Here is a 56,572-nt window from a genome sequence, read left to right as displayed (position 1 = left end):
GCCGTTCCTGCGTAAACATCGCCTCGATATGGTCATGATCGCGCAACGCATCGAGGATCGGCAGAAATTCGTACATTTCCGCCGGTGGCGGCATGTCCGGCCCGTTGCGGCGCAGCAGGATCATCGCCAGCCATTCGCGCAACGCCGGGTTGTTGAGATATTTTGATGACGATACCAGCACGCTGGACGGCGTTTCCACCGGCACCCAGCCGCGCGCGAGATAGGGGACATCGACCAAGACGGGCTCCTCTGGGCACAATCGATCGGTGCCTGCCAGAGCGTCCGATCGCTGCCAGGCGGCGGTTCTGGCATGGCCGCCGTCCTGTGGGGGAACGGTAACCCACGATCGCCCGGCAAGCAACGGGACAGTTATGGCTGATCGCCGAAATCTTCGCATTAGGCGATTGAGTTCAACTGTTGACCTTCTTTTGCGTGACACGCTAAGCAGATGGTTACGAAAAACGAGAGGATTCTGGCTGTGGGCAATTTGGGCATCGACTATGGACTGGCGGGCAAAGTCGCACTGGTTACCGGCGGCAGCGGCGGCATCGGCCGGGCGACTGCGCTGGTGTTTGCGCGATCGGGTGCCAGCGTGCTGGTCAGCGATGTAAACGCCGATGGCGGCGCCGAAACGGTCGCAATGATTGCGGCGGCCGGCGGCAAGGCCAGCTTTTTCCGCTGCGATGTGTCCCAGGCGGATGAGGTCAAGGTGATGGTCGCCGCCGCGGTTGACCGTTTTGGCGGGCTTGATTGTGCGTTCAACAACGCCGGGATCAACCGGCTGGGCGATGACGAATACGATGATGCGATCTGGGAACGCAACATGGGCATCAACCTGTCGGGCGTGATGCGCTGCATGCGTGAAGAAGCGGCGGTGATGCTGCCGCGCGGCGGCGGGGCGATCGTCAACACCGCGTCAATCAACGGGCTGGTCGGCAATGGCGGGCAACCGGCCTATGTCGCGGCCAAGCACGGCGTGGTCGGACTGGCCCGCCATGGCGCCTTGCGCTGGGCGCAGGCCGGCATTCGCGTCAACGCCATCTGCCCCGGGGTGATCGAAACGCCGATGACCGCGCCGCTGACCGCCGATCCGGCGATGAAGGCGATCATCGATGGCATGACGCCGATGGGCCGCATGGGCACCGCGCAGGAAATTGCGGAGGCGGTGGTCTGGTTGTGTTCGCCCGCTGCCAGCTTTGTCACCGGCCATGCCATGGTGGTCGATGGCGGCGCCACCGCCGTCTGAACCTTTGCCGTTGCGCCGGGAACCCGGCGCAACGGCAGGTCTTGGTCAGGCAAGTGCCGCCCTTAACCGCGCACCCGCAGCGTCGATATGCGGCAGCGCGTCGGTCACGAATTCAAACATCGAAAAAAAGCCGTGGATCATGCCTGGCGCAACTTCGGCATGGACCGGGTTGCCCGCCGCGCTCAGCCGTTCGGCATAGGCCACGCCTTCATCGCGCAACGGGTCATATTCGGCCATGATCACCGTGGCCGATGGCAGACCGGCCAGGTCGCCGGTGTGCAGCACCGTCGCCCCATCGACATGGCCCTGCGCCAGATCGCCAATGTACTGTTGCCAGAACCATTCCATCATCGCGGTGGACAGGAAATAGTTGCCGGCGCCATTTTCGCCATAGGACGCGCGGGTAAAGTCGGTGTCGGTCACCGGATAGATCAGCAACTGGTGGCGTAACGCCGGGCCGCCATGATCGCGCACCCGGATCGCCACCGCAGCGGCCAGGTTGCCCCCGGCGCTGTCGCCGGCCACCGCCAGCCGCGTCGCATCGATGCCCAGATCTGCGGCATGGTCATGCGCCCACACCAGTGCATCATGACAATCGTCCAGCGACGCGGGAAACGGCGCTTCCGGGGCCAGCCGATACCCGACCGACAGCACCGCGGCACCGCTGGCGCGCGCAATTGCGCGGCAGGTGCCATCGTGCGTGTCGATCGTGCCGACCACCCAGCCGCCGCCATGGTAATAGACCAGCAGCGGCGGATTTTCACCCGCATCGGCCGGGACATACAGCCGCGCTGCCAGCGTGCGCCCGGGCAGATCGATGCTCAGGTCGCGGACCTGCGCCACTTCGGGCGGGGGGCCCATCGCCATCGGCCGATCGTTGGCCGCGCGCATTTCGGGCGCGGTGATCGTGGCGAGGTCCACCGGCGGCATCTGCGCGAACATGCCGAGCAGTGCCTCGACTTGCGGATTGAGTGTCATGGTCAGCCTTCTTCCCTGTCTGATTACCCGAATTGCGCGACGACCGTGCGCACGGCGTCGGCAACATCGTGCCGTTGATAGCCCAGCAGCGCGGTTTCGCCAGTGTCGGGTTCATAGCGGATGAAATTGCCGCGTCCTTGCGGGATTGCCACATCGGGCAGCAGCGGCAATTCCTGGTCCAGCGCCTCGACATGCACATCGCTGCGCCCGACAGCGTCAAAGAACAGCTGAAAATACTGCGCGAACGACAGGTTTTCATCGCCCACCAGATAGGCCTTGCCCGGCTCACCACGTTCCAGCGCGCCCTCGATCGCCTGCGACAGCGACCGGAACGACATGAAATTGGTGCCCCCGGTCGGCGCATAGGCCGGGATCGGGATCAGCCCCTTGGCCCACTGCGTATAGGGTTCGAAAATCGCCGAGGGCAGCCCGGGCACGGTGCCGACCATGAATGGCGCATTCACGCTGATCACGTCAAAACCGGGGCGGCTTTCCGCGTGCGCGCCTTCGCACGCGGCCAGGCGTGACTGGATATAGACATTGCCCGCCACCAGTTCCGGCGCGGCCTGCGCATAGAAACTGCCCAGTTGAACCGCGCGCGACACCCCGGCTTCGCGCGCGGCGGCAAAGAATGCGGGCAGCGCGACATGGTTGGCGCGGATCAGCCATTCGCCAAAATCCTCACCCGGCGGCACATGGCGCGGGTCGTTGCCGGCGGCAAACACCACCCAGTCAAACCCCGTCAGCCGGTCGGGCGTGAAATCCCCCGCCACATAATCGCCGCGCAGATAGGCAAGGTCAGCCAGCGGCGTGGCGGGATGTGCGCCTTCACCCCGACCGGTGATGGTGACATCGTGGCCGGCGTCGGCCAGATGCAGGGCGGCATGGCCCCCCAGTGCGCCGGTTCCACCGACAACAAGAACTTTCATGGCGTATTCCCTTGATAACGGGGGTTGGCAGGTGGCAGCGGCGCCAGATCGGGGCTGCGGCGCAACAGGTTGCCGCCATCGACGGCGATCATTTGCCCGGTCACCCAGGCAGATTCCGGCCCGGCCAGAAACCGCACCGCGCCGGCCATGTCGTGCGCTTCGCCCAGCCGCCCCAGTGGATATTCGGGCAGGAACGCGGGGGTCGCGCCGCCGTCGAACATGGCCTGCGTGGCGCCCGACCGGGTCAGACCGGGGCGGATCGCATTGACGCGAATGCCCGATGGCCCCAGCTCGTCCGCGGCCATGCGCACCAATCCTTCCAATGCGGCCTTGGCCACGTGATAGGCGGTCAGGTGGCGAAAGGTCAGCACCGCCGCACCCGATGACAGGCACACGATCGATCCGCCCGGGCGCATCAGCGGTGCCGCCCCGGCAATCACCGAAAACGTCGAAACCACATTCATGTCAAAGGCATCGCGTAAATCCGACGCGGTGTGTTCGATCAGCGGTTTGAACCCGCCGCCGCCGACCGTGGCAAACGCCACATCCAGCCGGTCGGCCAGGTCGTGCGCGGCCTGCAACGCCGCGCGCACCGCTGCTTCATCCATGGCATCGCCGACAAACCCGTGCACAACTGCGCCCGGCACTGCCTGCCGGATGCGGGCCATGGTGGCATCCAGCCCGTCGGCGCGGCGCGCCATCAGCATCAGCCGCGCGCCATCACGCGCCAGTTGCAGCGCGCACGCCTCTGCAATCGCGCCGGTCGCACCGGTGACAAATGCGGTTTGCCCCGCCAGTGCCAACCCGGTCATGCGCCGCCCCCGACATTGCGCACGGTGCGCAGCTCTTCCCAATCCACCACCAGTTCGCGGCGGGCAAAGCGCCACTCTGCGCCATCGCGGCGCCAGGTGTCCTGATAGCGGATTGCCCAGACCAGCAGGGTATCGGTGCCGTCGGTGCCGGCGATGCGGTGCTCTGCAGTGCTCCGCGTTTCGCCACGCGCAGTGTCGCCGTCGATCACCGCATCGATATCGTGCACCACATGGCGGGTGGCGACAAAGGCATGGGCGAGGTGGTCGATCGAGCCCAGATTGGCCTCCAGCCCGGTGATCGCAAAGCCCGGCCCGACAATTTCGACATCATCGGTCATGACTGCGCGCCACGCGGCCTTGTCACGGCGGTCAGCGCCCCAGGCATAAGTTTCGGCTGCTGCGCGCAGGCCAGCGAGATCGGCCGCGCTCATGCCGCCGACCCCGGAATGACCAGGCCATTGCCGGTAATCAGCGGCACGTTCGACCATTCGCCCTGTGGCGTGCGGTACCAGCCCGATGCGGCCAGCGCGCCGCCATCGACATGGATCGCGGTGCCGGTCACCCAGCTGGCCAGCGGGCTGGCCAGGTACAGCGCCGCGCCCGCGCAATCGGCCGGCCGACCAAACCGGCCCAGCGGAATCCAGCGTTCTTCATGCGCGCGGTTTTCGGGCGGGATCATGTAATCGAGCGCGACTTGCGGGGTGTCGGTGGTTTCGGGCGCAATGTCGTTGATGCGGATGCCTTCGGGCCCCAATTCCAGCGCCAGGCTTTTGGTCAGGCCGGTGATCCCGGCCTTGGCCGCGGCATAGACCGCGCAATTGGGAATGCCGCGAAACGCCTCGATCGAACTGACGTTGATGATCGACGAACCCGGCGCGGCCTTGCGCAGCAGGGGCAGCATCGCGCGGGTCATGCGCATCAGCTGGCCCAGGTTGACATCGAGCACCGCGTCGATCTCGTCCTCGTCCATCGTCGCAAACGGCTTGGCGTGCAGAAAATGCCCGACATTGTTCACCAGCACGTCCAGCTGCCCGGTTTCCCCGGCGATGCGTTCGGCCAGCATCGCCGGAACGCCGCGTTTCAGCACGTCGCAGCGGATGACGCGGGCGTCGGGTAGCGCGGCTTCGACCGCATTGGCGCGGTCGGGATCGATTTCGGCAATCACCAGCCGCGCGCCGGCACCTGCGAATGCCTCGGCAATGGCGCGGCCGATGCCCACGCCACCGCCGGTAACCAGCACGGTCTTGCCTGAAAAATTAAGTGCACCGTGCAGATCGGCGCTGGTGGTGGCGGCCATGGTCAGTACACCGCCGCGGGGTTTTTGTCGCGCGGGTGCCCCAGCATGGCGCGGTGCGACGGTGGCTGTTTGCCGCGATCGGTAATGCCCAGGGTCTGCGCGATTTCCGCCACGATCAGCGTTTCGCCCGACAGCGCGTCACGGTTGGGCGCGCGATCGATGGCATCGATCACGTGGGCGGAAAATTCGGGGTTTTCGGCCATGGCCAGGAACCCTTCGTACTGTTCCGGATTGGTGCCGGCGGCAATCTGCGACCGTTCGGTCACCTGCATGCCCAGCCACAGCGACACCGCGATCACCCCGGTGCCGCGCAGATCGTGTTCCATGTCATGCGCCAGCTTGTCCAGCCCGGCCTTTTGCGCGCCATAGGCCGGCCCGTGCATATAGCAGCTGGCGCCAAACGAGCTGGTCATGGCGATCGCGCCCGACCCTTGCGCCACCATCATTTTCGCCGCGTGCCAGCTGGCCACATAGGCCGACCGCAAACCGACATCGAGGATGTTTTGCGCGGCCAGCTCCTTTTCCCAGAACGGCTTTTTCTCGATCAACTGGTGGTGCATGAACGCGGCATTGTTGACCAGCACGTCCAACCGGCCGGCCTCTGCAGCGATTTGCTCAAACACCCGCGCGACAGCCTCATCGTCCGAATGGTCGCATACCAGCGGAATGCCTTTGCCTCCCAATGCGGTGACCTTCGCCGCGGTTTCCGCAACCGTGCCCGGCAGCACCGATCCGTCCCAGCCGCGCGCATCGCCGGGCGTGATCGTGCGGCCGGTAACATAGACGGTATAGCCCAGTTCGCCAAAGCCCCGGGCAATGCCTGCCCCGGCGCCGCGGCTGGCGCCTGTAACAAGCGCAACTCTGGAATGGGTCATGTGGTGGTATCCTTTCGGCTTCAATGCGTGGTCAGGGGTGGCGGGGCGTCTTGCCCGCGCTGGCGAAACGCCATCGGGGTCAGCCCGGTCGATCGGCGAAAGGCGCGCGCAAAGCTGTTGGCATGGGCAAAGCCGCAGGCCTCTGCGATCGCCTTGATCGGCATCTTGATCGGCCCCTTGATCAGATCCCCGTGGCCATACAGCAGGCGCTTGGCCTGTTCGATCCGCGCGTTTTCAATATAGTCGGCCACCGTCGCCCCGGTCAGCGCAAAGAACTGGCGGTGCAGGTGCCGCACGCTGATGCCGCACAGCGCGGCCAGCTCGGCCACGCTGGGCACCGCACCGGCACGGCCGATCCGTTCGCGGATGCGACGGAATTGCCACGCGGCCAGCCGCCCGGTCACCAGCGGTTGAGCCGGACGCGCGATCAGCCGCCCGAATTCGATCGCAATCAGCTCTGTCAGCGCGGCGATGGCCGGTTCGGACCGGTCGACGGGGTTGACCAATTCGCGGCGCAACAGATGCATCAGCGCGCGCAAACCTTCGTTGCGGATTGCCAGCAGCGATTTGAGAAATGTGGGCGAGGGCGCATGGTGCCCCGCCATCAGCGCGCGCGCGCGATCGGGCGCAAACACACAGCGCACCACGCGGATATGCCCGCCTTCGGATCGGCCGCTGACCATGATCCCTGGCCAGCGCGCAAACAGCGTGCCCATGTGGCAGCGCCGCGCCGGATCAAGCTCGCTCAGACAGGCAGACGCCTCGGCGGCCAGCGGCGGCAACGACATCTCGATCATCAGCGAGTCTTCGGTGCGGGTAAAATCCAGCGTGGTCGGCCAATGCCATTCAACCAGTTCGGCGCAGCCGGCCGGCGTGTGCATCCGGGCAAGAATGGTCGGGGTCAGGTCCATCGCCGGTTACACGTCCCGATGCGCAAAATCGAACTGGGATGTCGGGATGACATCCACGCGGGCGAAATCGATAAAGGCCTGGCAGCTGTCCATCATTGCCGCCAGATTGGCGTCGAACTTGGGCTGATTGCCCACCGCATCGAAAAACACCGCGGGCTGGTCCAGCGCGGACAGCGGAAAGCATTCCTCCACAAACGCGTCATAGGCCGGTGCATCGGTGGTCAGCGGCCGCACGATCAGGTTCTGCACATATTCGAAATTGGATTGCGTTTCGATCGCCACGCGGGTGTGGTGGCCATGCCAATGGTCGATCGCGGCGGCGCGGCTGATGTCGGAGCGGAACGTGATAAAACTCGCCTGGCTCCAGCCCCAAGTACGCATGCCCGGTTCAGCGGAGTGCGCGGTGTTGGCGATGATCGTCGATTCCGCCACCAGCCACAGCGCAAAGCGTGCGCTGTGCGCGGCCAGCGCGGCGTCGATGGCAACACGGAACCGCGCATTGGCCGATGGCAACCAGAATTGCGCGATCGCCGCCTGTTGCGGCGCCTGCCACGATTGCACCAGCGGATCACCCGGCAATACCGCCGCATCGCGCACATTGATCCGCACGTGGCACGCCCCCGCCGCGATCAGCGCATCGGGCAGCGTGGCCAGCACCTTTGCGCCAAATTCCTCGCGCGGCTGGCCGGCAGGTGCCCACAGCGCGGCAATGACCTTTTCCATCGTCGCAGACCCTCGCTTAGTCGAAGTTGGCCTGACCGCCATCAAGCGGGATGGTCGCCCCGGTCAGATAGGCCAGATCGCTACCGCACAGCGCCACCAGCGCGCGGCCGATATCCTGTTCCAGCGAACCCACACGACCAAGGGGGATCGTGCGGAAAAACGCCTGCGCTTCTTCCGGGTTGTTTTCGATCCACCATTTCAGGCCGGGCGATTCGGCATGCGGCGCGATGGTCAGCACGCGAATGCCTTCACCACCCCATTCCGCCGCCGCCGCGCGGGTCAGCGACCGGATCGCCTGTTTCACCGCAGCATAGGCGCCATAGCCAGACATGTCCCAGCGTATGCCGGCGGACGAACAGAAGTTGAAAATCGTGCCCCCGCCGCGCGCCACCAGGTGCGGGCGCGCCAGTTTCATCAGCCGGAAGGTTGCCAAGGGCCCGGATTCGAACCCGGCCATAAACGCGTCGTCGGTCACGTCGTCCAGCTTGCCCAGCGGCACTTCCTGCGCGTTGTTGACCAGCACGTCGATCCCGCCGAACTCCGCCACGGTGCGATCGACCGCGGCGGCCAGATCGTCGGCACTTTTGACATTGCAGGCCAGCGCCAGCGCGGTGCCGCCACGTTCGCGTATCATCGCGGCGGTCTGTTCCACCTTTGCCAGCGTGCGCCCGGTCACCACCACGGCAGCGCCGGCGCCGGCCATGGCGCATGCGACTCCCTCGCCAATGCCTTGCCCTGCGCCGGTAATCAGCGCTACTTTGCCCGAAAGCTCAGCCATGACTCTCCCTTTATAGTGTTCGTAGATTATTTGCGCACATTCTACGCATGGAGTTGACAGGATGGCAAGCAGGGGCGAACTTTGCGTGACAAAATTGGGATGATGAATTCCGAAATGGCGCATTGCCGCCGGATCGCTGAAAGACATCGCAGACAGACAGGGTAGGCATGACCGGCAATTGGGACAAAGAAGTCGATGTGGTGGTGGTCGGTTCGGGCGCGGGCGGGCTGCTGACCGCGCTGGTCGCGGCTAAAAACCGCGCTGACGTGCTGATCATTGAAAAGGCGGCGCTATGGGGCGGCACCAGCGCCACATCGGGCGGCGGGATCTGGATTCCCGGCAGCGATCAGGCGCGCGCGGCGGGGTTTGAGGACAATCTGGACGATGCGTTCCGCTATGTGCGCGCGCTGTCGGCGCCCAATGTGCCCGATGCCAATATCCGCGCCTATGTCGACAATGCTGCATCGATGCTGCGCTGGGTGACCGCGCACACGCCGGTGGTCTATACTGCGCAGCCCTATCCCGATTATCATGCCGAAAATCCGGGGGGATCGACCACCGGTTTTCGCACCCATCTGCCCGAACTGTTCGATGGGAAACTGCTGGGCGACGATCTGAAGACGCAGCGCTTTCCCTCGCCCGCGGCCAGCCTGTTCGGCTATCTCAACTGGACTTTCGCCGAAACCTATCTGCTGCTCTATCGCACAAAGGGCTGGGCCAAGGGTCTGACGCAGATCATGGCCAAATACTGGTTCGACTGGCCGTTCCGCTTTTCCTCGCGCAAGGATCGCCGGCTGACATTGGGCAATGCGCTGACCGGCGGGCTGCGGCTGGCGCTCAACCAGGCTGGCGTGCCGCTGTGGCTGTCGACCGGGATGCAGGAACTGGTGCGCGAAGACGGGCGGATTGTTGGCGTCGTGGTGCAGCGCAACGGGCAGACCATGCGCATTCGCGCGCGCAAGGGCGTGGTGCTGGCGGCCGGTGGCTTTGACAAGAACCAGGCGATGCGCGACGCCAATGCGCCGTTGTATCGCAATGCCACTCTGTCGGGCGGGGTGCCCAGCAACACCGGCGATGCCATCCGTGCCGGCGCCGCGGCCGGTGCCGCCACCATGAACATGCAATCGGCGTGGGCCGCGCCGGTGTTCTATGTCCCTGGCGAAGACCGCGGTCGGCTGGTGACAATCGAGCGCGCGCTGCCCGGGTGCATCATGGTCAACCAGACCGGGCAGCGCTATTTGAACGAAGCGGCGTCATACCATATCGTCGGGCAACAGATGGCCCGCCGCCATGCCGAACATGGCGATGCCAGCCCCAGCTGGATGGTGTTTGACGCGCGGTACCGTCGGGATTTTCCGATGGGGCCGCTGCTGCCGCTGGTGCCCGACTGGCTGCAATCATCGGGCGTGCGCAAGATCATGAAAAAAGGCCGGACTTTGTCCGAACTGGCCCAGGCGATGGGGGTTGATCCGGCAACGCTGACGGTGACCGTCAACCGTTTCAACGCCGGCGCGGCCCAGGGCCAGGACCCCGAATTTCATCGCGGCGAAGCGGCCTATGACAAGATGTACGGAGATTATCGCCACCAGCCCAACCCGTGCCTGCGCCCGCTGACCGATGCGCCGTTTTATGCCATGCCGATCTATCCCGGCGACATCGGCACCAACGGCGGGCTGACCACCAATGCCCGTGCGCAAGTGGTTGATGAACAGGGCAATCCGCTGCCCGGGCTCTATGCGGTCGGCAACAATGCCGCATCGTCGATGGGGGAAAGCTATCCCGGGGCAGGGGTCACCATCGGCCCGGCCATGACCTTTGGCTATATCGCCGCGCGCGATCTGACCGGGGCGAATGATTGAAAGCCTTTGTAACACTGATTACTCTCCCCCCTCCCCTTCAGGGGAGGGGCCGGGGGTGGGGCCGTGCAACAAAGCTTGGCGCCAGTGGAGAGGCCCCACCCCAACCCCTCCCCTGAAGGGGAGGGGCTTTGTTAACTCTCATTGATCCACCTGCTTCAAAAAAAACGGGCCGGGATCGCCCTCATGCGATCCCGGCCCATGCAGTTTGCGGATCACTGCCCGGCGGGTAAAGACCGGGCAGTTCCGGGCCTCAATTAAAAACTTGCGCCCAGTTCGACGCCAAACGTCCGGCCCCGGTCATAGGTCCCGGTGAACAGCAGGACCGGCGCGCCAAAGCTGATATAGCGTTTGTTGAACACGTTATCGCCATAGGCCGACAGCGAGAGCTTTGCCCCGCCGACGGCGAGATCAGCCAGCCCCAGGCGGCCGTTGACCACCCAGTACCCGCTCTGCTTGTTTTTATCCTCCAGCACCGCGGCCCCAGTCAGCACGTTCCTGAGCGGGGTGGAGGTCAGGTAATAGGAACTGCGATAGCGCCCTTCGACCAGCCCGCTGATATGCGCGCCGCTGTGGCCCAGTTCTGGCGAATTGTAGACCGCCGCAGCGCGCCCGGTCCAGTTGGAGAAATAGGTCGGGCGCGCATAGGCCGCGACATCGGTGCCGTTGAGCACGAACGTCTTGTAGGTGAAATCGGTATAGGACATGCTGCCCGACAGATTCAGGCCCTGCACCACGGCGATTTCGGCCTCGGCCTCCACGCCCTTGATCTTGGCCTTGCCGGCGTTGTCAAAGAACTGTTTGCCGTTGATGAAGTTCTGCGTCTGCAGATCGGCGTAATCGTTGTAAAACGCCGACAGGTTCAACCGCAGCCGGTTGTTGAAGAACTGCGTCTTGCTGCCCAGTTCATAGGCGGTGAGGTTTTCCGGGCGATAGGGAATGCCGCTGAGGATACCACCTGCAACATAGCCCGACGATATTTTGGCATAGAAATTCGATGCCGGATCGGGATGCCAGGCCAGAATGCCGGTATAGGTCGCGCGCGAATAGGCGAGGCGATAGTCGCCGACCCCCAATGACCCACCCTGCGCGGCCGAGATCACGTCGATGCGCAAATGCCGCTTGTCAAACGTGCCGCGGACACCCCCGGTCAGGTCGAGCGTGGGTGCCAGATGCCAGGTCAGTTGTGCGTACGACGCAACCGAATAGTTCTGGCTGTAGGTGCGCGTCAGCCCGCTGCCGAACACATTGTCCAGCGGGCTGGGCACGATGGTTGCCGACGGGGTCGGTTCCAGAATGCCGAGCACTTCGGTGCCGGGCGCCCTTTCAGAGAAATAGAACAGACCGGCGGTCAGCTGATAGGCATCACGCGCGATTTGAAACTGCAGTTCCTGGCTGAACTGGTTCTGGCTGGTCGCGCGCGCGGTCAGCAGAGGAAAGAAATAGTCATTGGAGGTGGGGATGTTGGCCGGGTTGAACAGCCCCGCCTGCCGTTGTGCATCCGTCAGGCCCGGTGTGATCAGCGCGCCCAGCTGTTGAAAGGTAAAGCGCAAGCCACCCGCCGAACCCAGGTCAAAGATCACCGGGTCTTGCCGGAACTGGCGATAGGCGGTGATGCTCTTGATCGAAATGCCTGTCCCGACATGCCAGTTGAGCGTCAGGCTGTGGCCCTGGGTTACGGTATGTTCGTTGCTGGTTGCCGCCGCCACTGAACTGAGCGGACCATTGGTGCCCGGATTTTCGGTGCCGCCAAAGTAGGGCTGCAGCGCCACGATCGGCGCCAGCAACTGGCCCGATGCATCGGGAATTACCCCCAGCGATTGCATGGCGCGGCCGCTGGCGTTGGAATTGGTATAGTCAAACCGGTAATCGGCGGTCACATCGCCAAAATCGCCGCGCACTGCGATCTGTCCGCCGTCAACCTTGCGATTGCCCAGCTTGGCGACATATTTCTGCGTGCCGAATTCCGGTGCGCGCAACGCAATATTCAGCCCCTTGCCGGCCAGCGTATTGGTGACATCGCCATCGATCTGGTCATGCAAATAGGACAATCGCACCGAAAACGGCCCGATTTTGGGCAGATCTACCGACAGCTTGGCCCGGGTCGCGTTGTAATTGCCAACCGACAGGCTGGCGCGCGCGCCCAATTCGCCCTTTGGCGCGGCGGTGGTGATCGAAATCGCGCCCGAGGTGGCGTTGCGGCCAAACAGCGTGCCCTGTGGCCCGCGCAACACTTCCAGCCGTTCGATATCCGAAAAATCGAGCAGCGATCCGACCGCGCGGCCGATATAGACGCCGTCGATATAGATCCCGACCTTGGGGTCGACCGAATTGCTCGACGTGCCCGACGCAATCCCGCGAATGATGATCGTGGGGTTTGACTGCTGCCCCTGGGTGTTCATTTCCAGGCCCGGCGCCAGCCCGGCAATGTCGCGCACGCTGCTGACGCGCAGGTCACGCAACGCCTGGGCGCCGATCGCGGTCACCGCCACCGGCACCTTCTGGATGCTTTCTTCGCGCCGCTGCGCGGTGACGATGATTTCCGATACGGTTGGCGGGGCATCGGCCGCGGCGGCCGGTGCCGCATCGGCGCGCGCTACGGTGGGCAGGATCGTGACTGCCCCGGCGGCGGCAAGCGCCATGGCCGAAACGTGCAGCAGGGGACGGCGCAAAACGCTGCTCTTCATGATATTCTCTCTCCCGTATGGTAACGCATTTTGCGTTTTTTGGTATTGGTCTGCGTACCGTCACGCCCCTGCGCAAAGCCCGGCCGGACGCCACATGCGCCGGCCGGGCCACTATCATCAGCAATTCGACATCATTCCGCCGCTTCAAGCAGCGGTTCGCCCCAATGCGGGTCGTCTTCGTTGCACAGCCGGTTGGTATCGGCCCACAGTCCGTCCTGCGGCACCGGCGTGACGCCCAGTTCTTCGCGGATATCGGTGATCTGCCGGTCCACCCAGTCGCGCCAGGGGGCCAGCATCATCGGGTATTTCCAGTTGCGGCCCTGGATCGCGCCCTGGTATTCCGCTTCAAGGTTCAGCGCCATCGCTTCGGGATAGTGCAGCCCGTCCTTCATGATCGTCTTGGCTTTCAGATAGATCGCCACACGGTTGAAAAACGCGGCCATGCCCGGCACGAAATAGCGCACTTTGGCATGCATGTTGGCGTTGATCAGCGCCAGTTCGCCACCATGGTTGGGGCCAAAGCCCGACACCATGTGTTCGATGTCGTGGGTCAGCGCGGTCTGCCGCAGATAGAATGTCAGATCGTTTACCACCTGGATTTCGCGGTAAAAGATATCCAGCTCATAACCGCTGCTGACCATGAAATCATACAGCGCGGCGCCCAGCGTGCCGGGCGCGCAATGCTTGACCTCATCCTTTTTGAAATCGGCCAGCTGGCGCTTGTCCAGCCATTCACGAAACTTTGGCAGGCGGGCCTTTTCGCTTTCGAACAGCCCCATGATTTCCGGAAAATCTTCCAGCATGATCAGGATCTGCGCGACTTCCGGAATGTACGCGGTGTTGGGCATATCCGGCCCGTTGCGGCGCAGCATTTCCTGCGAAATCAGGTTCCGCAATTCCGGATTGTTAAGGTATTTTGATGAACTGACCAGTGTCGAACTGGTGGTTTCAATGGTCTTGATCCCGCCGTTGAAATAGGCGCGTTCGCTTTCGCCGACTTTTACTTCCGTCATGGTGTTTACTCCGCTGCAATCGCAAGGCTGATGTTTTCATTGGCAGGCGATAGGAATTCGCCCGGTGTGGCGCCGGTCCAGGCGCCATTTTCAAAGGTCGGTACGCCGTTCACCAGCGTCAGCCGGGTGGGCATGGCTTTGCGCGTAAACCGCCAGGTGGTGCCGCCGCGCCCGTCGGGCACGTCAAACGCCTTTTCCATTTCGCGCCGCTGCACTTCGTCCAGGTTGAACACCGCGATATCACCGCGCTTGCCCACCGCGATTTCGCCGCGGTCGGTCAGGTTGAAATGCCCGGCCAGCTTGCCGGTCATCACGTGCACCGCCTCTTCCAGCGTCATCACCTTTTCATCACGCACATATTTGGTCAGCAACAGCGCGTTTTCGCCGCCGCCACACAGCATCTGCAAATGCGCGCCGGCGTCCGAAATGTTGCCCACGGTGCGCGGATCGCGCATCAGTTCCAGCGTCAGCGCCTCATCCTTGGGAAACGGGGCCATATGCACGGTCGAACGCGTGCCGTTTTTCAGAATCCAGTCGGCCATGGCGTCGGATCGGTGCAGGCCCAGGCTGTCGGCGTATTCCTTCAGCGTGATGCCGACCGGGCCGGCGCCGTTTTCGCTGTCGAGCAAATACAGCTCCTGCGGGTTTTTCAGCGGTGAATGGCCCCAGGCCAGGGTGTCCCAGCTTTCGCGCGCACGCGCACGCCAGTCGGGATCGGCCAGCAGCGCCGCCTTTTGCGCGTGATCGTCGGCCAGCACCACTTCGTGCCAGACATAGTCGTTCGATTGCGCAAAGATCAGCGATTTGATCAGGCTGAGCGTCGAAGTTGGCGATACATGGGCAAACCCAGGCCACACATCGACACCCGCCGCGCGCATCTTGCGCACGCTTTCCTGCATTGCCGGCAGGATGCCCTTCTGGAATTCCAGCGTCGGGATGGCGCCGGCAATCTGCACCTTGATCGGCCGCCCGGCCAGCAGGCGTGACAGCCGTTCCAGATTGGCCGGTCCGGTCATGCGCATGAACGTATCGACAATCACCTGGTAACAGCTGCCGGGATAGCGTTCCATCACCGCAAACAGCGCTTCGAATTCGGCATCATCGGCCTGCAGGGTCGGCACCGGGCGGTTCTGCCCGTCGTGATCATGCATGTTGTCCGACATGCCCAGCGCACCCGCCGCCAGCGCATCATCCAGCAGATCGGCCATGCGCGCGATTTCGGCCGGGGTTGCCGCACGGTCCCATGCCTCCACGCCCATCGCGGCCAGGCGGATGGCGATATGGCCGACATAGGCGGCGTAATTCAGCGGCACGCGCACGTTGCGTTCGACCGACGCGCGGTATTCCGACCACAGGTTCCAGTCCCACGGCAGGTTTTGCAGGAACGGACCTTCGGGAATGTCTTCAAAAAACGAAAAGATCCCGACCATTTCGCGCTGTGCCGGCATGAACCGGTGCAGCGGCGCGGTCGAAAAACCGCAATTGCCCAGGATCATCGTCGTCGCGCCATAGCCCGGCAGCGGGTCCAGATTGTTCTGCCACCACATCGTGCCGTCATAATGGGTGTGGCTTTCGATAAAGCCGGGGGTCACAAAACAGCCGTCGGCGTCAAACACGCGCTCTCCGGTTGAGGTCAGGCCCGCGCCCACTTCGGTAATGACGCCGCCGTTCACGCGCACGTCGGCTTTGTAGGCCGGGGCACCTGTGCCATCGACGACCGTGCCATTGCGGATAAGGATATCAGTCATGTTGTCTCTCCCAATGTCATTACCGTCTGTGGTGTGCGGGCACACAACGCGGCAAAATCCAGCTGCAACATAGGCTGCAGCATAACCAAGGCGAAGGGGGCGCTTGCCAAGCGGATCATTTCGTTATCTTGTACAGATCGTCATGCGATACGAATCCACTTCCTCGGCCATGCTGGCCGTGCTTCGGCGCCACCTGCGACAGGATGGCTGGACGGTGCCGCGCCTGGCGCGCGAACTGTCGATTGGTGAGGCGACGGCCAAACGCTGGCTGGCGGGCAAAGGGGTTACGCTCGACCGGCTGGATGTGATGGCCAGGCTGGCCGGCAAGACGCTGGGCGAACTGGCGCGCGAAGCCGAAGACGCGCCCAGCGGCCTGGCGCACGAATTGACGCTGGCGCAGGAAAAGGCGTTGTCGACCAATATCTTTTTGTCGTTCCTGTTCATGGCACTGCTCAACGGGGTGCCGCCGGACGAGATCGCCACTGACTTTGCCATTCCCCAGCGCACCATGGATGCGTCGCTGGCGCGGCTGGAACGGCTGGCGCTGATCGACCGGCTGCGCGGCGGCCGGGTGCGCGCGCTGGTCGATCGCGGGCTGGTGTTCCGCAAATTGCCGCTGCGCAGCCTGTTTGACCGGCATATGAAGGCCGCGTTCTTTGAACTCGACTATGGCGATCCGGCCACCTGCTTTGTGTCCGAAGTGCTGAAACTGTCGCGCGTCGGCGCGGCGCAACTGGCGGAAATGCAGGAACGCTATCGGCTGGAGGTGCAGGCGCTGGCCGACCGTGACCGTGAAAACGCGGTGCTGGACCGCGCGTGGTACGGGCTGTTGATGGTGATGCGCGATCTCGACATGACGCCCGTGCGTCGCGCCAGCAGCACCGGGTTTCGCGATGGCGACGCGGACGACAGCGACGATCGGGTCGCGGCCGCGGGCTGACCGGCAGGGCGATCGACCACACGCCATCAGATGATCAGCCGCCCTTCGCCAAACACCAGGCTGGCGGCGCGGTTGTCACGCGCGCCGGTAAACCCGCGCACGCCCAATTCGCGCCGCGCCTCTGCCGGGGTCAGGTGCAGCACGTCTTCCCACCGCACGGTAAACAAACAGGCCGATGCCGTGCCGACCGCGTGGCCGTGGCTGAAATTGTCCCACAGCGCGGGCCACGCCGCCGGATAATGCAGGATGGTGCGCATCATCCACGGAAACGTCACGAACGTGTGCGTGGTCAGCAGCGCGCCGGCCAGTTCCGGTGAAACATGCGCAAACATGTTGCCAGTACGCAGCCCCGCCGGAAACAACTCGCCAATCACGTCAAACCCGGATTCGCCGATCAGGTGGTCGAAATCGTGCGTCTGCCCGGTGCGCAAAGTGAAATAATCAAGATCGCTGTGCGGCGCCCATGACGGATCGGCCTGGCGTTGCGGCAGCAATTCCAGCGTCAGATCCAGCGCGACCATGTGGTCGTGCAACAGGCGCCCCAGCGATCCCGGGCCATGGCGGCCCAGATCGGCCAGGGTATACGTGGAAATGAAGCGGTCATCGAACCAGCGATCGAGCGCCTTGTTGGTGCGCCGCTCCTGCTGGATCAACCGGTCAACCGCGTCACGGTCGCGCACCGCGTCGACGCTGGCGACCATCGCCGGCAGCTCGTCCAGCAGGTTGCGGTCGGGGTCGTTGCGGCGCAGGCTGACGCTGCTGACATAGTCGCGCATGCCCGGATCGTTGAGCCAGCGTGATGTGGTGCGTGATGTGGTGGCGATGCTGTCCGACATGCCGTTTATCCCGCCGTGCCCAGGATATAGCGTTCGCGGTAGGTGGCAAAGGCATCGGCAATCGTCGCCTCGTCCAGACCGAACCGATCGAGCGAATAGGCATGGACCGGCCGCTGTTCGCGCGTGTTGCCGGCCATGAATTCGGCCAGCGCCGCCTCAATCTGTGCGTCGATCGGGATGCCCATGCGCGCCAGCACGCGTTCGGCCTGGCGCAGCGGTTCGCGCGCGACTTCGCGATAATCGATGTCGATAAAGCGGTCTTCGCCAATCCGCTCGCGCGCCGCCATAAAGCTGTTCATCCAGCCGACCAGCCGCGGAAACCAGAACCCGGCGACCTCCGCATCGGAATGGTGCGAATTGAGCTTGTAGAGCGCGCATTCCATCGAAATGTAGCTGGGCACCACATCCAGCGGGTCACGATGGGTCATGATCAGCACCGCATCGGGAAAGGCCTGCGCTGCCAGATCGGTATAGGCAAGGTTCGACGGGCTTTTCAGCACCCATTTGCACCCACGGCGCGCCGGGTCCTGCCATTGCAGGTATTTCAGGATGGTCTTCAGATCTTCGTGCCCGTGCGACTGGTCATAGGTATCGAGCCAAGCGGCAAAGTCCGGAACGAAGGTCATCGCTTCGACCATGGTCGATACGAACAGTTGACCGATGATCAGGATTTCCTCGTCCGGCGCTTCGGGATCGAGCGGGTGGATCGATGCCAATTCGGGCGACAGCTGCAGCCAGCCATTGATCATCGCCTCGGCATAGGCGCGCCGGCCCGCGGGATTGCCTGGCTCTTCATCGGGAAACGGCGCAAAATTCTGCGCTTCGAACCAGCGGATGGCGGTCATGCCCGGCGCACTGGCCAGCAGCCGGTGAAAAATCGTGCTGCCGGTGCGCGGCAGGCCCAGGATGATTCCTGCGACTTCAACCTGTTCATCCAGAATTTCCGGGTGCTGCCGGATGTCGTCAATCATGCGCAGCCGGCTGGCCAGACCCTTGACGATGACTTCGGTCTGCCCGGCAAAGCCCTCTGGCGTCAGCAAAGCCTGGGTGTTGGCCGCGGCGATGTACTGGTCCATCGGTTCCACAAACCACAGGTCGCCAAAATCGGACAGGCCGGTGCGGTCCCGCGCGGCCGCCAGCAGGTCGTCGCGCACGAATTGCGGATACACCGTGGGTCTGGCCGTGGTTTCGGCGGTCGCGTCGGTGGGTTGCAGGGTCATTGCGGTTATCGTCTCCCTCGCGCTGCCTCAGGCCGTTTGCGTAGCCAATATGACAATCTTATGCGCAATTGGCGATTTTATGGCACTGTTGTTTGTCGCATGCAAACACCAATTGCGTAAAATTCTGCGCCGTTGGCAGACCAGTCGTTCAGGCCGGTTCCAGGTCGTCGGGGCCCCAAAAGGCGCGCAACGATACGATCAGGCCATCGGGCGTCAGGCGAAAGGCATCGGCGCTGCGCAGGCGCAGGCGCGGCGATGCGGGCGGGGTGAACGCGACATCGAACACCAGCAGCGCTTCATCGCCATGGCTGCCGCGAATGGGGGTGACCGGGGTGATCACGGTGTCAAACGCAACGGTATCGGCAAACCATGGGCCCAACTGTGCGCCGGTCTTGATCGCGCTGCCGATCGGGTCCTCGATCACCGCGCCGGGCGCAAACAGCGCCAGCACGCCTGCTGCATCGCCGGCGTTGATCCGTGCGACATAGGCGCCCAGCGTTGCCTCCATCACTGCGCGTGCGACCGTATTCGTCATGACGCCCCTTCATTGCGCAACCGCATAGGCGCATTGCGTAAGCGCACAGGCGATTGTGCACCATGATTCGCGCAGCATATGGCGTGCCTGCCAAAATTAGCGCGGTTCACGCCGCGATGCGATCCGCAATCGCCGTTTCCAGCGCATCGATCAGCCGCAGCAGCGCCGGCCCTGGCGGTGCTTTCGCGCGATGCAGCAGCCACAGCGGCGAATCGTGCCGGGGGTCGGGCGCGGCCAGGCGTTCCAGGGCGGGGTCCGCATCCCCGGCAAAGCACCACAGATACGCCCGGCCCAGGCCCGCCACCACCGCCTGTTTCAGCTGCGGCCACGAATTGCAGGTGACCAGGCCAGCCGCCAGCGCCGCTTCCCCCGCAGGATTGGCCGTTGCCCACGGTGCGCCAGACAATGCTGCATCGAAATCCAGCCCCCACCCCAGCGGGTCGAGCGCGCCTGCGCCCCGTTTGCCATAGGGCGCCTGTTGCAGCAGCGCGATCTGCCGCCCGGCAAACCGCAAGGGCGGCGATCGCAGCAGCGCCACCGCCAGATCGCAGCGGCGGTGGTTCAGTGCCTCGATCGGGTCAAGCACGTCCAGCACCTCGATCGGGCAATCGGGATGGTCGCGCCGCACGTGCGCGATCTCGGCCAGAAATTCGCTGACAATGCCGGCCGTTCCGGCAATCCGGATCGGTGATCCGTGCTGGCGGCCGGTGCCGATGTCGCCGTCCATGGCAAAGATTTCGCGTTCGATCGCGGCGGCAGCGGCCAGCACCCGCGCACCCGCACGGGTGGGGGCGGGGCCAGCGGCGGAATAGTCGAACAAGGCCACACCCAGCGCCTGTTCCAGCGCGTCAATCCGCCGACCGACGGTGGTGCGGTTGACGCCAAGCTCGCGCCCGGCAGCGGTGTAGGACCCGGTGCGAACCGCGGCCAGAAACACTTCGAGATCAGACCACTGCACCATCCGTGCATTTTTGCACAAATGGTGTGCAATGCAAATATCTTCGCAAACAAGCGTCATCCGCCGTACAAGATGCCGAATTGCGCCGCCCATACCATGCCCCCGTAACGGTTTTTGCGAAAACGGGGGTGGCATGCGGCCGGTAACGCAACGTTTGGGTAAACCGGGGTGGCCCGGACAGGAGCTGATGCAATATGGCAACTTCTCGCGATTATGCCTTGGGCGATTTCGATTTTCCGCGCGGCTGGTTCATGATCGGCCCGGCTGGCGATGCGACCCGCGTGCCTGCACCGATCCGCTATTTCGGCAAGGATCTGGTGCTCTATCGCGGGGAAAGCGGCACCGCCTATGTGGTCGACGCATATTGCCCGCACATGGGCGCGCACCTGGCCAGGAACACCACGTCCTACATCGTGCGCGACGGCGAACATGTTGAGGGCGAATCGATTCGCTGCCCGTTTCACGGCTGGCGCTTTGGCACCGATGGCGCGTGCAACCACATCCCCTATTCCGATTTCATTCCCAAGGCGGCCAGGTTGCAGACCTATCCGGTGATCGAACGCGCCGGGATCATCTGGATGTGGCACGATCCCGAAGGGTTGGAACCCGATGTCGAACTGGCCCATTTCGGCGGCCATTACGGCGAACCGGGGTGGGTGGAATGGAAGATCGACTTTATGGGCGATCTCAATTGCCACGGCATCGAAATTGTCGACAACATGGCCGATTTCGGCCACTTCATCCCGATCCACGGCGCCAAGGACTGGCAGTATTTTGCCAATGAGTTCATGGGCAATGCCGTGCACCAGTATTATAGCGCGGGCCATCGCACGCTGACCGCGGCAGAGGGTGATCAGCTGGTGCTGGATACCTGGTACGAAGGGCCGGGCTTTCTGCAATCGGCCATGGCCGGGGCGTTTGACAGCTTCATCATGATCGCCAACACCCCGGTCGAAGACGGCGTCAGCCGTTCGTGGCACGCGCTGATGGTCAAGGTGCACGACGGTTCGCGCGAAACCACTGCCGAAGACCGCGCCAACGCGCTGATGTATCAGGAAGGAAGCCGGCTGGCCTTTGCCCAGGATGTGGAAATCTGGGCCAACAAGCGCGCCTGCATCAGCCCGCTGGCGATCCCGGCCGACGGCCCCTATGGCAAAGTGCGCACGTGGTATCGGCAGTTCTATAACCCGCGCGACCGGGTTGGCGAATTTCAGGACCGCGTCAACGGCCTGACCGTAACGCTGGACAAACGACCAGGCGCGCGCGCCGCCTGACGGGCAGGGCGGGGCGGGGCGGGGCGCAAACCACTGGATTTTAAAGGCGCGATCCGCCTGCGCGGGGCAGGCGCCGGTCCCCCGTGCGTGCGGGTCCGGCGAAAGTGTGTTGCGCCGTCTACCAGACCGAAAATGTCAAAAGCCATTCCGATGCCCTTACGCAAAGTTCGATGCAAATTGCATCTTGTGCGTGATTTGCGTAGTTGCTAGTCTGTGCGCAACAATACAACAATCCGGGCTGAGGATGATTGAAGTTGCCAAACGACACGACGGCGCCCGCTATGCGCCAGCGGTTGTTCGCGCCTTCCCTCCCGGCACTGGATGGCCCGCGTCGACGGGCAGGCGCAGTCAGGTTTTTGGGAGAGGGACAAGATTATGACGATCACAGATCGCGTGGGATTTTCGGGACAACAGGCCACGGCCGGGCGCAGGAACGCGTTGGTTGCGGCCTTGCTGGGTGGCGCTGTGCTGTGGACCGGCGCCGTGCCACAGGTAGCCATGGCCGCCGAATCCGCTGCTGCTGCTGCTGTTGAACAGCCCGGCACGCCGGAAATCATCGTGACTGCCAACCGCCGCGAAGAACGCGCGCAGGATGTGCCGATCTCGCTGACTGCGATCTCCGCCGCCAGCATTGCCGAACGCGGCGTGACCCAGTTGCAGGATCTGCAGGCATCGGTGCCATCGCTGGTGATCGCCCCCAACGGTCAGGCGTCGCGCGATGTGCAGTCACCGTCGATCCGCGGGCAGAGCGCCTCGTTCCAGGGCGCGCCGGCGGTCGTGATGTATTTCAACGAAGTGCCGCTGCCCGCCGGCTATACCCTGTCGAGCCAGGGCGGCCCGGGCAATTTCGTCGATTTGCAAAACCTGCAGGTGCTCGAAGGCGCGCAAGGCACGCTGTTCGGGCGCAACACCACCGGCGGCGCAATCCTGCTGACCCCGGCCAAACCGTCCAACAAGTTCGAAGGGCATGTGCAGGGCGGCTTTGGCAGTCATGGCCTGGTTGAATCCGAAGCGGTGATCAACCTGCCGGTCAATGACAAGATCCGGCTGCGGCTGGTCGGTGCCTCACGCGATCGCGATGGCTTTACCCATGATGTGGTGTGGAACAAGGACCGCGATGATCAGCATTGGCGCACCGGCCGGATCGGCCTGTGGCTGAACCCGTTCGAAGGCGTGACCAACTACACCCTGGGGTACTACACCGAATCCCACAGCAATGGCACAGGGGTGATCGGGGCCGCGGTGAACCTGACGTATCTGCAGGGTCTTGCAACCAGGCCGATCACGTTTCCTGTCCCGAATGGTGAGGGCGGTACCGTCAATGTTACCTACCCGCTTGGTGCGCTTGATCCCAGCTACAACTTTTGCGGTGCGGGCACCGGGGTGCCCAATTGCAGCATTTATACCAACGCCGTTGCAAAGCAGCAGGCGCTGGGGGTGCGTGCGACCGCCCACGATGTTGATGATTTCACCAAACTTTATACGGGCGGTATTACCAACACCACCGAAATTGAACTGAACACATCGCTGAAACTGCGCAACATCGTCAGCTGGTCAGAGGTGAAGCAATATTACGGCCAGTCAACATCGGGTCTGAACGTTCCGCTTTATGATACCGGCACGACAGTCGAAAGTCGCACTGCGCCAAAGGACTGGTACAAACAGTTTACCGAAGAACTGCAATTGCAGGGCTCAGCGCTCGACAAAAAACTGACGTATGCTGTTGGCGGGTTCTATTTCAACCAGACCCCGGGCGGCACCATGCAATCGTGGGCGATCAACGTCTGCGCCGGTGCCACACCGGCGGCCTGCCCGCTTGGCACATCGCAGTTCGCGGTCAGCAACAAGTCAAAGGCCCTGTATGGTCAGTTCACGCTTGATCTGGGCGCGCTGGCCCCGGCGCTTAGCCGGCTGCGGCTGACTGGCGGCTATCGCTATACCTGGGACACCGTGTCGGGGTCTGCGGCGTCATACAGCTACGCTCCGCTGCCGGGTGGTGGCCAGTACCCCATCCGCTGTTCGTGGAAAGGTGGCCCACGCCCCACCAATCCGCTGACCGATTGCCAGTTTGGCGCGACGCTCAACACCTCTGCACCGAACTGGACGATCGGGCTTGATTACCGGCCCGACCGCAACGTTATGGTCTATGGCAAAGTGACGCGCGGCTACAAGGCGGGGGGCTTTAACTCCTATGCGGTGTTCGAAAACACGCGCACCTTTGGCCCGGAAAGCGTCACCGACTATGAAGCCGGTTTCAAATCGAACTATACCATTGCCGGCGCGCCGACCGTGTTCAACGTCAACGGCTTCTATATGGATTACAGCCATATTCAGCGCGCCGCGGGCGATTATAACCTTGCCACCGGCGGTAATGGTGCAATCACGCTCAACAACGCGTCAGCGGTGATCAAGGGCGTCGAGGTCGAGTGGATGGTGCGTCCGTCGCGCTATTTTGAATTCGGCGGCAATTACAGCCATCTTGAATCGCATTACAAATCGTTCAAATTCAATTCCAATTCCGGCGTGTGGGATTGCACCGCAACCTCGATCACTTCGCCCAAAGCCTTTGCCGGGGCGGACATGAGCTGCCGCCCGTTGCAATACCTGTCGCCCAACATCCTGTCGGTCTATGGCCGGGTGACACTGCCGGTGCCGGAAAAGGTCGGCAAAGTCAGCGTCTATGGCTCCTATGCCTGGAGCGATGCGCAGGAAACCGCGCCGTTCTCTACCGAACGCTTCGCTGATGGCACGCTGAATGAACCAGGCGTGCATCTGCCCAGCTATGGCCTGCTGAGCGCGACCATCGAATGGAAGAACTTCCTGCAGATGCCGCTGGATATCTCGGTGTTCGGAACCAACCTGGCGGACAAGACTTATCGCATCAGCAACACCGGGGTGTACCAGACGATCGGTGCCCAGGGCGTGATCTATGGCGAACCCCGCATGTTCGGTGTGCGTCTGAAGTACAACTTTGGCGGGTAAACGGCCGATCTAGGACGATCGCAAAGAAGGGCCGGGCCTTGCGTCCGGCCCTTTTTCGAATGGCAGGCATCGTCTTGATCATGCCCTGCCATGCGGAGTTGATGTTTCCAGACACCGTCAGTCTATCGCAACACGACCGCCGATGTGACGACAGGCGCATTCGGCACAGCCGAGAGGTTTCATGGACAGGCTTCACGACAAGATTGCGATCGTCACCGGCGGCGCACGTGGCATGGGCGCCGAAACGGTGCGCGCCTTTGTGAACCAGGGCGCGCGCGTGGTGATTGCGGACGTGCTGGTCCACGAAGGGCAGGCGCTGGCCGATGAACTGGGTGACGCCGCGATTTTCCACACGACCGACGTAGCACACGCGGCGGAATGGATGGCGCTGCTGGCCGTCACCCACGATCGCTTTGGTGCGCCGGACGTGCTCATCAACAATGCCGCCGTGATGCGGTTCACATCGATCCTCGATTGCGATGTCGACGATTTTCGATCGGTGCTCGACATCAATCTTGTCGGCACCTTTCTGGGTCTGAAGATTGTCGGCGGCGACATGGTCAGGCGCCGCCGCGGCGCGATCGTGAACATTTCGTCGGTGGATGGCATGCGCGGCGCGAACGGCTATGCCGCGTACTCTGCCAGCAAGTGGGGGGTGCGCGGGCTGACCAAAGTGGCTGCGATGGAGTTCGGGCCGCGCGGTGTGCGGGTCAATTCGGTTCATCCCGGTGGTGTCTATACCGCCATGGGCAACCCCACCGGCGCGCCGGTAGAGGCGATTGACGATGGGTTTGGCCTGGTGCCGCTGCAGCGGACCGGCCGGCCGCATGAGGTCGCGATGGCATCGCTGTTCCTCGCCAGCGACGAAGCATCCTATATCTGCGGGGCCGAACTGGCGGTGGACGGGGGATGGACCACAGGCATTTACACCGTGCTGTCGGGCGGACCGGACGATAGCGACTATGGCAACCGCAGCGGTGTGCATGACCTGAGCGCACAATTCGATGCCGCACTTGCCGCGCAGTCTGGTTCGGCCCGATAAACGCGTTGCGGATGGTGGGTGACGGTTGGGGGATCATCGTTTTCAACCATCGCGACCCGCTTGCGATGTGATCAATTTTCCGGCATTGTCCTACGCATAAAAATATGAAACGCACGTTATGATGGCTGGATTCGTATCCAACGCGTGAATGCGCTTCGAATGCATGGGGAGAATGCCTGTGATGACGTTGCAGGAAATGTCTGACCGCCTGGAGATTCAGGATCTTTTTGCGCGCTACAGCTTTGCCATCGATGAACGCGACTGGGACGCGCTGGATGGCATTTTCACCCCCGATGCGCAGATTGACTATGCCGAAACCGGCGGGGCGAAAGGCAGCTTTGCCGAAATCAAGGCGTGGCTGCCGGGCGCGCTCGAACGCTTTCCCATGTTTCAGCACATGGTCGCCACCACCAAGCTGAACCTGGCGGGCGACACCGCCACCAGCCGCACGATCCTGTTCAACCCGATGGTCCACCGCGATGATGCCGGCCATGACCAGGTGTTCTTTATCGGGCTGTGGTATCGTGATCGCCTGGTGCGCACTGCCGATGGCTGGCGCATCGCCGAACGCTATGAAGAAATGGGCTATACCCACAACGTGCCGCACATGGCGCCAGCGCCGGACCTGTCCCCGGCTGATGGCGGCATCCCGGCATGAGTCGATTGATCGCGGCTGGGGTCGGGGCGGCAACCGCGCCCGACCCGCGCCGCAACGCCATGGCCCTGCGCGCGTTTCTTTGCCAGAACGTGGCAATCGGATCGGCGTTCGGGTCGTTCGGGGTAATCGTGCTGACCTTTCAGCAGCAGTTTGGTGTCGGGCGCGGCCTGGCCACGCTGGGGATCGCACTGGCGGTGCTGGCGATGGGTGTCGGATCCCCGATTGCGGCGCGGATGATCGGGCGGATCGGCCTGCGCGCGACCATGATGACTGGCGTGGTGCTGTCGGGCGGCGGCAATCTGATGCTGGCGTTCGCGCCCAATTTTGCCGTTGTGCTGCTGGCCTATGCGCTGCCGATCGGGTTTGGCCTGGCGATGTTCGGGCCATTCCCGGCCAGTGTGCTGGCGGCACGCTGGTTTCAGCCCAAACCCGGCCCGGCGATCGGATTCGTCAACATGCCGGTGCTGATCGCGCTGGTGCCGCTGATGGTCACGCCGCTGCTCACGCGGTTTGGTCTGACCGGCTTGTTCGTCACGCTGGCGGCGATGCATGTGCTGCTGTTGCCATTTGTCTGGGGGATCATCGATGCGCCAGATGGCATGGTGCTGCCCGCACCGGCCGCCCGGGCCGGTGCGGCGGCAGGCCGGGTGCTGACGCGGCCGCTGTTCTGGTTTATCGCCACCGGGTCGGGGGTGCTGCACGCCTCTGGCATTGCCGCATCGTCGCATATCGTGGCGCTGGGGATCGAATCCGGCCTGGCTAGCCAGCCGGCGGCGCTGCTGCTGTCAGTGATGGGCACGGCCAGCATTGCCGGCGCGTTTGGCGCCGGGCTGCTGTGTGCGCGGATCGGCGCGCCGGCGACGCTGGCGCTGATCGCGGCGACCACGGCGCTCGGCTGGCTGGGGCTTCTCAGCGTGCATGGCCTGATCGCGATGGCGCTGCTGACCGCCGTGCTGGGCGCGGGCGGGGCAGGGGTGTTCCCGTCGATCAATGTGCTGGTGGGTGAACGGTTCGGGCTGACCGCGGCGGTGCGCACGGTGGGCTTGCTGGGGCTGGTCACGCTGCCCTTCAATTTCGGACTGCCGCCGCTGGCCGGCGTGCTCCACGACCGCACTGGCGGCTATGGCGCGGTCGCACTGGCGATTGCGCTGGGCTGCGGCGCGATCACGCTGCTGTTTCTGATCATGGCGCGACTGCCGGCCACGACCGCACCAACCGCGCCTGCATAATCATCTGACCAACACACAAAGGACCAGACACATGGGCAAACTCGATGGCAAAGTGGCGATCATCACCGGCGGCGCGCGCGGCATGGGCGAAGCGACCAGCCGGCGTTTCGTGGCCGAAGGCGCGAAAGTCGCAATCGCCGATGTGCTGGTCGAACAGGGTGAGGCGCTGGCCGCCGAACTGGGCGTCAACGCACGGTTCTGGAAACTGGACGTGACCAATGAAGACGAATGGACCAGCGTGATCGCCGCGGTTGAGGCCGCGTTCGGCGGGATCGACGTGCTGGTCAACAACGCCGGCATCCTGATGTTCAAAAGCATTCTGGAAACCACCAAGGCCGATTACGAACGCGTGCTCGGCGTCAATCTGGTGGGCGAATTCCTGGGCGTGCGCTCGGTCGCGCCGGGGATGATCGCGCGCGGGCGCGGATCCATCATCAACCTGTCGTCGGTCGACGGGATGAAGGGCGCCAACAGCCTGGTGGCCTATGCCTCGTCCAAATGGGGCGTGCGCGGGCTGACCAAAGTGGCGGCGATGGAATTGGGGCACAAGGGTATTCGCGTCAATTCGGTGCACCCCGGCGGCGTCGATACGATCATGTCCAACCACAACGGCCGCGCGCGCAGCGAACTTGACCCGACTTATGCCAACGTCCCGCTGCAACGCATCGCCGGGCCGGAAGAAGTCGCTGCCGCCAGCCTGTTCCTGGCCAGCGATGATGCGTCTTACGTCAACGGTGCGGAAATCGTGGTCGATGGCGGCATGACCACCGGCACCTATTACCTTGGTTTCCCCGGCGCGCCCGGGGTCTGATCCCCCAAAACAGGAGTCGATCCGATGGCCCAGATCACCGTTCCCAATGCGCAGGCGGATGATCCCTATGGCTATGCCAGCCGCACCCACGCTACCACGATCATGGCCGCCGCGGGGGAGTTCTCCAAAGCGGTCTACCGCGACAGCGGGCTGTCGTTGCGCGAATTCGAAGGCGCGCGGATGCGCACCGCGCAGATCAACGGCTGCATGATCTGCCGCGATTTTCGTGCGGCGCGCGATGCGGCGGGGATTTTTTCCGTCGGCGGCGAAACCCCCGCGCGCATGGTGACAGACAATGGCCCGGCGCCCGACGAAGCGTTTTACGAGCATGTCGCGCGCTGGCGGACCTCCTCGCTGTTTTCCGAACGCGAACGGCTGGCGATCGAATTCGCCGAACGCTTTGCCGAACAACCCAAAGTGCTGAGCGCCGATGCCCGGTTCTGGACGCGGATGCATGCCGTCTATGCCGATGGCGAAATCGTCGATCTGGCACATTGCGTGGCGGCGTGGATCGGCCTGGGCCGGGTGGCGCATGTGCTGGGGTTTGATACAGTCTGCATGAACTTTGCGACCTCGGAACCGGCGCAATGACCACGGGCATATTGGCCGGCCGCGCGGCGGTTATCACCGGTGCGGCCGACGGCATCGGCCATGGCATTGCCCGGCGGTTCGTGCGCGAAGGGGCGGCGGTGATCGTCGCCGATTTTGATGCGACGCGCGGTGCCGCGGTGGCGGCCGAACTGGTGGCCCTGGGCGGACAGGCGCGCTTCGTGGCCTGCGACGTTACGCAGCGCGATCAGGTGTTTGCCGCGGTCGATGCCTGCGTCGATGCGTTCGGCTCGGTCGATGTGCTCGTCAACAATGCCTATTCGGGCGAGGGCCCGTCGCGGATCGAACACAAGAGCGATGAACGGTTCGACGGCGCGCTGCGCATGTGCCTGTTTGCCACCAAATGGGCGATGGAACGCGCGCTGCCGCATATGAAGGCAAAGCGTTGGGGCCGGGTCATCAACATGGCTTCGCTCAACGGCGTCAACGCGCATATGGGCAGCGCCGATTACAACATCGCCAAGGAAGCGGTGCGCGCCTATTCGCGCACCGCGGCACGCGAATGGGCAGGGCACGGCATCTGCGTCAACGTCATATGCCCGGCAGCGATTTCGGCCGCCTACCGCCGCTTTGCCGAAATCGCGCCAGAGGTTGCCGCCGGCGCCGCCGCCGCCAACCCGATGGGCCGCATGGGTGATCCGGAGGCTGACATCGGCGGCGTGGCCGCCTTCCTGGCCAGCGAAGATGCCCGCTACCTGACCGGCAACACGCTGTTCGTGGATGGCGGCGGCCACATCAACGGCGTGCCCTGGGCCCCCGATCTGGGGCCGGAATAGATCTAAAAAGCCCTCCCCCTAAGGGGGAGGGTTGGGTGGGGGTTTACGAGGCCCGAGTGATTCACACCATCGCAGCCGCCGGACACCCCTCCCCAACCCCTCCACTGAGGGGCGGGGCTTTTAGAGCGTCACAAATTTGCAAACGATACAATCGCCAAACCGTACAGGAGACTACCGCAATGACCGACTATACCGCCCGCTTGGGTGAACCGGGCACCGGCGTGGTGATCACCGGCGGCGCATCGGGCATCGGCCTGGCCGCCGCGCATGCGCTGGCGGCAGTCGGTCGCCCGGTGGCGCTGTGGGACATCAATGCCGATGGCGCGATGGCCGCCGCCTCCGCAATCGCCAGCGATTATGGCGTGGCCGCAATCGGCCAGGCGGTCGATCTGCGCGATCCGCAGGCGGTATCACCAGCCGCGCTGGCCACGCGCGCTGCGCTGGGCAGCGTGGGCGGCATCGTCCATTGCGCCGGGACCGCGGTGCAGACCGGGATCGGCGGGGTCACGCCCGACAATTTCGACGCCGGTTTTGCCCTGCACGTGCGCGCCATCCTGCTGCTGACACAGGCGTTCATGGATGATCTGAAGGCCAATCCGGGCAGCGCCATCGTGGCGACCGCCTCGATCAACGCGACCTTTGGCGTCGGCATGATCCCGATCTACACGGCCGCCAAGGGCGCGGTGATTTCGCTGGTCCGGTCGATGGCCGACGAACTGGCCGCATCGGGCATCCGCATCAACACGCTGAGCCCAGGGATGATCGACACGCCCATTCTGGGCGAAATGCGCGACACGATGGAACAGGTCTATGGCCGCCGCATCTTCCTCGGCCGCTTTGGCGATCCGGCGGAAATCGGCCGCACCATCCGCTTTCTGATGTCAAACGAAGCCAGCTATATCACCGCCACCGAGATCGTGGTGGATGGCGGCATCATGCATTCGCAGCGGGCCTGAGCGGCACGGCGCAATTGCCAAGCTCAGCCTATGGCTGGCTTTGTGTGCGCGGCCACCGAAATTGCGGGGCGGGTGTTTTGGCAAATCCGCCAATATGGATCGGTGCCCGAATGGGACCCTGCCCGTGACCGTAGAAGTCATTGCAAACTATCGCAAACGGTGGTCCATCGGGCGCCCTGATCGACGCCGGACCGAACCGATAATGCACGCCGATTTTGGGTGCCCAACGTTGAATGTTGGAAATAAACCGCAATCAAGGCAATGCACGCAATGACTTACGAAGTGGCGAAATTTATTCATATTGTCGGCATCGTCGTCCTGGTGGGAAACGTCACGGCGAGTGCGATGTGGAAATTCTTCGCAGACAGAAGCGGGGATCCGGTGATTGTTGGTTTCTCTCAACGCCTCGTTACGATTACCGACTGGAGCCTGACGTTCTGGGGTGTGATCCTGACGGTCATTGGCGGGTACAGCGCTGCAGCCATCGGCCAGATGAATCTGCTTTCCGATCGCTGGTTGGTCCTTGGCCAGGCGCTGTTTCTTGTGTCCGGGGTCATGTGGGTCGGCATCCTTGTACCGCTCCAGATCCGGATGGCGCGCATGGCGCGCCAGTTTAAAAACGGCGGATCGATCCCGGACGGATACCGCGTCGCCAGCCGGGCATGGTTGGTCGTCGGTGTCGCTGCCACGGTGCCGCTGGTCGCAGCGATGTGGGTAATGGTCATGAAGCCTACCTGACCAGCGGGGCGGCCTGCGCGACACGATGGAACAGGTCCATGGCCGGCGCATCTTCCTCGGCCGGTTTGGCGATCCGGCGGAAATCGACCGCACCAAGCATTCGCAGCGAGCCTAACCCAAATCGGCCGACCCGGCGGAAAGGATCGCCGGGTCGCCCGTGTGAACTTGCCATAGCGCATCGCGCCGCACAATGCGCCAGCCTTCCGTGCGCAGCTCCCACCGGTCGATATATTCCCCATTGGAATCGAACACCACACCGGCCGGGTCGGCCACCCGCTGGTGCCGCGCCTGGACATAGGCGCGGCTGGTGGCACCGTTGCCCTCGACCGTGACGGTCACACTGCCGATCAGGTGCTGGGTCGGGCCGCAGTGGTCCAGAAAGCGGCGCATGTTGTCCACCAGCGCGGCCATGCCGGCGCGTTCGCCCAGGCCGTAATCAAACGTCAGGTCGTCGGCAAACACCGTACCAAAAGCGCCCCAGTCCTTGGCATCGATCACGCGTGCGAACTGCGCCAGCCCTTCGCGCACCGCACGTTCCGCCTGCAGTTCGGGGAGGGCACTGCCGATCGGCGGTGGTGCGGGCACTTCATCGACCACCATCATCCGCGTAGCGCTGCGGTCGAACACATTTTCCTCGTCATCGGCGATGGCCTTCGCCACCGCCGGTTCGGCTGAGCGGGCGAGGAAACGATCATAGCTGGCGCGGCTGGCGAAACGCATTTCGGTTACGCTGTCGAAATCGATCGGCGCCACCGCGCTGTCAAACGCGCCGTCGCGGTCGACATAGTTGCGGGCATAGGCGATGATTTCGGGAAACAGGCTACGGATCAGCGGGGCATGGCGGGTTTCGTAATAGCTGATGAATTCTGCGCGCGACAGGTCGGCGCGGCGGCGCAGCAGGGCGATGGCCTTGATCATGATGCGTTTTCTCCAAAACTGACCACGCTGCGCACCGCTTCACCGCTTTTCATCAGGTCGAAACCGTGGTTGACCTCCGCCATCGGCAACCGGTGCGTCACCAGATCATCCAGGTTCAGCCGCCCGGCGACATAGTGATCGAGCAGGCCGGGCAACTGGCTGCGGCCCTTGATATTGCCCATGAACGAACCCTTCACCGTGCGCCCCAACTGGATCGCAAATGGCACCAGTTGCAGCACCTCGTCATCGGGCGGCACGCCCAGCACCACGGTACAGCCCCAGCCGATGCGCGTGCAATCAAACGCCTGGGCCATCAACCGCGTCTGACCCACGCATTCAAACGCGAAATCGGCGCCCCCGCCGGTCACCGCGCGGATTGCCGCCACCGCGTCGGTGCTGCCGGCATCGACAAAGTGGGTCATGCCAAACCGCCGCCCCTGCGCCTCACGCGCGGGGTTGATGTCCACGCCGATGATCTGCCCCGCGCTCGCGAGCCGTGCACCCTGCACGACATTCAGCCCGATCCCGCCCAGCCCGAACACCGCGACGCTGGCACCGGGGCCAACATGCGCGGTGTGCAGCACCGCACCGACCCCGGTCGCCACCGCACAGCCGATCGTACACGCCAGGTGAAACGGCACATCGCGGCGGATCACTGCCACATTGCGTTCGGGCACCACCACATATTCGGCCAGCGTGCCCAGCCCCGAATAGGCGGAAACCTTGTGCCCGTTCAGCGAAAACGGTGATGGCTGGGTGGCAATTTCGCCCAGGAACACTTCGCAAAGATTGGTCAGGCCCGACCGGCAATTGGCACACGTGCCGCATTCGCCGATGCCCAGCGGCACGGCATGGTCGCCCACGCTGACCGACGTCACGCTTGCGCCAATGGCGCGCACGATCCCGGCGCCTTCGTGGCCGACCACCACGGGAAAGGGATAGGGCGCGGCCTTGCCCTCCAACTGGCTGAGGTCGGTGTGGCACAGCCCGCTCGCCATGATCTGGATCAGCACGTCGCCGGGGCCGGGCGGGGCCAGGTCGAGCCATTCTTCGACCAGCGGCGCGCCCGGGGCATGGGCGACCATCGCACGCACTTTCATGCCTTTGCTCCTGCAGGAAATTCGGGTGCGGGTGCCGCGCGGCCCAGAATCAGGTCGGCGGCTTTTTCCGCAATCATCGCCACCGGGATCGCAGTGTTGCCGCCCGGCAGATGCGGCATCACCGATGCATCGACCACGCGCAGGCCCTGCAACGCATGCACGCGCAAAGTGGCATCGACCACCGCCAGTGGATCGCTGCCCATGCGCGCGGTGCTGGTGGAATGATAATCCGCCTCTGCCGTGGCGCGGATATAGCCATCGATGGCATCATCGTCGTCGTTGGCCACCGCCGCGCCCGGCGCCAGTTCCTCCCCGCGAAAATCGTCAAACGCAGGTTGCGCAAACACCCGCCGGGCGATCCGCACGCCTTCGCGCAGGGCGCGGCGGTCGCGTTCGCTGGCGTTGTAATTCTGGTTGATCACCGGGGGCAGATCGGGATCGGCGCCGGCCAGCGTGACGGACCCGCGCGAATCCGGCCGCGCCACGTTGATATGGGCATAGAACCCGTGCATCGGCACCATTGTTCGCCCGTTGTGCGCAAACAGCGCCGATACCAGCAGCATCTTGATATCCGGCTCATCCAGCGCCGGGTCTGACCGCACCAGGCAGGCGACCGACATCCCCGGATCGGCCAGCGGCCCGCTGCGGGTCAGCAGATATTGCCCCATCGCGATGCCACCGCGCCACGGGTTGAGATAGCGCAGCATCGACAGCGGTTTGGTCGCGCGGTGTTTGACATGCGCCGCCAGATGGTCCTGCAACCCCTGGCCCACGCCGGGCAGGTTTGCGACCACATCGATGCCGTGCTCGGCCAGATGCTCTGCCGGCCCCACGCCCGACAGCATCAACAGTTGCGGCGTGTTGATCGCGCCGGCCGACAGGATGACTTCGCGTGTCGCATGGGCAACGCGGTCCGTGCCCTTGTGCCGCCACACCACGCCGGTGGCGCGCGTGCCGTCAAACAGCACGCGCCGGGTCTGCGCATTGGTCACCACCACCAGATTGGGCCGGCGTTGCACCGGTCGCAGATAGGCCGACGCCGCGCTTGATCGCCGGCCGCGCCCCACGGTCAGATCGACCGCGCCAAACCCGTCGCGGGTTGCGCCATTCAGGTCGTCGGTCAGCGGGTACCCAGCCGCCGCGCCCGCCGCCAGAAACGCCCGCGCAAACGGGTGGTCCTGTCCGGCCCGGCTGACCTGGATCGGCCCGCCCTGGCCGTGCCATGGTGTATCGGCGGGCATGAAATTTTCCAGCCGGCGGAAATAGGGCAGCACTTCGGCAAATGACCAGCCGCGGTTGCCCGCCTGCGCCCACATGTCATAATCCGAAGCAAACCCGCGGTCATAAGTCATGCCGTTGATCGACGATCCACCGCCCAGCACTTTGCCGCGCGGCAGGTACAGCGCCCGGTCATCCAGGTTCCGCTGCGGCGCAGACATATAGCGCCAGGCAAACGCGCCCGACATCATGATCGGCAACAGCCCACCGGGCGCGGTGATCAACGGGCTGGAATCCTTGCCGCCCGCCTCGATCAGCAGCACGCGCGTGCCATGATCGGCGGACAGGCGGTTGGCCAGGATGCACCCCGCCACGCCCGCGCCGACAATCACGAAATCAAACTGTTCGGATGGGGATGCCAAAGTGCTCATATCTCCCTGCTGCCCCGGTCCGGATGGCCCGCTGCGCATCGTGGCGCGTCGGGCGATACTGCGCAACAAACGGGGGCGTGCGCGGGCGAAAGCTGGCGCATCGGGCTTGTTATGGCGGTGGCGGTTCCCTCGCCTGGCTTCACCGGGCTGAAGCTGCGGTGGAATGGTTCAGCGCAATGGCCTGGGCCGCGCGGCGCCCGGAAAAAATGCAATCGGCATACGACAGCCCGCTGACATACAGATTGGAACAGATGCCGACCGCATTGCGGCCTGCGGCATACAGCCCCGCAACGGGCTGGCCCTGGTGATCAAGCACCGCGCCGGTGCTTTCGTCAACCATCAGGCCGCCCACCGTCATGCAGGCAATCGGAAACATGCGCGCATCGACCGACGCGTCGATGGCATAAAACGGCCCGCGCGTCAGTTCGGCCATGTCTTCGCGCGATTTGTGAAACGGGTCGGGCGTTTCACCGCGCGCCGCGCGATTGTACGTATCCATTGTGGCAACCAGCGTAGCGGCATTGCATCCCAGCTTTGCAGCCAGGGTGGCGATGTCCGGCGCCTTGATCGCCGCAAACAGCCCGTTGACGACGGTGATGTCGCGCTGAAAACCAAGCACGTCCTTGCCGAACGCGTCGCGAAAGCTTTGCCGGTAAAGCCGTTGATCCAGGATGATGGTGCCTTTGCCGCCATGGCGTTCGACCATTTCATCACCGATCCGCGCGCCGTACCAGGTTTCGTTGACAAAGCGCTGACCCTGGCCATTGACCAGCATGCCCTGGCCCCACGTGCGCGGCGGGCTGAGAAAGCGCCACGCCGAAACCCGCTCCATCAACGCGGTTGCGCCGCCGGCCGATACCCCCAGCATGATCCCGCTGCCATTGTCGCCGAAAGTGCCGTTGGGCATGCCGGCGGCATAATCGGGCGCAAAATGGCGCACCATGTCGGGGTTGCAGATAAAACCGCCGGCACTCAGCACCACGCCCAGGCGCGCGCGTATCCACATGCTGGTGCGCGCCGTCTGTTCCAGCGCCCGGGCTTGCGCCAGATAGCGATAGCCGCGGGCGATGGTCAGCCGCGCACCGGGGAAGGTGGGCGGCAGCATCGCCATCCACATGTTGGCCCGGGCAATCAGGCGGGAATGCCGCGCGCGCAGCGCCGGGTCGGCAATCCGTTCGATGCGCAGGCCGACCACCCGGCCGGCGGCATCCACGGCCAATTGCCGTGCCTCTGCCTGCGGGTGGAACACCAGCCCGCGCTGCAGCGCGGCTGCGCGCAAGGGGTCATAAATTCCGGCGCCCAGGCCCCAGGCCTTGTTGCCGTTGCGGCGAACGGTGCGGTGGCCGCGCGCGGCCGGCGGGCTGGCGCTGCGAAACGGTTCTGCCAGGCTGCTATCGGGATGGTACAGATAGCGGTCGAGTGGCGGAAAACTGGTCTTGGCCGAATAGAGCGTCGCCGAAAACGGCGCGCCGTGCTGCCGCAGCCATTCAAAATTGGCCACGCTGGCAGCACAGAACGCGCGCAGCGTGGCCGGGCTGACCACGTCGCCCACTTCGCTGGTGAGATAGGTCTCCATCATCGCCGGGTCATCGCTGACCGCGGCCTCGCGCTGGATCGAGGTGCCCCCACCGGCGTAATAGACCCCGCCGTTGGCCGCCGAAGATCCGCCGCCGTCGTAATGGTCGACCGCGATAACCTCCAGCCCGCGTTCCAGCGCGTCGAGCGCAGCCGTAACCCCCGCGCCGCCCAGGCCGACCACCACCATGTCGGCGGTCGCGTCCCAATGCTGCGCAGCAATGTCGTCAATGCGCAATGGCGGGTCAATTGCCAGACCCCACTGCCTGATCGGCGTATGCGGCGCCGGTACTGGCGCCGCCGGTTTGCGGTTCCACGGACTGACCGGGCGAAGGAGTTGATCTGCCGGGACCATCGCACGCTCCATTATATGCGTAGCAAATATGCAACATTTTTACGGATAATGCGGAAAGGGTTGCGCTTGCAACCGGTAAATCATAATGTGGGCCCACAAACCGGTACGCGATCCGTATCGGATGCGATGGAGAGGACATCATGAGGACACTACTCGCCGCAACGGCGCTGTCGAGCTTTGCCCTGACGGCCAGCCCGGCGTTTGCGGCCGATGCCGCCACCCCGGCGGCGCAGACGCCACCCGCAGCGCAGAACACCGGCGACAGCAGCGGCATTGGTGAAATCATCGTGACCGCGCAAAAACGGTCGGAAAACATCCAGAACGTGCCGATCGCGATTTCGGCGGTCGGCGCGAAGTTTCTGGAATCGCGCGGCATTACCTCTATCGATGGCCTCGGTTCGATCGCGCCCAACGTAAAGTTTGAACGTGCGCCGTCGAACAAGACGATCAGCCAGATTTCAATCCGCGGTTCGGTGACGATCAATCCGGCGGTCACGTGGGAACCCGCGGTCGGGCTGTATCTGAACGGCGTCTATATCGCCAAAGCGCAGGGATCGATCTTTGACGTTGCCGATCTGGAACGCGTGGAAATCCTGCGCGGTCCGCAGGGCACGCTCTATGGCCGCAACGCGCTGGCCGGCGCGGTCAACCTGGTGCCAAAGCTGCCCAGCGGCAAGCTCGGCTTCAAGGGTGAGGTCAGCTATGGCAATTACAACGCGTGGAAAACCCGGGCCTCGCTTGATCTGCCATCGTTCGGTCCGTTCTCGGTAAAGCTGTCGGGCCAGATTCAGAAGCGTGACGGCTTTATCAAGCTCGTTCCCAACCCCTTTCCCCAGGCGTTTCTGGCCGGCCCCAATTCGGTTGACCGCACCAACGACGTCGATGGCAAAAGCGGCATGGTGCAGGTGCATTTCCATCCGGAGGGCAGCGCCTTTACCGCCGATTACATGTTCGATTACAGCAAGTTCGATCAGCGGCCCGATTATGCGCAGCTGGTACGCGTCAACCGCAATGGCGACCCGCGCGACATCTTTGACCCCAATTCGGTCGGCTATCCGTTTGGCGGGGCGTTTTTCCCGCTGAATCTTTACGACAATGCCAACCGCCAGTCGACCGCCTCGCTCGATGGCAATCCGCTGTATGAAAAGTCGCGCACGTATGGCCACGCGCTGACCATGGCGCTCGATCTGGGCGATGCCACGATCAAATCGATAACTGCCTATCGCAACCTCAAATGGGCAGACTCGCTTGATCTCGACGGGTCGCCGCTGCCGGTCGCGCTGACTCAGCGTGACACCAGCTTCCACAGCTGGAGCGAGGAATTGCAGGCCACTGGCAAGGCGCTGGACAGCAAGCTGAAATACGTGCTCGGGGTGTTCTATTACAAGGAACTGGCCGAGACGCTGGGGCCGCAAAGCTTCTTTGGCGGCGGCGCATCGTATCAATCCAACTATGGTTCGCACACAGAGGCTTTCGCTGCTTATGCCCAGGTGGACTACAACTTTACCGATGCGCTGAAACTGACGCTGGGCGCGCGCTATACGCATGAGAAAAAGGACATCAGCCGCTATTTCCGCATCAATTATGATGCTGCCAACCACATCACGTCACCGCTGGTGGTGGCGAACCTGGCGTACGGGTCGGTGCCCGATGCGAAGTACAACAACTTCAGCCCGGCGGCGACGCTGGCCTATCAGGTGAACAGCAACATCAATGTCTATGCCCGCTTTGCGCAAGGCTTCAAATCGGGCGGGTTCAACGGCGAAACCAACAGTTTTGGCGCACCGACGGCGGCCTGCCCCAGCGGCGCGGTGGAACTGTGCAAACCCTATCGCCCCGAAAAGGTCGACAGCTATGAAATCGGGCTGAAAACCCGACTGGCCGACGGCAAAGTCATCCTCAACCTCGCCGCGTTCTGGGACGAGCACAAGGATATCCAGCTGTCAGTGTTCAAGGCCGGCGCGGGCGCATCGTCGATCGTCAACAACGCGGCCAAGGCGCGCATTCGCGGGCTGGAAATTGAAACCGTGCTGCACCCGATCGACCCGCTGACGATCAATGCCTCGCTGGCGTTCATCGACCCCAAGTACAAAAGCTATATCGAGGCGGTGAACGGTGTTGACACCGATGTGTCCAACAACCGCGCCTTTCCGCACACGCCCAAAACCACCGCATCGGCCGGCGTCGATTTGCGCGTGGTGCAGGGGCCATGGGGCCGCCTGAACCTGTCGGGCGATCTCAGCTATGTCTCCAGCTATTACACGTTCCCCTATGCGCTGGTGACGGCCAATCCGTCTGACCAGAATGCCAACAATACCAAGTCCAAAGGCCGCACGATCGTGAACCTGCGCGCCGCCATCGCCGATGTGCCGCTGGCCAGTTCAAAGGCGGAAATCTCGTTGTGGGTCAAAAACCTGACCAAGGAGAGCAATCCTTCGAACTTCATCGATTTTGGCCCGGGCTTTGGCGGGCTGACGGTAGGTTATTTCCCCGATCCCCGCACCTATGGCGTGACGGTGGGCGTGAAGTTCTGACAATCTGAAAAATATGGTCAATCAAGGCGCGCCCGGCATCATGCCGGGCGTGACCGTTCCGGGGGAAGAGATACGATGATGTTGCAGGGCAAACGCGCGCTCGTCACGGGCGCCGCATCGGGAATCGGCCGCGCCACCGCGATCCGTTTCGCGGCAGAGGGCGCGACGGTGACGATCGGCGATCGCAACGCCGCCGGGCTCAATGAAACGGCGGCCATGATGGCATCACCGCCGGTGATCCAGCCGTTCGATGCGATGGACAATGCATCGTGCCAGCAACTGGTTGCGGTGGCCGCCGCCGATGGCCTGGACATTGTCTGCAACATTTCGGGCATTCTGAAATGGGGCCGGTCCGAAACCTTTTCGCTCGATGACTATGCCCAGGTCATGCAGGTCAACGCCAACAGCGTGTTCACGATCATCCAGGCTGCGCTGCCGCATCTCATCAAGACCAAGGGCAATGTGGTCAGCACCGCATCGGCCGCCGGGCTGATCGGCATTCCCTATTCGATTGCCTATGTCGCATCGAAACACGCGGTGGTCGGCCTGACCAAAAGCCTGGCGCTGGAATTTGCCAGTGTCGGCGTGCGGTTCAATGCCATCGCGCCGGGCCAGGTCAATACGCCGATGACGATGGAAACTGCCTTTCCCGAAGGCGTGGATTATGCATTGCTGATGCGCAACGCGCCAAAGCTGCTCGATGGATCGTGCGAACCATCGGACGTGGCCGAACTGTTTGCCTTTCTGGCCAGTTCCAAGGCCAGCAAGATCACCGGGGCAATCATGGCGATCGACGGTGGTCAGGTGGCTGGCTGATACGCTGGAAAGGAGTTCATGGGATGGCGGGGGTGGATAGCAGCAGACGCGCCGCCGCATCCCCGTTCAACAGGGCATTGGCGCGGTGAACCACGCGCCAGCCCTGCGCGCGCCGTTGCAGTGTCCAGCGGTTGGCGGCCACGCGGTGCGCGACAAACCCGCCGTCATGGTGCCGAAACACCACCGAATGTCCCCGCGCCACCGCATGATCGCCGGTCAGCGTGATCGCTACCGGCCCCAGCACGTGCGCGCAACCCTGCGCCATCAGCGACCGGTGCACCGGCCCCTCGATCAGCGCGGCAATCTCCGCGTGGCCCTTTGCGGTCGCAAAACCGACCACTTCATATTCGCCATCTTCCGCCCACAGGGCTGCCAGGGCGGCGGCATCGCCGCTGTCGGCCAGCGGGCCATAGTGCGCGATCAGATCGCGGATCGCTTCACGATCTTCGATTGCGCCCAGCCGGGCGGCAAGGTCATCCATCCGTTCGTGCATCTCACTTCCCCCCCGATCCGCAAAGGACCATCCCATGACTGATCCACAAGCGCCGGTTGGCCATCTCGATCACGTCTGGCGCCAGTTTTGCGCCGCGCTGGCCGATGCCGGCGACGTGCTGGCCCGCCCATCGACGCCGACCACCGCGCTCGATCAGGCCGAAGGGCTGCGCTATCTCAGCCGGCTGACCCGCACCGCGCTCAACATGCTGGTCGACAGTTCCGATCCCGATTTCCCGCGCCTGTTCCTGCTGTGCGATGACAAGCTGAAGATCGGCGCCGACAACCCCGACAACCTGTATCAGCAATGCGTGGTGCGCCCCGATCGGACATATCGCATCACCGGCAGGCGCAATACCGTCCCCTATTTTTCGATCGGCAGCAAGGCCAACCGCTATGCCATCGATGGCACGATGGCATCGACCGGAGAAATCGAATTTGCGCAGATGCACTTCGGCCCCAACGGCAGTTTCGAAATCACGGTCAGCCGCGATCCGCAGCCGGGCAACTGGCTGCCGATGGCCGACGATACCTCGCTGCTGATCGTGCGCCAGACCTTTGACAACAAACACACCCAAGTGGCCGCCGATGTGACCGTCGAACGCGTGGGGCCCGGCGCGAGCGTGCCCGCGCTGCTTGATCCGGCGACGATCGAACGCCAGCTGATGGGCGCTGCGGCCTGGGCAAAGGGCACCGCCAACACTTTTGCCAACTGGTCCGAATGGTTTCAGGGCCAGTCCAATCGCATCTATGACGGTGACCAGTCGGTGTTCTGGAAGGCCGGCGGCGACCCCAATATCTGGTACGGCCATTTCCACTATGATCTGCAACCGGGCGAGGCACTGGTGATCGAAACCCCGGTGCCCGAATGCCGGATGTGGAACGTGCAGATCGACAACTGGTGGATGGAATCGCTCGACCATGTTCACCAGAACGTGTGGATCAACAATTCGATGGCCAAGTACGAGCCCGATGGCAGCGTGGTGGTGGTCTGCGCCGATCATGATCCGGGCTGGGGCAACTGGGTCGATCTGGCCGGGCATCGCAGCGGCACCGGGCTGTGGCGCTGGATCAATGCCGCCGAAAACCTGGTGCCGGCGATGCGCGTGGTAAAATTGTGAGCCAGTTTCGCGCTTCCTATGGTCCGCGCGCGCTGGTGCTGGGCGGTTCCGAAGGGATCGGCGCCGCCTTTGCCCAGGCGCTGGCGGCGCGCGGGCTTGATCTGACGCTGGTCGCGCGGCGGCGGGACGCGCTGGCCGGGCTTGCCGCCGCCATCGCCCATGAGCACGGCGTTGATGTCGCTATCGAATGTGCCGATCTGGCTGCCGACACGGTGGATGCCACCGCTGCGGCCCTGATCGATGCGCGCGAATACGGATTGGTCGTCTATAACGCCGGGGCGGCGCATGGGGCAGGGCTGTTCACCGAAAACCCGGTGGCGCGTGAACTCGGGCTGGTACGGCTCAACTGCCTGGGCCCGACCGCGTTCGCGCATCATGCCTTGCGCCGCATGGTGCCGCGCGGGCGGGGCGGATTGATCCTGGTGTCATCGATGTCGGGGCTGGCCGGGTCGGGCCATGTGGCGACCTATGCCGCTGCCAAATCGTTCGAAATTGTATTGGCCGAAGGGTTGCATTGGGAAAACGCCCACCGCGGCGTCGATGTGCTGTGTGCGGTGGCGTCGCTGACCGATACCCCGGCCATGCAAACATCGGGCATGCAGATCGATGCCTTGCCCGGGTTGACCGCGATGGCGCCGCACGACGTGGCCGAAGGCGCGCTCAACCATCTGGGGCAGGGGCCGGTGTGGTGCGCGGTGGGGCAGGCCGCGATCGATGCCGCGCGGGCGATGCCGCGCGCCGATCTGATCGACCGGTCATCGCGCATGGCGGCGGCGCTGTGGAGGCTCGATACCCAACCACACGGCGCGTGATGGCGCGCCGGCTTTCGCTCGATCATCTCACCGTGGTCGATGCCGGCCCGGTGCACCTGGTTGAACTGGCGCGCGCCAGCGGCTGCGACGGGGTGTGCCTGTTTCTGGCGCCGATGGATGTGCTGCCGCTGATGCCGCGCTTTGATCTGTATGGTGACCGGCGCCAGCGCACCGCACTGCAACAGGCGCTGGCTGCGCACGGGGTGGCGCTCGATCTGGTCTATCCCTTTACGCTGACCGGGCGTACCGATCTGGCCAGCTTTGCCACCGCGATGGATTGCGCGGCAGAGCTTGGTGCGGGGGCGCTGAACCTGCTGGTCTATGAGCGTGATCCGGCACGCCGGGTGGATCGGGTCGGCGGCTTTGCCGATATGGCGCGCGGCTTTGGCCTGAATGTGGCGGTCGAATTTTATCCTCCCAGCCAGATCGGTTCGCTTGGCGCCGCCCTTGATCTGGTGGCGCAAGTCGGCCGGCCGGGCACAGTCGGCATCAACGTCGATCTGCTGCACCTGATGCGGTCGGGTGGGACGATTGCCGAACTGGCGACCGCGCCCGCCGGCACGATCCTGTATGCGCAGATTGCCGATGGTCCCGCGCTGGCCCCGGTGGATGCCGCGCACGAGGCATCATCGCAGCGGTTGCTGGCGGGGAAGGGGGCGTTTGACATTGCCGGGTTTGTGCAGGCCTTGCCGCCCGGCTGCCCGGTCAGTGTGGAAATTCCGCGCGATCACCTGGTGGCGGCTATGTCGCCGATCGACCGCGCGACGCAGGCCGTGGCCAGCGTGCGCGCGATGATCCAGTGATCAGGCCTGGCGCAACCGGGCCAGCTCGTCTGTGGTCAACACCAGCGTGGCGGCGCTGACACTTTCGCGCACCTGTGCGGGGCTGGACCCGCCAAAGATCGCAATGGTCTGCAACGGCTGGCAGTTCAGATAGGCCAGCACCACCGTGTTGATCGATACCCCGTGCACGGCGGCCAGATCCTGCACCACGGCCAGCCGGCGGTCGTTGACCGGATTGCCATAGCGGATGGCCAGCGCACCCAGATCAGCACCCTGTGCGCGTTTGGTGAAATAGCCGCCCGATTGTGCGGCATAGGCCACGATCGGCAGGCCGCTGGCATGGATCGCCTCGTATTCGCCTTCGTAATAATGCACATAGCCCTGCGCGGCGGCAGCAGCGACATCGGGCACGGCCAGGCCCCAGAACGTTTGTGAGGCGACAAAGCCCGGCTGGCCCTGTGTCGCGGCATAGGCATTGGCCGCCTCGATCCGCGCCGCCGCCCAGTTCGATGCGGCAAAATGGCGAATGCGCCCGGCCGCGCGATGCGCGATCAGCGTATCGATGATCGGTTCGACCGGCGCTTCCGGATTGTCGGCATGCAGAAAATACAGATCGATCGTTTCGATGCCGAGGTGGTCCAGGCTCTGCATCAGGTCGGCGGTCACATCGTCGGGCGTGACGCGGTTGCGCCAGTCGCCCACGCGCATGTCGAAAAAGCCACCCTTGGTGGCGATCACGAACTGATCGCGTGGCTGCGCCTTTAGCCAGGCCCCGACCGCGCGTTCACTGGCGCCGACCGGCGCAGCGGGCGCCCAGTCACCATACGACCGCGCGGTATCGATAAAATTGCCGCCAAGCCCGGCAAAGGTATCGAGAATGGCGTTCGACTGGCCCTGATCAAGCATCCAGCCCAGCATGTTGGTGCCATAGCACAGCCGGCTGACCACCAGATCGGTCTGACCAAGCGCAACTTTTGCAAGCATCACCGATTGCTCCCTATTCGTCCCAGTGGATCAGATGGCTGATATCGGTGCGCTGTTCCGGGGTGCGGCCGGTGGTGGCGAGGCGCTGCACGCTGACCCGGCCGCCCATCGTGCTGAACTTGGTCAGCACTTCGATCACCCGGTCATAATACGAATGTTCGATCTTCCACACCCCGCCCTCGCGGCGATAACGGTCGGTATAGATCGCGGTGCCGAACGTGTGGTCATCCTTTTCCAGATCGATGAACACGTCCTGCAGGTACCAGATGCCGGTGGCGCTGTTGTCGCCGGTAATGGTGATGTCGGGCATCAGCCCGATGTGCATCGCCGCCGCGCCCGAATGGAACGAATTGGCCAGGAATTCCAGCATCGGCGCACGCCCGGACAGCGACACCTTGTACGTCCCGCCGTTGTAGGTGACCGTCACATCTTCGGTAAACAGCCCCGCCAGCAGCGCCGCGTCCCCGGTGTCGATACCCCGGAAATAGCGGTGTTTCAGCACCTTGATCTCTTCCAGATCGGACAATTGTTGCAGCGTATAGGCCATCGCGATCAAACCCCCGTTTCGCTGGCGAACAGCATTTCGGCCCGCGCCTTCAACGCGCGGCCACTGTCATCGAACGCGCGTTTGACCCATGGCCCGGCAAAGCGGAACACGTGGATGCCGTTGGCGCCCAGAAATGCGTCGGTGGAAATATAGCGGCAGCTGGCCGGACCGGTCGGTTCGATCACCTGATCGCGCCGCGCCGGATAGGGCCAGAAATCGCTGTGGACCATTTCCCACGAAATCATCCGCTCAGGCTCGAACGCGCAGATATATTCGCAATTGGGCACCAGCGTGCCGGGCGCGGCATAGTTGACCAGCGTCATGTGTACCGCGGCGCCCATTTCCAGCGCGGATTCGGCGCGCACACAGAACGGATTCCATTCGTTGTACCGCGGCATATCGGTCAACACCTGCCACACCACCCGCGCCGGCGCCGCGATATCGACCCATTCGCTGACCGTGACAGCATCGGGATCAAAGCCGTTGACCGGATCATCGGCCAGCGTGGCGTGGGTCTTCATCCAGTCGAACTGCATAGTTTTTCTCCTGATCAGGGTATGTGGGAATTCAGTTCAGGGTGGAGCGAGAATGGCTTGTTTCGAGAACCGGAGCGCAGCGTACGTCAGTACGTGAGCACCGGAAGCGCAGAAAACGGCCGTTCGCAGCCCGCCCTGGGCTGAATTACCGCATACCCTAGGCGGCGACCCAGTCGCCGCCGTTAACATCCAGCATGGCGCCCGTGACTTCGGACGCGTAGTCGGACAGCAGGAAATAGACCGCCTTGGCGCATTCGGCGTCGGGCGGGATATGGCCCACCGGCACTTCCGATCCGCGCTGTTTCAGGAACGCGGCGCCGGCCTCTGCGCCCATGCTGTCGGCAAAGCCCTGCAACGGGGCGCCCATCATCCAGCCCATCAGCGCGGTGTTGACGCGCACGCCGGTGCCGCCGAATTCGACCGCCAGATGCCGCGTCAGATGGTTGAGCGCGCCCTTGGCCATGCCATAGCCGCCTTCGCCTGGCATCGGTTTGCGCGTGCACAGTGTCGAAACATTGACGATCGATCCCGATCCTTGCGCCTTCATCGTCGGGTAAACCGCCATCGCCATGCGCAGCGCGCCCGCCGCACCCACATTGAACGCCTGCAACACCTGTTCGATGTCATGTTCGATCAACGGGCCCCAATCGGGGTGGAAATAGGCCGAATTCACAAGGCCATCGATGCGCCCCCAGGTGTCGATCGCGGCCTGTGCGGCGGCCTTGCACTGGTCCATGTCGGTCACATCCAGCGGCACCGCGATCGCTTCGCCGCCGGCGGCGATAATGTCGTGCGCCACCGCTTCGATGGCTGCTTTCGACCGCGCGGTCACCACCACTTTGGCGCCTTCGCGTGCGGCGCCACGGCAGGCGGCCTGGCCCATGCCAGGGCCGGCGCCGGTAATGATCACCACTTTGTCCTTCAGGATCATCGTTTCTCTCCCATTGCGTGCCATTGTCATGGCGTGTGTTTATTGTTGTGCGGCGGCGATCCCGGCCTGCCGCCCGAAAAAGGTGCAGTCGGCCAGGCTCATGCCCGAAGAATAGCCATGGCCCCACGCCGGCAGGCCAGACGTGCAGCGGCCGGCGGCGTAAAGCCCGGGGATCGGCGCGCCGGCGCGGGTCAGCACTTCGCCCCGGGTGGTGGTTTTTAGCCCGCCCAGCGTGAAAAAGCTGAAATAGCTGGTCTGGAAATTCAGCTCCAGCGCCACGAACGGAGCCTGATCGAGCGGCACCAGCATCGGCGGCTGTTTGTCGAACAGCGGATCATGCCCGTCGCGGGCATGGCGGTTGTACACGTCCATCGTCGCCGACAGCGTCCCGGCGGGCATCTCCAGCTCCGCCTCCACTTCGTCCCAGGTGTTGCCGGTGCCGGCAATGGTGATCCCGGCGAGGTCAAGCGGCTGGGAAAAATGTGCGCTGTCGAGCAGCAGATAGACTTTGCCGCCGGGCTGGTCGACAGCACAGCGGCTGACCCGCCCGTGATAGCAATCCTCGTTGATGAAGCGCTGCCCGGCGACGTTCACGAACACGCCGTGCGCCTGGTCGGCGGGGATGGTCCACGGGCAGGTGGTGAAAAACTGGTCCATGTGGATGGCATCGCCGCCGACCGAAACCCCCAGCTCGATGCCGATCCCGTCATCCTTGTCGCCGATCGGGCTGTTCACGCGGAATGTGTCGGGGCAATATTTGCGCCGCATCGCTTCGTTGAACACGAAACCGCCGGTGGCCAGCACCACGCCGCGGGTTGCGCGCACAAACCGGTCGTGGTTGTCGATCCGCACCACCAGCCCGGCCACGCGCCCGTTGTCCGTGATCAGCGCCACGGTGCGCGCATCGACATGGATGTCTGCGCCCAGATCGCGCGCGCGGCGCTCCAGAATATTGACCAGCGGCCGCCCGCCGCCCCAGCCCATATGCTGAATGACATGGCCGCGCGGGGCGGGCTTGGCATGGTTGCGGAACGGTGTGGCGGCTTCGCTGCCCGACCAGATCAGCGTGGAATCGTCGGTCGGTTCGATCACTTTGCCGGGCAGGTAATTGCCGCGATAGGGCACACCCTGGTCTTTCAGCCATTGGTAATGCGCCAGCGCCTCAGCCCCGTACAAATCGCACTTCGCCTCATCCACGCACGGTCCGCCGGCCAGTTTCAGATAGGCGGTGAAATCCGCGACCGAATCCGAAAATCCCGCCGCAATCTGCGCGTCGGTGCCCCCGCCGATATAGATTTCCCCGCCCGACAGCGCCGATGCGCCGCCGCTGCCCGATGACCGTTCAAACAGCATGACCCGCACACCGGCCTCGGCCGCCTCGATCGCGGCACAGGCACCGGTCGCGCCGAACCCGACGATCGCCACCTCGGTGGTGAAATCCCAGTGCGGCACGTCTGCCAGGGGCAGCGGCTGGTAAGGGGAATAGGCAGGCATCGTCAGTCATTCTCCCAAGATGGCCGCACCCTGTTTCCGGGCATCAGCCTTTGCGTGGTCAGGCGTTTTGCGCTTTGAGCATGTCGAGCGCGACATCGACGATCATGTCTTCCTGTCCGCCAACCATCTTGCGGCGGCCCAGTTCGACCAGGATCGCGCGGGTATCCAGGCCATAGATCTCGGCCGCCTTTTCGGCATGGCGCAAAAAGCTGGAATAGACCCCGGCATAGCCCAGCGCCAACGTTTCGCGATCGACCCGCACCGGGCGGTCCTGCAGCGGCCGCACCAGATCCTCGGCCGCATCCATCAGCGCCATCACGTCGCAGCCGTGGTTCCAGCCCTTGCGATCGGCCGCGGCGATGAACACCTCCAGCGGGGCATTGCCCGCGCCCGCGCCCATCCCGGCCAGGCTGGCATCGATGCGCACCGCGCCACACTGCGCCGCGACGATCGAATTGGCCACGCCCAGCGCCAGATTGTGGTGCGCGTGCATGCCGCGCTGCGTTTCGGGTTTCAGCACGCGGTCATAGGCCACCAGCCGGTCATGCACGCCATCCATATCCAGCGCGCCGCCGCTGTCGGTAACATAGACGCAATGCGCGCCATAGCTTTCCATCAGCAGTGCCTGTTTCGCCAGCGCCTCTGGCTCGATCATGTGGCTCATCATCAGGAAGCCGCCGACATCCATGCCCAGATCGCGCGCGATGCCGATATGCTGTTTCGACACGTCCGCTTCTGTACAATGCGTGGCCACGCGCACCGATCGCACGCCCAGGTCATAGGCGCGGCGCAGTTCGTCAACCGTACCCAGGCCCGGCAGGATCAGCGTGGTAAGCACGCTGCGGGTCAGCACGCTGGCGACCGCCTCCAGCCATTCCCAATCGGTATGCGCGCCAAAGCCATAATTGAAACTGGTGCCCGACAGGCCATCGCCATGCGCGACCTCGATCGCATCGACCCCGGCCGCGTCGAGCGCGGCGGCAATCGCCATGACATGATCCAGGCCATACATGTGACGGATGGCATGCATGCCATCGCGCAAAGTCACGTCCTGGATATAGATCTTGTCGCCGGCTTCGACGGAAAACGCGCCCATCATGCCACCTCTTTTGCCATGCGGCGCGCGGCCAGCAATTCGCCCGTCGCCTTGGCCGCGGCGGTCATGATGTCCAGATTGCCCGAATACGGTGGCAGGTAATCGCCCGCGCCCTCAACCTCGAGCAGGATCATCGATTTGACGCCTGAAAATTCGCCAAGGCCGGGAATTTTCAGCCGGTTGTTGTCGCCAAACCGTTCGAACTGCACCTCCTGCTTCAGGCGATAGCCAGGCACGTACTTCTGCACCTCGGCCACCATGGCCTTGACCGAGGCGCGGATCGCGTCCTCGTCACCGCCTTCGGACAGCGTGAACACGGTGTCGCGCATGATCATCGGTGGTTCGGCGGGGTTGAGGATGATGATCGCCTTGCCTTTGGTGGCGCCACCAACCTGTTCAATCGCGCGCGCGGTGGTGCGGGTGAATTCATCGATATTGGCGCGGGTGCCCGGCCCGGCCGAGCGCGATGACACGCTGGCGACGATTTCGGCATAGTGCACTTTGGCCACCCGGCTGACCGCGGCCACCATCGGGATCGTCGCCTGCCCGCCGCACGTCACCATGTTGACATTGGGCGCGCCCAGATGGTCCTGCATGTTGACCGGGGGCACGATGAACGGGCCGATCGCCGCCGGGGTCAGGTCCACCACCTGGATACCGTCGGCACGCAGCGCCTCATCATGCACTTTGTGGGCATAGGCACTGGTCGCATCGAACGCGATGCCGATTTCGGGGTAAAGCGGGTGGGCGCGCAGCCCTGCCAGCCCTTCGTGCGTGGTGGCAATGCCGTGCGCGCGCGCCATCGCCAGCCCTTCGGAATCCGCATCGATACCCACGACGATCGCCAGTTCCATGTTCTGCGGGTATTTGATCATCTTCATCATCAGGTCGGTACCGATATTGCCCGATCCGATGATTGCCGCCTTTACGCGTGCCATTGCCATTCCTTCAGATAAAGTTCGCAACGCAGCTGCCGATCGCCCGGCCGCCATCGCTCAGCGTCATTTCAAAACGGTCGCCTTTGGTGGCCGGCGCCAGCGGGACCAGGCTGCCCGACAGGATCACGTCGCCGGCATCCAGCGTAACGCCATGCGCGCCCAGCGTGTTGGCCAGCCAGGCCACTGCCTGCGCCGGATTTCCCTGCACCGCATGACCATAACCTTCGGAAAGTGGCGCGCCATTTTTGGTGACCACCACATGGAGGCCGGGCAAGTCCAGCCCGCGCGGATCAAGCCGTTCGGCGCCGATCACGAACACCCCGCACGACGCGTTGTCGGCCACGGTATCGACAATCCCGATTTTCCAGTCGCGGATACGGCTGTCGACGATTTCGAAACACGGCGCGATTGCCTCGGTCGCGGCCATCACATCGGCGGCGGTCACGCCCGGCCCGTTCAGGCTGTCCTTCAGGATAAACGCAATTTCTGCCTCTGCACGCGGCGCGATCAGCGCGCGGGCATCAATGTCGATATCGCCGGTGACATGCATCCAGTCGGTCAGAAATCCGAAATCGGGCTGGTGCACGCCCAGCATGTCCTGCACCGCCTTGCTGGTTACGCCGATCTTCTTGCCGACCACGCGTTCGCCCTCGGCCACGCGCCGCGCCAGAAAATCCAGGCTGATGGCATAGGCATGGTCGATGGTCAGCGACGGGTCCTGCGCAATCAGCGGGGCCACGACATGCCGCCCGCGCAGCGCCGCGTGCAGCATGGCGCCATAATGCGCAGTCCGTGCAGGATTGGGCCGTTCAGCGTCGGGCATCGAGGAAATCGATCGCATAGGCGTTGAATTCGGCGGCGCGTTCGACTTGCACCCAATGGCCGGTGCGGCCAAAGGTCAGCGCGCGCACATCGGGGCAATGATCGAGGAAAATGCGCGCATGCGCCTCGGGGCAGAATTCGTCGTTGAGGCCCCACAGCACCATGATCGGCTGGGTAATCTCGGCCAGCCGCGGCGACAGGTCCGGCGTGCGCATGCGCACCAGCACGTCCTTTGGCTGGGTGCGCGCGACGGCAAAGCGTTCGGCAACCAGCGTATCGGTGATGTTGGGCGCAAAATCGGGGTGGACCAGGTTTGACACCAGCCGTTTCTGTTCGGCCAGATCGAAATCGGGGCCGCCAAAGTTCGACACCATCTTGGCAATGCCCGGCATCACGAAATAGGATTCGCGCGGCGCCACACAGCCCGGCGCCATCAGCACCAGATTGCGCGTGAATTCCGGGTGATCGAGCGTCAGCAGCAGCGCAATCCCGCCGCCCAGCGAATTGCCCACCATACTGGCACCGGTGATGCCGTGCGCCAGCAACGCCTCGTACACCGTGTCGGTGAACAGTTGCAGCGTGTAATCAATCCCTTCCGGCTTTGACGAGGAACCATAACCGATCAGATCGGGCAGGATCACGCGATAGCCGGCACCGACAAAGGCATCGATGTTCTGGCGGAAATTCGATGCGCCCGATGCTCCCGGGCCGCTGCCGTGCAGAAACACCAGCGGCGTCGCAGCCGGATCACCCGCTTCTTGAATGTGGATGTCGTAACCACCGGTCACGCGATAGGTTGCGACGCGAAGATCAGCCATGCGCGTGGGTCCCGGTTGTCAAAGGAATGTAAAGGTTGGTGCCTGGCCCAGGATACCCCCGACCAGATCCTGCGTGCGGTTGTTGGGGTCGTTGGCAACATGCGCGCGCCCGGCATGCAGGTCCAGCCATGGCTGAATGATCGGGCTGGAGGTATAGATCGCCCGGCCACCCAGCAGCGCCATCATCCCGTCCACCAGTTCGGCCAGCCGCCGCACCACGCTTGCCGAATTGTAGGCATAGAGCGTGCGCTTTTCCATCGGGATCGCTTCGCCACGGGTCGCATGGCCCATCAGGTCGTCAAAGGTCAGGCGCAGCGTCTGTTCCATCTCGATGACCTGGGCATGCGCTTTGGCGATTGCGGCCAGCAGAAACGGATCATTTTTCGATGCCTTGCCGGTGTTGGTCGAAACCCGGCTTTGCGCGATCTCGATCGCGGCATTGATCGCCGCGCGCGCGCCGCCAAACGCCGCGGTGGAAACCGACCGCATGAACACTTGCGCCCAGGGCAGGGTGTACAGCGGCCCGGGATTGGTTTCCTGCCCGGGGTTGGTGCACAGAAATCCGTCGACCGACCGGTGGGTGCGGTATTCGGGCACGAACACATCATCGACGATCACGTCATGGCTGCCGGTGCCCTGCAATCCGAACACGTGCCAGGCATCGCGATCGATGGCGTAATCGCGGCGCGGCAACAGAAATGCGCGCATGTCTGGCGCCCCGCCAGGCTCGGCCGACGGCACCAGCGCACCCAGCACGACCCACTGGCAATGCACCGACCCGGTGGAAAACCCCCAGCGGCCCGACAGGCGGAAACCGCCATCAACCACGGTGACTTTGCCGACCGGCTGATAGCTGGATGATACCAGCGTCGATTGATCTTCGCCCCACACTTCGGCCTGCGCCGCTTCGTGGAACAGCGCGATTTCATAGGGGTGGCAGCCGACCACGCCATACATCCACCCGGTCGACATGCATCCTTCGGCCAGCGCCTTTTGCACATCGTAAAACGCGTTGGGGTGCATTTCGTAACCGCCCCAGCGGCGGGGCTGCAGGATGCGGAAAAAACCCGCCTCCTGCATTTCGGCGATCGATTCTGCCGGAACGTCGCGATCGGCCACACACCGTGCGGCGCGCGCCCGCAGTGCCGGGATCATCGCGCGTGCGCGTGCGGCCAGTTCATCGGCGGTCGGAATGGTGTCGCGTGACGCGACAAGAGCGGCAAGTGCGGCCATTGCTGGTTATCTCCCTTCCATCCATCCCGTGATGCATCGACTCGCTGGCGGAGTTTTTAGTATCATTCGTAATTTTTATTGCCAGTGGATACGCAAATCGTCAATCAGAAACCACTCTAACCCACGATCATGCAGTTTCGTCCACGCCCATCCTGCTGGCAATCGTGTTTGGTGCGGTTTTCTGGCGGTCCGGGCCGCGCGTCTGGCGGCATAGACCTTTGCGCTTTGAAATAGACGGTTTACTACGCAAATCAAACCCAGCATAAGCAACCGGCACGCAATTGCCGATTTTTACTGCAAGCCTTATGCAGGAATCGATCGCAATGGCGCGCCGGCGCGGCAGATCGATCCTGCCGCGTCACACCACAAACACATGGGATGGATGATGGATAGCAAACCCGTCGAAACTGTCGACGTCGTCGTGATCGGTGCAGGTTTTTCCGGGCTCTATGCCATCCACCGGCTGCGCGGCGAACATAGCGTGGTGTGTTTCGAAGCCGGGGACGGGGTGGGCGGCACCTGGTACTGGAACCGCTATCCCGGCGCGCGGGTGGATATCCAGAGCGTCGAATATTCCTATGGCTTCGACGAAGATCTGCAGCAGGAATGGTCGTGGCCGGAATACTTTTCCGCGCAGCCCGATCTGGAACGCTATGCCAACCATGTGGCCGACCGGTTTGGCTTGCGCGATGCGATCCGCCTGTCCAACCCGGTGCAACGCCTGCGCTTTGATGCCGATACCAACCACTGGCACGTCCACACTGGCCGGGGCGATCACGTGGTGTGCCGCTATGTGGTCGCTGCGACGGGTGCGCTGTCGATCCCCAATGTGCCGGCCTGGCCGGGCCGTGACCGGTTTCCGGGCAAGATCCTGCACACCACCGAATGGCCGCGTGAAGGTATCGATTTTTCGGGCCAGCGCGTCGGCTTTATCGGCACCGGGTCGACCGGCATTCAGGCCATGCCGATCATTGCCGAACAGGCCGACCACCTGACGGTATTTCAGCGCACCCCGGCCTATTGCATGCCATCGGGCAACCGCCCGCTCGATGCCGCCTATGAAGCGGAATGGAAGGCCGATTATACCCCGCGCCGGCAGCGCATTCTGCAAACCTGGGGCGTATCGACGATCGAATACCCCAGCTATTCCGCGCTGGATTGCACACCCGAACAGCGCGAGGAAATCCTGGAAAAGGGCTGGCAATCGAAAAGCGCGTTCCAGCTGCTGGTGGCGTTCACCGATGTGCAGACCGACCGCGCGGCCAACGAAATCGTGTGCGAATTTGTGCGCAACAAGATCCGCAGCATCGTGCATGACCCGGTCGTGGCCGAACGGCTGTGCCCGACGACTTATCCGATCGGGGGTAAGCGGCTGTGCATCGGCAATGGCTATTACGAAATGTACAACCGCGACAATGTCACGCTGGTCGATGTGCGGTCGGTGCCGATTGTCGAATTCACCGAAAATGGCCTGCGCACGGCCGAGGCGGAATATCCGCTGGATGTGATCGTCACCGCCACCGGGTTTGACGCGCTGACCGGGTCGATGATGCGTATCGATATCGAAGGGCTGGGCGGCGTCAAACTGGCCGACAAGTGGGCAGAGGGGCCGACCACCTATCTTGGTGCGATGGTCGCCGGCTTTCCCAACCTGTTCATGATCCACGGGCCAATGACCCCGGGCGCGCAGGCGCAGATGATCACCACAGGCGAATGGCAGGTCAACTGGACTGCCGGGGTCATCGCCGACATGGCCCGCGACGGCTATACGCGCATCGACACCACGCCAGACGCCGAAGCGTGGTGGGCGGACGAGGTCAATGCCGTGTCGATGGCCACCGTCCACCGCTTCGCCGATTCCTGGTACAACGCGCGCAATATCGAGGGCAAAAAGGGCGGCTTCATGATCTATGTCGGCGGCTTCCCCCGCTATACCGCATTGAGCAATGGGGCGGTGCAGGACGGCTACAAGGGGTTCGTGCGGTCGTGACCCCGCTGGGCAGCCCCGCTGCGCTTGATCAAAACGTGCGCGTCTGCCCCCCGTCGGCCATCAGCGTCTGCCCGGTAACATAGCGCGACAGGCTGCTCGCCAGAAACACCGCCGCGCCGCCGATATCCAGTTCCGGATCACCGATCCGGCGCAGCGGCACGCGGGCGATCTGGCCGGCATAGGCCTGGGGGAAATGTTCGCGCCAGGTTTCGACCCCGGGCGACAGCGCGAATGGGCAGATCATGTTGACGCGCACGCCGTGTTCGCCCCATTCGACCGCTGCGGTTTTTGACAGCGACCGGATCGCCTCTTTCGCCGCGCCATACGACGCCTGCGTCGGCATGCCCTGGATGCCCGCGCCGCTGCCGAAATTGATCACCGATCCGGCGTTGGCGACCAGATGCGGGAACGCCGCCTGCATCAACAGAAACGTCGGCCAGAACCCGGTGTCAAACGCCACGTTCATCTGTGCGATCGACATATCCACCAGCGGCACTTGCGCAGATGCCTGTGCCGCGTTGACCAGCGTATCCAGCCGGCCAAAGCGCCGCACCGCTTCATCAACAATGCCGGGCAGCGCGTCGCGGTCGGCTAGGTCAACGCCCATGAAATGCACGGGGCCCAGTGTGCCAAGCTCAGCAGCGGTGGCTTCACCCAGCGCGATTTCGCGGTCCACGATCAGCACGCTGGCGCCGGCCTTGACCATGGCGGTGGCCACGCCCTTGGCCACGCCGCGCGCGGCGCCGGTGACAATCGCGACGGTGTCTTTCAGCAGCATGTCTGGTTCCCTCTCGGCTTTGCTGATTGCGTTGTGTGCAGGCATTGAAACACCCTATTTCATGGCAAAGTTCAATGAAAAACGAAAATATGCGTAGACCGGCGCGAAATTTTCCACGATTGACGTGGCGTCGCGGATTTGCTGGCGGTGCGGCCGGTGAGACCGGCGCATGGCCAGCGCGCCGCATCAAACGTTTTGCCCGCTTTTCTGGTTGCACGCGTAATTTTAAAAGCACTATGGTACGCAAATCGTCAATTGAAATGCATCAGAGCCTTCGATATATGCAAATTCGAATCCGGCGCAGGATCGAAAATCACCACTGCGAACAACCGGGCAAATCGGGAGAGTGCGCCCTTTATCGGGCAGGACAACCATGAAGGCGGGTATCGATCTTGATGGCCGCGTGGCCCTGGTCACCGGCGGCACCCGCGGGCTGGGCCTGCGCATCGCGATGGCGCTGGCCCATGCTGGCGCGCGGGTGGTGGTGTGTGCCCGCAATGCGCCCGACAGCCTGCCCGACGGGATCGCGTTCCGCGGCGCCGATATCCGTGATGCCGAACAGGCAAAGGCGCTGGTCGATGGCGTGGCGGCGGAATTTGGCCGGATCGACATCCTGGTCAACAATGCCGGCGGATCACCGCAGGCGGCGGCAGCGACGGCAAGCCCGCGCTTTTTCGATGCGATCCTGCGGCTCAACCTGCATGCACCGATGTATCTGGCGCAGGCGGCTTATGCGCATATGCAGCGCGCCGGGGCTGGCTCCATCGTCAATATCGCCAGTGTTTCGGGCACCCGCCCGTCGCCGATGACCGCCGCCTATGGCGCGGCCAAGGC

General features: G+C 63.7%; 53 protein-coding genes (2 of these 53 only partly in view). 20 read left to right on the top strand and 33 right to left on the bottom strand.

Annotated features, from left to right (window positions below; translation table 11 throughout):
* Positions 1–238: the 5' portion of a hypothetical protein gene (locus tag ABWP89_RS03765; protein WP_353227341.1), read on the bottom strand. 608 nt of this gene lie to the left of the window's left edge; 238 of the gene's 846 nt are visible here — the first part of the coding sequence; it begins with the start codon at positions 236–238; the stop codon falls past the left edge of the window.
* Positions 239–478: 240 nt separating this feature from the next.
* Between ABWP89_RS03765 and ABWP89_RS03760 the strand changes: the two genes are divergently transcribed.
* On the top strand, positions 479–1,246 hold the full coding sequence (locus ABWP89_RS03760; protein WP_353227339.1) for an SDR family NAD(P)-dependent oxidoreductase: 768 nt from the start codon (positions 479–481) through the stop codon (positions 1,244–1,246).
* A 45-nt stretch (positions 1,247–1,291) separates the two neighbouring features.
* On the opposite strand, the gene estDL136 is transcribed toward ABWP89_RS03760, so the two are convergent.
* The 9 genes from estDL136 to ABWP89_RS03715 are packed head-to-tail and all read right to left on the bottom strand — an operon-like array spanning position 1,292 to position 8,549.
* Positions 1,292–2,224, bottom strand: coding sequence for a chloramphenicol hydrolase (gene estDL136 / locus ABWP89_RS03755; protein ID WP_353227337.1), 933 nt, complete (start codon positions 2,222–2,224; stop codon positions 1,292–1,294).
* Between the two features lie 23 nt (positions 2,225–2,247).
* A complete protein-coding gene (locus ABWP89_RS03750; protein WP_353227336.1) occupies positions 2,248–3,153 on the bottom strand; it encodes an NAD-dependent epimerase/dehydratase family protein in 906 nt (301 codons plus the stop codon).
* Positions 3,150–3,965: an SDR family NAD(P)-dependent oxidoreductase gene (locus ABWP89_RS03745; protein WP_353227335.1), complete on the bottom strand. Its 816-nt coding sequence runs from the start codon at positions 3,963–3,965 to the stop codon at positions 3,150–3,152. The genes ABWP89_RS03750 and ABWP89_RS03745 overlap by 4 nt, the downstream gene beginning before the upstream one ends.
* On the bottom strand, positions 3,962–4,396 hold the full coding sequence (locus tag ABWP89_RS03740; protein WP_353227333.1) for a nuclear transport factor 2 family protein: 435 nt from the start codon (positions 4,394–4,396) through the stop codon (positions 3,962–3,964). The genes ABWP89_RS03745 and ABWP89_RS03740 overlap by 4 nt, the downstream gene beginning before the upstream one ends.
* Positions 4,393–5,262, bottom strand: a complete 870-nt coding sequence (locus tag ABWP89_RS03735; protein ID WP_353227332.1) for an SDR family NAD(P)-dependent oxidoreductase — start codon at positions 5,260–5,262, stop codon at positions 4,393–4,395. Before ABWP89_RS03735 ends, ABWP89_RS03740 begins: the two co-directional genes overlap by 4 nt.
* Before the next feature lie 2 nt (positions 5,263–5,264).
* Entirely contained in the window at positions 5,265–6,137 is an 873-nt protein-coding gene (locus ABWP89_RS03730; protein ID WP_353227330.1) for an SDR family NAD(P)-dependent oxidoreductase, read from the bottom strand.
* 20 nt (positions 6,138–6,157) lie between these two features.
* Positions 6,158–7,048, bottom strand: a complete 891-nt coding sequence (locus ABWP89_RS03725) for a helix-turn-helix transcriptional regulator (protein ID WP_353227329.1) — start codon at positions 7,046–7,048, stop codon at positions 6,158–6,160.
* A gap of 6 nt (positions 7,049–7,054) precedes the next feature.
* Positions 7,055–7,771 (bottom strand): EthD domain-containing protein, encoded by a 717-nt coding sequence (locus ABWP89_RS03720; RefSeq protein ID WP_353227328.1) that lies wholly within the window; start codon positions 7,769–7,771, stop codon positions 7,055–7,057.
* A 16-nt stretch (positions 7,772–7,787) separates the two neighbouring features.
* Positions 7,788–8,549, bottom strand: a complete 762-nt coding sequence (locus tag ABWP89_RS03715) for an SDR family NAD(P)-dependent oxidoreductase (RefSeq protein WP_353227327.1) — start codon at positions 8,547–8,549, stop codon at positions 7,788–7,790.
* A gap of 167 nt (positions 8,550–8,716) precedes the next feature.
* On the opposite strand from ABWP89_RS03715, the gene ABWP89_RS03710 reads away from it, so the two are divergent.
* Positions 8,717–10,408: an FAD-dependent oxidoreductase gene (locus ABWP89_RS03710; RefSeq protein WP_353227325.1), complete on the top strand. Its 1,692-nt coding sequence runs from the start codon at positions 8,717–8,719 to the stop codon at positions 10,406–10,408.
* A gap of 254 nt (positions 10,409–10,662) precedes the next feature.
* On the opposite strand, the gene ABWP89_RS03705 is transcribed toward ABWP89_RS03710, so the two are convergent.
* From ABWP89_RS03705 to ABWP89_RS03695, 3 genes are all read right to left on the bottom strand, one after another.
* A complete protein-coding gene (locus ABWP89_RS03705; RefSeq protein ID WP_353227324.1) occupies positions 10,663–13,092 on the bottom strand; it encodes a TonB-dependent receptor in 2,430 nt (809 codons plus the stop codon).
* 131 nt (positions 13,093–13,223) lie between these two features.
* Positions 13,224–14,105 (bottom strand): hypothetical protein, encoded by an 882-nt coding sequence (locus tag ABWP89_RS03700; RefSeq protein WP_353227323.1) that lies wholly within the window; start codon positions 14,103–14,105, stop codon positions 13,224–13,226.
* A 5-nt stretch (positions 14,106–14,110) separates the two neighbouring features.
* Positions 14,111–15,853: an N-acyl-D-amino-acid deacylase family protein gene (locus ABWP89_RS03695; protein WP_353227322.1), complete on the bottom strand. Its 1,743-nt coding sequence runs from the start codon at positions 15,851–15,853 to the stop codon at positions 14,111–14,113.
* A gap of 142 nt (positions 15,854–15,995) precedes the next feature.
* On the opposite strand from ABWP89_RS03695, the gene ABWP89_RS03690 reads away from it, so the two are divergent.
* Positions 15,996–16,793, top strand: coding sequence for a helix-turn-helix domain-containing protein (locus ABWP89_RS03690; RefSeq protein ID WP_353227320.1), 798 nt, complete (start codon positions 15,996–15,998; stop codon positions 16,791–16,793).
* A 26-nt stretch (positions 16,794–16,819) separates the two neighbouring features.
* Here the strand turns inward: ABWP89_RS03690 and ABWP89_RS03685 are convergent, their stop codons facing one another.
* From ABWP89_RS03685 to ABWP89_RS03670, 4 genes are all read right to left on the bottom strand, one after another.
* The gene (locus ABWP89_RS03685) at positions 16,820–17,629 is read right to left on the bottom strand and encodes a hypothetical protein (RefSeq protein ID WP_353227319.1); all 810 of its coding nucleotides are present in this window, start codon (positions 17,627–17,629) and stop codon (positions 16,820–16,822) included.
* A 5-nt stretch (positions 17,630–17,634) separates the two neighbouring features.
* A complete protein-coding gene (locus ABWP89_RS03680; RefSeq protein WP_353227317.1) occupies positions 17,635–18,849 on the bottom strand; it encodes a sulfotransferase family protein in 1,215 nt (404 codons plus the stop codon).
* Between the two features lie 148 nt (positions 18,850–18,997).
* Positions 18,998–19,384, bottom strand: a complete 387-nt coding sequence (locus tag ABWP89_RS03675) for a nuclear transport factor 2 family protein (RefSeq protein WP_353227316.1) — start codon at positions 19,382–19,384, stop codon at positions 18,998–19,000.
* Positions 19,385–19,490: 106 nt separating this feature from the next.
* Positions 19,491–20,345, bottom strand: coding sequence for a LysR family transcriptional regulator (locus ABWP89_RS03670; RefSeq protein ID WP_353227315.1), 855 nt, complete (start codon positions 20,343–20,345; stop codon positions 19,491–19,493).
* Between the two features lie 191 nt (positions 20,346–20,536).
* Here ABWP89_RS03670 and ABWP89_RS03665 point away from each other — a divergent pair, with 191 nt between their 5' ends.
* The 10 genes from ABWP89_RS03665 to ABWP89_RS03620 all read left to right on the top strand — a co-directional run bounded on the left by ABWP89_RS03665 (position 20,537) and on the right by ABWP89_RS03620 (position 31,417).
* On the top strand, positions 20,537–21,616 hold the full coding sequence (locus ABWP89_RS03665; protein WP_353227313.1) for a 3-ketosteroid-9-alpha-monooxygenase, oxygenase component: 1,080 nt from the start codon (positions 20,537–20,539) through the stop codon (positions 21,614–21,616).
* 375 nt (positions 21,617–21,991) lie between these two features.
* Entirely contained in the window at positions 21,992–24,598 is a 2,607-nt protein-coding gene (locus ABWP89_RS03660; protein ID WP_353227311.1) for a TonB-dependent receptor, read from the top strand.
* 181 nt (positions 24,599–24,779) lie between these two features.
* Positions 24,780–25,640 (top strand): SDR family NAD(P)-dependent oxidoreductase, encoded by an 861-nt coding sequence (locus ABWP89_RS03655; protein ID WP_353227310.1) that lies wholly within the window; start codon positions 24,780–24,782, stop codon positions 25,638–25,640.
* A 178-nt stretch (positions 25,641–25,818) separates the two neighbouring features.
* On the top strand, positions 25,819–26,298 hold the full coding sequence (locus ABWP89_RS03650) for a nuclear transport factor 2 family protein (RefSeq protein WP_353227440.1): 480 nt from the start codon (positions 25,819–25,821) through the stop codon (positions 26,296–26,298).
* Entirely contained in the window at positions 26,295–27,527 is a 1,233-nt protein-coding gene (locus ABWP89_RS03645) for an MFS transporter (protein ID WP_353227308.1), read from the top strand. Before ABWP89_RS03650 ends, ABWP89_RS03645 begins: the two co-directional genes overlap by 4 nt.
* A gap of 31 nt (positions 27,528–27,558) precedes the next feature.
* A complete protein-coding gene (locus ABWP89_RS03640) occupies positions 27,559–28,338 on the top strand; it encodes an SDR family NAD(P)-dependent oxidoreductase (protein WP_353227307.1) in 780 nt (259 codons plus the stop codon).
* Between the two features lie 24 nt (positions 28,339–28,362).
* Positions 28,363–28,929 (top strand): carboxymuconolactone decarboxylase family protein, encoded by a 567-nt coding sequence (locus ABWP89_RS03635; RefSeq protein ID WP_353227305.1) that lies wholly within the window; start codon positions 28,363–28,365, stop codon positions 28,927–28,929.
* Positions 28,926–29,723 (top strand): SDR family NAD(P)-dependent oxidoreductase, encoded by a 798-nt coding sequence (locus tag ABWP89_RS03630; protein ID WP_353227303.1) that lies wholly within the window; start codon positions 28,926–28,928, stop codon positions 29,721–29,723. Before ABWP89_RS03635 ends, ABWP89_RS03630 begins: the two co-directional genes overlap by 4 nt.
* A gap of 179 nt (positions 29,724–29,902) precedes the next feature.
* Entirely contained in the window at positions 29,903–30,679 is a 777-nt protein-coding gene (locus tag ABWP89_RS03625) for an SDR family NAD(P)-dependent oxidoreductase (protein ID WP_353227302.1), read from the top strand.
* A gap of 270 nt (positions 30,680–30,949) precedes the next feature.
* Positions 30,950–31,417: a DUF2269 family protein gene (locus ABWP89_RS03620; protein WP_353227301.1), complete on the top strand. Its 468-nt coding sequence runs from the start codon at positions 30,950–30,952 to the stop codon at positions 31,415–31,417.
* Positions 31,418–31,528: 111 nt separating this feature from the next.
* Here ABWP89_RS03620 and ABWP89_RS03615 read toward each other — a convergent pair whose 3' ends face one another.
* From ABWP89_RS03615 to ABWP89_RS03600, 4 genes are all read right to left on the bottom strand, one after another.
* Positions 31,529–32,335 (bottom strand): nuclear transport factor 2 family protein, encoded by an 807-nt coding sequence (locus tag ABWP89_RS03615; RefSeq protein ID WP_353227300.1) that lies wholly within the window; start codon positions 32,333–32,335, stop codon positions 31,529–31,531.
* On the bottom strand, positions 32,332–33,435 hold the full coding sequence (locus ABWP89_RS03610) for an alcohol dehydrogenase catalytic domain-containing protein (protein WP_353227299.1): 1,104 nt from the start codon (positions 33,433–33,435) through the stop codon (positions 32,332–32,334). Before ABWP89_RS03610 ends, ABWP89_RS03615 begins: the two co-directional genes overlap by 4 nt.
* Complete coding sequence (locus tag ABWP89_RS03605) at positions 33,432–35,084, bottom strand: GMC family oxidoreductase (protein WP_353227298.1); 1,653 nt, start codon at positions 35,082–35,084, stop codon at positions 33,432–33,434. Before ABWP89_RS03605 ends, ABWP89_RS03610 begins: the two co-directional genes overlap by 4 nt.
* Before the next feature lie 139 nt (positions 35,085–35,223).
* On the bottom strand, positions 35,224–36,897 hold the full coding sequence (locus ABWP89_RS03600) for an FAD-binding protein (RefSeq protein ID WP_353227297.1): 1,674 nt from the start codon (positions 36,895–36,897) through the stop codon (positions 35,224–35,226).
* Positions 36,898–37,154: 257 nt separating this feature from the next.
* On the opposite strand from ABWP89_RS03600, the gene ABWP89_RS03595 reads away from it, so the two are divergent.
* Both ABWP89_RS03595 and ABWP89_RS03590 read left to right on the top strand, forming a co-directional pair.
* Positions 37,155–39,548 carry a TonB-dependent receptor gene (locus ABWP89_RS03595; RefSeq protein ID WP_353227296.1) on the top strand — a complete coding sequence of 798 codons (2,394 nt, stop codon included), beginning with the start codon at positions 37,155–37,157 and terminating at the stop codon, positions 39,546–39,548.
* Positions 39,549–39,626: 78 nt separating this feature from the next.
* A complete protein-coding gene (locus tag ABWP89_RS03590; RefSeq protein WP_353227295.1) occupies positions 39,627–40,364 on the top strand; it encodes an SDR family NAD(P)-dependent oxidoreductase in 738 nt (245 codons plus the stop codon).
* Positions 40,365–40,380: 16 nt separating this feature from the next.
* On the opposite strand, the gene ABWP89_RS03585 is transcribed toward ABWP89_RS03590, so the two are convergent.
* On the bottom strand, positions 40,381–40,857 hold the full coding sequence (locus ABWP89_RS03585; protein WP_353227294.1) for a nuclear transport factor 2 family protein: 477 nt from the start codon (positions 40,855–40,857) through the stop codon (positions 40,381–40,383).
* A 34-nt stretch (positions 40,858–40,891) separates the two neighbouring features.
* On the opposite strand from ABWP89_RS03585, the gene ABWP89_RS03580 reads away from it, so the two are divergent.
* The 3 genes from ABWP89_RS03580 to ABWP89_RS03570 are packed head-to-tail and all read left to right on the top strand — an operon-like array spanning position 40,892 to position 43,592.
* On the top strand, positions 40,892–41,977 hold the full coding sequence (locus tag ABWP89_RS03580; protein ID WP_353227293.1) for a DUF1214 domain-containing protein: 1,086 nt from the start codon (positions 40,892–40,894) through the stop codon (positions 41,975–41,977).
* Positions 41,974–42,789, top strand: coding sequence for an SDR family NAD(P)-dependent oxidoreductase (locus ABWP89_RS03575; RefSeq protein WP_353227291.1), 816 nt, complete (start codon positions 41,974–41,976; stop codon positions 42,787–42,789). Before ABWP89_RS03580 ends, ABWP89_RS03575 begins: the two co-directional genes overlap by 4 nt.
* Positions 42,789–43,592, top strand: a complete 804-nt coding sequence (locus tag ABWP89_RS03570) for a sugar phosphate isomerase/epimerase family protein (protein ID WP_353227289.1) — start codon at positions 42,789–42,791, stop codon at positions 43,590–43,592. The genes ABWP89_RS03575 and ABWP89_RS03570 overlap by 1 nt, the downstream gene beginning before the upstream one ends.
* Here ABWP89_RS03570 and ABWP89_RS03565 read toward each other — a convergent pair whose 3' ends face one another.
* The 10 genes from ABWP89_RS03565 to ABWP89_RS03520 form a co-directional block, all read right to left on the bottom strand.
* Positions 43,593–44,555 carry an aldo/keto reductase gene (locus ABWP89_RS03565; protein WP_353227287.1) on the bottom strand — a complete coding sequence of 321 codons (963 nt, stop codon included), beginning with the start codon at positions 44,553–44,555 and terminating at the stop codon, positions 43,593–43,595.
* A 13-nt stretch (positions 44,556–44,568) separates the two neighbouring features.
* A complete protein-coding gene (locus tag ABWP89_RS03560) occupies positions 44,569–45,102 on the bottom strand; it encodes a nuclear transport factor 2 family protein (RefSeq protein ID WP_353227286.1) in 534 nt (177 codons plus the stop codon).
* 5 nt (positions 45,103–45,107) lie between these two features.
* Positions 45,108–45,638 carry an SRPBCC domain-containing protein gene (locus tag ABWP89_RS03555; protein ID WP_353227284.1) on the bottom strand — a complete coding sequence of 177 codons (531 nt, stop codon included), beginning with the start codon at positions 45,636–45,638 and terminating at the stop codon, positions 45,108–45,110.
* 157 nt (positions 45,639–45,795) lie between these two features.
* Positions 45,796–46,569: an SDR family oxidoreductase gene (locus ABWP89_RS03550; RefSeq protein ID WP_353227282.1), complete on the bottom strand. Its 774-nt coding sequence runs from the start codon at positions 46,567–46,569 to the stop codon at positions 45,796–45,798.
* Between the two features lie 39 nt (positions 46,570–46,608).
* The gene (locus ABWP89_RS03545) at positions 46,609–48,063 is read right to left on the bottom strand and encodes an FAD-dependent oxidoreductase (protein WP_353227281.1); all 1,455 of its coding nucleotides are present in this window, start codon (positions 48,061–48,063) and stop codon (positions 46,609–46,611) included.
* Between the two features lie 58 nt (positions 48,064–48,121).
* A complete protein-coding gene (dmpG, locus tag ABWP89_RS03540; protein ID WP_353227280.1) occupies positions 48,122–49,162 on the bottom strand; it encodes a 4-hydroxy-2-oxovalerate aldolase in 1,041 nt (346 codons plus the stop codon).
* Complete coding sequence (locus ABWP89_RS03535) at positions 49,159–50,097, bottom strand: acetaldehyde dehydrogenase (acetylating) (protein WP_353227278.1); 939 nt, start codon at positions 50,095–50,097, stop codon at positions 49,159–49,161. The genes dmpG and ABWP89_RS03535 overlap by 4 nt, the downstream gene beginning before the upstream one ends.
* A 10-nt stretch (positions 50,098–50,107) precedes the next feature.
* Complete coding sequence (locus tag ABWP89_RS03530) at positions 50,108–50,920, bottom strand: fumarylacetoacetate hydrolase family protein (RefSeq protein ID WP_353227276.1); 813 nt, start codon at positions 50,918–50,920, stop codon at positions 50,108–50,110.
* Complete coding sequence (locus ABWP89_RS03525; protein ID WP_353227274.1) at positions 50,907–51,737, bottom strand: alpha/beta fold hydrolase; 831 nt, start codon at positions 51,735–51,737, stop codon at positions 50,907–50,909. The genes ABWP89_RS03530 and ABWP89_RS03525 overlap by 14 nt, the downstream gene beginning before the upstream one ends.
* Positions 51,738–51,755: 18 nt before the next feature.
* Positions 51,756–52,970, bottom strand: a complete 1,215-nt coding sequence (locus ABWP89_RS03520; protein WP_353227272.1) for an acyl-CoA dehydrogenase family protein — start codon at positions 52,968–52,970, stop codon at positions 51,756–51,758.
* A gap of 385 nt (positions 52,971–53,355) precedes the next feature.
* On the opposite strand from ABWP89_RS03520, the gene ABWP89_RS03515 reads away from it, so the two are divergent.
* Positions 53,356–54,960 (top strand): flavin-containing monooxygenase, encoded by a 1,605-nt coding sequence (locus ABWP89_RS03515; RefSeq protein WP_353227270.1) that lies wholly within the window; start codon positions 53,356–53,358, stop codon positions 54,958–54,960.
* A 28-nt stretch (positions 54,961–54,988) separates the two neighbouring features.
* On the opposite strand, the gene ABWP89_RS03510 is transcribed toward ABWP89_RS03515, so the two are convergent.
* Positions 54,989–55,738: an SDR family NAD(P)-dependent oxidoreductase gene (locus ABWP89_RS03510; protein WP_353227269.1), complete on the bottom strand. Its 750-nt coding sequence runs from the start codon at positions 55,736–55,738 to the stop codon at positions 54,989–54,991.
* A 373-nt stretch (positions 55,739–56,111) separates the two neighbouring features.
* On the opposite strand from ABWP89_RS03510, the gene ABWP89_RS03505 reads away from it, so the two are divergent.
* Positions 56,112–56,572, top strand: partial view of an SDR family oxidoreductase gene (locus tag ABWP89_RS03505; protein ID WP_353227268.1) — the 5' portion only. Its footprint extends 301 nt past the window's final position; only the first 461 of its 762 coding nucleotides appear in the window; it begins with the start codon at positions 56,112–56,114; its stop codon lies beyond the right edge, outside the window.

The sequence above is a fragment of the Novosphingobium sp. genome (assembly GCF_040398825.1).
Lineage (GTDB): Bacteria > Pseudomonadota > Alphaproteobacteria > Sphingomonadales > Sphingomonadaceae > Novosphingobium.
Note: the sequence above shows the minus strand (reverse complement) of the source record. Positions and strands in the feature narration are given on the sequence as shown.

What these genes read in the sequence shown, in the direction of transcription:
- ABWP89_RS03700 (WP_353227323.1), bottom strand. Translation starts at nt 14,105, where the DNA reads ATGACGGAAGTAAAAGTCGGCGAAAGCGAACGCGCCTATTTCAACGGC.
- ABWP89_RS03705 (WP_353227324.1), bottom strand. Translation starts at nt 13,092, where the DNA reads ATGAAGAGCAGCGTTTTGCGCCGTCCCCTGCTGCACGTTTCGGCCATG.
- ABWP89_RS03665 (WP_353227313.1), top strand. Translation starts at nt 20,537, where the DNA reads ATGGCAACTTCTCGCGATTATGCCTTGGGCGATTTCGATTTTCCGCGC.
- ABWP89_RS03560 (WP_353227286.1), bottom strand. Translation starts at nt 45,102, where the DNA reads ATGGCCTATACGCTGCAACAATTGTCCGATCTGGAAGAGATCAAGGTG.
- ABWP89_RS03615 (WP_353227300.1), bottom strand. Translation starts at nt 32,335, where the DNA reads ATGATCAAGGCCATCGCCCTGCTGCGCCGCCGCGCCGACCTGTCGCGC.
- ABWP89_RS03730 (WP_353227330.1), bottom strand. Translation starts at nt 6,137, where the DNA reads ATGACCCATTCCAGAGTTGCGCTTGTTACAGGCGCCAGCCGCGGCGCC.
- ABWP89_RS03585 (WP_353227294.1), bottom strand. Translation starts at nt 40,857, where the DNA reads ATGCACGAACGGATGGATGACCTTGCCGCCCGGCTGGGCGCAATCGAA.
- ABWP89_RS03660 (WP_353227311.1), top strand. Translation starts at nt 21,992, where the DNA reads ATGACGATCACAGATCGCGTGGGATTTTCGGGACAACAGGCCACGGCC.
- ABWP89_RS03655 (WP_353227310.1), top strand. Translation starts at nt 24,780, where the DNA reads ATGGACAGGCTTCACGACAAGATTGCGATCGTCACCGGCGGCGCACGT.
- ABWP89_RS03670 (WP_353227315.1), bottom strand. Translation starts at nt 20,345, where the DNA reads ATGGTGCAGTGGTCTGATCTCGAAGTGTTTCTGGCCGCGGTTCGCACC.
- ABWP89_RS03545 (WP_353227281.1), bottom strand. Translation starts at nt 48,063, where the DNA reads ATGCCTGCCTATTCCCCTTACCAGCCGCTGCCCCTGGCAGACGTGCCG.
- ABWP89_RS03595 (WP_353227296.1), top strand. Translation starts at nt 37,155, where the DNA reads ATGAGGACACTACTCGCCGCAACGGCGCTGTCGAGCTTTGCCCTGACG.
- ABWP89_RS03710 (WP_353227325.1), top strand. Translation starts at nt 8,717, where the DNA reads ATGACCGGCAATTGGGACAAAGAAGTCGATGTGGTGGTGGTCGGTTCG.
- ABWP89_RS03525 (WP_353227274.1), bottom strand. Translation starts at nt 51,737, where the DNA reads ATGGCTGATCTTCGCGTCGCAACCTATCGCGTGACCGGTGGTTACGAC.
- ABWP89_RS03685 (WP_353227319.1), bottom strand. Translation starts at nt 17,629, where the DNA reads ATGTCGGACAGCATCGCCACCACATCACGCACCACATCACGCTGGCTC.
- ABWP89_RS03725 (WP_353227329.1), bottom strand. Translation starts at nt 7,048, where the DNA reads ATGGACCTGACCCCGACCATTCTTGCCCGGATGCACACGCCGGCCGGC.
- ABWP89_RS03570 (WP_353227289.1), top strand. Translation starts at nt 42,789, where the DNA reads ATGGCGCGCCGGCTTTCGCTCGATCATCTCACCGTGGTCGATGCCGGC.
- ABWP89_RS03675 (WP_353227316.1), bottom strand. Translation starts at nt 19,384, where the DNA reads ATGACGAATACGGTCGCACGCGCAGTGATGGAGGCAACGCTGGGCGCC.
- ABWP89_RS03625 (WP_353227302.1), top strand. Translation starts at nt 29,903, where the DNA reads ATGACCGACTATACCGCCCGCTTGGGTGAACCGGGCACCGGCGTGGTG.
- ABWP89_RS03620 (WP_353227301.1), top strand. Translation starts at nt 30,950, where the DNA reads ATGACTTACGAAGTGGCGAAATTTATTCATATTGTCGGCATCGTCGTC.
- ABWP89_RS03630 (WP_353227303.1), top strand. Translation starts at nt 28,926, where the DNA reads ATGACCACGGGCATATTGGCCGGCCGCGCGGCGGTTATCACCGGTGCG.
- ABWP89_RS03715 (WP_353227327.1), bottom strand. Translation starts at nt 8,549, where the DNA reads ATGGCTGAGCTTTCGGGCAAAGTAGCGCTGATTACCGGCGCAGGGCAA.
- ABWP89_RS03740 (WP_353227333.1), bottom strand. Translation starts at nt 4,396, where the DNA reads ATGAGCGCGGCCGATCTCGCTGGCCTGCGCGCAGCAGCCGAAACTTAT.
- ABWP89_RS03555 (WP_353227284.1), bottom strand. Translation starts at nt 45,638, where the DNA reads ATGCAGTTCGACTGGATGAAGACCCACGCCACGCTGGCCGATGATCCG.
- dmpG (WP_353227280.1), bottom strand. Translation starts at nt 49,162, where the DNA reads ATGATGGGCGCGTTTTCCGTCGAAGCCGGCGACAAGATCTATATCCAG.
- ABWP89_RS03680 (WP_353227317.1), bottom strand. Translation starts at nt 18,849, where the DNA reads ATGACCCTGCAACCCACCGACGCGACCGCCGAAACCACGGCCAGACCC.
- ABWP89_RS03530 (WP_353227276.1), bottom strand. Translation starts at nt 50,920, where the DNA reads ATGCCCGACGCTGAACGGCCCAATCCTGCACGGACTGCGCATTATGGC.
- ABWP89_RS03695 (WP_353227322.1), bottom strand. Translation starts at nt 15,853, where the DNA reads ATGACTGATATCCTTATCCGCAATGGCACGGTCGTCGATGGCACAGGT.
- ABWP89_RS03645 (WP_353227308.1), top strand. Translation starts at nt 26,295, where the DNA reads ATGAGTCGATTGATCGCGGCTGGGGTCGGGGCGGCAACCGCGCCCGAC.
- ABWP89_RS03510 (WP_353227269.1), bottom strand. Translation starts at nt 55,738, where the DNA reads ATGCTGCTGAAAGACACCGTCGCGATTGTCACCGGCGCCGCGCGCGGC.
- ABWP89_RS03640 (WP_353227307.1), top strand. Translation starts at nt 27,559, where the DNA reads ATGGGCAAACTCGATGGCAAAGTGGCGATCATCACCGGCGGCGCGCGC.
- ABWP89_RS03720 (WP_353227328.1), bottom strand. Translation starts at nt 7,771, where the DNA reads ATGGAAAAGGTCATTGCCGCGCTGTGGGCACCTGCCGGCCAGCCGCGC.
- ABWP89_RS03690 (WP_353227320.1), top strand. Translation starts at nt 15,996, where the DNA reads ATGCGATACGAATCCACTTCCTCGGCCATGCTGGCCGTGCTTCGGCGC.
- ABWP89_RS03635 (WP_353227305.1), top strand. Translation starts at nt 28,363, where the DNA reads ATGGCCCAGATCACCGTTCCCAATGCGCAGGCGGATGATCCCTATGGC.
- ABWP89_RS03735 (WP_353227332.1), bottom strand. Translation starts at nt 5,262, where the DNA reads ATGGCCGCCACCACCAGCGCCGATCTGCACGGTGCACTTAATTTTTCA.
- ABWP89_RS03520 (WP_353227272.1), bottom strand. Translation starts at nt 52,970, where the DNA reads ATGGCCGCACTTGCCGCTCTTGTCGCGTCACGCGACACCATTCCGACC.
- ABWP89_RS03580 (WP_353227293.1), top strand. Translation starts at nt 40,892, where the DNA reads ATGACTGATCCACAAGCGCCGGTTGGCCATCTCGATCACGTCTGGCGC.
- ABWP89_RS03610 (WP_353227299.1), bottom strand. Translation starts at nt 33,435, where the DNA reads ATGAAAGTGCGTGCGATGGTCGCCCATGCCCCGGGCGCGCCGCTGGTC.
- estDL136 (WP_353227337.1), bottom strand. Translation starts at nt 2,224, where the DNA reads ATGACACTCAATCCGCAAGTCGAGGCACTGCTCGGCATGTTCGCGCAG.
- ABWP89_RS03550 (WP_353227282.1), bottom strand. Translation starts at nt 46,569, where the DNA reads ATGATCCTGAAGGACAAAGTGGTGATCATTACCGGCGCCGGCCCTGGC.
- ABWP89_RS03605 (WP_353227298.1), bottom strand. Translation starts at nt 35,084, where the DNA reads ATGAGCACTTTGGCATCCCCATCCGAACAGTTTGATTTCGTGATTGTC.
- ABWP89_RS03590 (WP_353227295.1), top strand. Translation starts at nt 39,627, where the DNA reads ATGTTGCAGGGCAAACGCGCGCTCGTCACGGGCGCCGCATCGGGAATC.
- ABWP89_RS03565 (WP_353227287.1), bottom strand. Translation starts at nt 44,555, where the DNA reads ATGCTTGCAAAAGTTGCGCTTGGTCAGACCGATCTGGTGGTCAGCCGG.
- ABWP89_RS03745 (WP_353227335.1), bottom strand. Translation starts at nt 3,965, where the DNA reads ATGACCGGGTTGGCACTGGCGGGGCAAACCGCATTTGTCACCGGTGCG.
- ABWP89_RS03515 (WP_353227270.1), top strand. Translation starts at nt 53,356, where the DNA reads ATGGATAGCAAACCCGTCGAAACTGTCGACGTCGTCGTGATCGGTGCA.
- ABWP89_RS03750 (WP_353227336.1), bottom strand. Translation starts at nt 3,153, where the DNA reads ATGAAAGTTCTTGTTGTCGGTGGAACCGGCGCACTGGGGGGCCATGCC.
- ABWP89_RS03535 (WP_353227278.1), bottom strand. Translation starts at nt 50,097, where the DNA reads ATGGCACGCGTAAAGGCGGCAATCATCGGATCGGGCAATATCGGTACC.